The organism is Pseudoalteromonas sp. CO342X, assembly GCF_004208915.1.
Lineage (GTDB): Bacteria > Pseudomonadota > Gammaproteobacteria > Enterobacterales > Alteromonadaceae > Pseudoalteromonas > Pseudoalteromonas maricaloris.
Map to the genome: position 1 here is coordinate 1 of NZ_SGPH01000033.1, position 57,671 is coordinate 57,671.

The following is a 57,671-nucleotide window of genomic DNA, read 5'->3' on the forward strand; positions in this document are numbered from 1 at the left end:
TGCGTAGCAGCGATTTTATATCGCGACTGAGAATAAAACCCTCGCTACATAAAGTAGCTCCTACACGACCAACACCAAACAACAAGCACCAAGCATCTGCGTAGCAGCGACTTTATATCGCGACTGAGAATAAAACCCTCGCTGCATAAAGCAGCTCCTACACGACCAACACCACACAATAAGCACCAAACAACAAGCGCCAAACATCTGCGTAGCGGCGATTTTATATCGCGAATAAGATCTCAGCATTAAGCCGGTTTTGCAGATAAGGGAGTGATTTAGGCATAAAAAATGCCACCTTATTCAGGTGGCATCACACACGGGATTATTTCTACATACATAGAAATTCTGTATTACTTCCAGCTTCTCATTTTATGACCCTTCAATGCATAGAAGAGAATGAATAAGTAGCTAGGTAGCATTAAACTGTACGCACCTTGAGCACCTAGTCCAGCAACGTTGCCTAAACCGATAAGCAATGGTCCAAGTGCGCCACCGGCAATACCCATAATAAGTAGGCCTGATGCTGTGCCTGTTAAGCGCCCTAAGCCATCAAGTGCTAAAGGCCAAATTGCAGGCCATACCATGGCATTAGCAAAACCCAACAACGCAATACACAATAGCGGATCTGGTAAGTGAGGTCCACCAAAAGGTACCAATAGTATATTCGATAGGAAGTATGACTCATTACTGCCTAAAACAACAGCAAAAACGGTGATTATACCTGCAATAGCTGACATCACGAGCGCAGTTTGCTGTGACATAAAGCGTGGAATAGTCGCGATCCCGATCGCATAACCGATTAACATACAGCCCATGGTATATGACGTCATCACAGAGTAATCAGCGATCCCTAACTGTAATGCATATGAACCAATCGTATCGGCGGCAATAACTTCAACTGCAACATATAACGCAATACCAATAACGCCTAGCGCTAAGTGAGGATGACTAAGCGCTTCTTTTACTTCACCCTTACCTGTTGAAGCTTCTTCTTCAAATACGAGATCTGGAAGTGGTGATACTTTTGCAAATAAAGCAAATAAGAAGATTAAACCTGCGATACTCATATATGGGGCAATCAAGCTGTTTGCCATCGCGTCCTTTTGAACTTGTGACAGTACTTCACCTTCATTTACTACACCGCTGACCACAACAGCTGCAAATACGATAGGTACGATTACACCCGCAGACTTATTGAGTAAACCCATAATACATACGCGTACAGCCGCTGATTCTTCAGAGCCCATTTTTACCACATATGGATTTACAGCAGTTTGCAACACAGTTTGACCAACACCTATCATTAATTGAGCAAATAGGAAGATTTCGATCATTTGCATTTTTGCAGCAGGAATATACATCAATGCAGATAAAGCCATAATCGCGCAACCGATAGCCATACCATTTTTGTAACCGACTTTTTTGATCAGCATCGCTGATGGGATACCAGCGATCGTCACTGCAATATAGAAAGAAGAAATGATAAATGAAGCTTGGAGCGGTGATAGCTCCAACATCTGTTGTAAGAATGGCGTAATAGCCCCATTTAACCAAGTAATGCAGCCCAATATGAAAAACATTGACCCTGCGAGTGTCATAGGTAGCCAGACGCTTTGTTTGGCGAGTTGTTCTTTATCCACTGTCGCTTCCATAAAACTCTTCTTGTTGCTAGGGGTACATTGCAGTTTTGAAGCAAACTCAGCAATGTACAAAGTTAATTTGGATTATTATTTTTGCGCTTTATGTGCTCAATTTGGCATAGATCCAGAAAAATGACAGCGCTGACATTTAACTTTACGTTAAAATCTATTTCATTACCAGTTAGAATTTGAGCAAAATTATCACCAAAAAAGGGCCATTGCCCTTTTTTGCGATAAACTGAATACGAGGGTTTATTTCAACCCTGTGACACGGCTCGTATTTTTTTCTCCGGCTCGCGTTCTCAACAATACCTTACTTTCATCTGAGACACTCATCTGATCAGTATAAGGCTGCCAAGATTCACCATTGTCTAAGCTCACTTCAATTGCAAGATAAGGGAAAGCACTATTCGCTTCAAGTTTACCCAACACCACTTTGGCACCAGGAACCGGAAGGTTTGGCTTAATGCCATCGTTTTGCAACTTTGCAATTTCTTTTAAAGACAAGGCTGCAGCAAAGGTTGAGAAGTCCTTATTTAACTCTTTTTGGTTAATACGACGCCCTTCCCAATCCGCTTTATGCCAAGCGCGTTCCGCGAGCGAAAGCAAACGAGGGAAAATTAATCGTAACACTTGGTCTTCCGAGCGAATGGTCTCACTCCATATTTGCCCTTGCATACCAAGGATATTTTGCGGTCTTTTAAGCGCAGGTAACTCTCGACCAACTAAGGCTTCTAGATTCACGATAGGCTCACGATTTCGCGTGAAGTCCGCATTCGCATAAATATTATCTGGCATATACGAAAATGCTTTTTTCGTATCTGTGTAACGAGTTGCCCAATAATAGCCGCGCTCTTCAGGGTGCGCTTCGTAAGGGTGATCAAAGTACAAATGTGTACCGTGAGACAAAATAACTTGGTAATTGTTGTTTGCAAAACGGTGAGCTCTGTCTGCAACACCCCACTCCCAAATGTTATCCCAAGTATTTACCAAAAACTGTGGATTTGGGAATTCATCACGTTTAAAGGTCGTCGTGGTGTTATACATTAAACCATCTTCCCAAGCGGCAGGGGTGATCCCACGCTTAGCAAGCAACTTTGCAACTTTTTGAGTAAAGTATGGTTTTAAATCATTGGGTCCAGCCACTCCGTTGTCTGCGACCGCAAATAGATCATTACATGCTGGTGATTCAGTCCATGAGCCTTTTCCAACCTCATCGCCACCAAAATGGACTGTGGTTAGCATAGTGCCAGCATCGCGATACATTTCCTGCAGCTCATATACCACCTTCTCCATAAAGGCATAGCTTGAGTCCAAGCATACATTAATAGAGTTATCAGTATAGAGTTGCACGGTTAGATACTTTGAAGTGTCATCAATGTCGTTCAGAAGATAGGCTTTGGCCTCTTGCGCTTTACCTGCTTCCATCAATTTGTGATAACGCGCTTCCATCGACTTAATCGCAGCACGAGCATGCCCAGGGCTTTCGATTTCTGGAATGATCTCAATATGACGCGCAGTGGCAAATTTAAGTAACTCGACAAAGTCCTCGCGAGAAAGGAAACCATTTCCACTTCCCGTTTTGAAAGGACCTGTGCCCAACTGAGTCAGTAAGCACTCACGCTCTTGTAAATCAAAACAACGGAATGCGCCGACTTCTGTTAACTCCGGCAGTCCTGGGATCTCCAAGCGCCAACCTTCATCATCTGAAAAGTGCCAGTGGAACTTATTTAACTTATAACGCGCCATCTGTTCAATTAATTTAAATAACGCATCTTTACCATGATAGTTGCGGGCATTGTCGTAATGCATACCACGCCAGCTAAAGCGCGGAGAGTCTTTGATCTCTACGTGAGACAAGGTAATTTCATTTTTACTATCGGCTGGAAATAGTGCAAGCAAACTTTGAATACCGTAAAACACACCTGCGTTATCAATACCCGTGATTTCAATCACATCATCATCAATATCTAATGTATATGATCCGGCTTGGTTGTAGTCATAATCGCGCCCTAGACTTTTCGCAACTTTAAGGCGGATCGTCGGGATATTCCCTTCAGGCACGTGATTAGCTTCCGCTTTTAAATCCAGACCATACTCTGATAAGTCTTCTTGAAAAACGGCAACTTCTGACTTCAAACGTCCGGCAAAGCGGATCTGCCAGTTTTTGTTAAGGGTGATTTCGCCACGATTAAAGTCGATATGCTCAGGCTTTGGAATGATACGTCTTAGCGCATCTTCTTTTGAGACCGAAATATTGCTTTGATTACGTTCAAAACGCAGCGCTGCGTTCGCTATCTGCGTGTAATCGGTAGGTGTATTGTATCTCTTCAGCTGGTTCTCACGCTCAAATGGCGCAACGAACTGCGTCATATCTTCTGTATCAGTATTTGCAAAAATGACCGGTTTATTTTTACCTGATACAATAAAGGCACGCGGCATAAAATCGCTGTATGCTGCAACCCAAGCCGAACCATCAAAAGCTAACTTAAGCTTTTCACCGGCTTTTAAGCCAGCAAACGAATCGGTTGGGGTTATACGATGAAGGTCGCCATTAATATGCTCAAAGCGCAAACCTTCAGCTGTTTCCGTTGAAATATGACGAACTGAGTGCAAATAGATTTGCCAATCGCTTTGTCCTTTTGGTAGATCAACTTTTGAATTGTTAGTCAGTGTAATAGCACCGCTAAAGCCCCCAGCACCATTACTGAAGTTATTTTCTACCGCAAATTCAAAATGCGTGTCACTTGCAAATTGCGCTAACTGCTGCTGCGTAAATGATGCGTGTGTATAGAACGAGCACCCAGCAATTATCGCCCCAAGCAAAGTCGTTTTTATTCTCATCTTTTGCTCCCAGTCTTCATGTTCAATTCAAAATGAACATCATTTAATCACTTATTGTTCCTAAACATCATATAAAAGTTAAAATGACAGCGCTATCATTATTTTTTCATATCCCTGTGTTAGACAAAATGAAGCTACTCTGATTTGGCTGTAAATACCATCAAATAGCGATGAACTTGACCTTGGAAATAGCGAATGTTTGCAGAAAGTGCTGAATTGAGTGTGATATTTTGTGAGAAGTTCAGAGGATTGTAATTGGATGTCGTAAAAAGCGGCGGATTTACTGAAAGAACACAATAAAACCGCCACGAATTCATAATGTGAAATTACCAGATTTTCACTCTGTCTTCTGGTTTAAGATACATCTTATCGCCTTCTTTCACATCAAATGCCTTATAGAACTCTGGCATATTCGGCAGCACACCAATCACTCGATAATGACTTGGTGAATGCGGATCTGTCATCAGACGATTACGCAGCTCTTCATCGCGGTATTTGCGACGCCAAATTTGTGACCAGCCCATAAAGAAGCGCTGCTCTCCTGTGTAACCGTCAATAACAGGCGCTTTTTGATCGCCTAGTGAAATTTGGTACGCTTTATAAGCGACAGTTAATCCGCCTAGATCACCAATATTTTCACCCAGTGTCAGTTGACCATTAACACCAGCGTCTTCAAATGGTTTAAAACCATTAAACTGCTCAACCAGCTTTTGGCTACGCGCTTCGAATTGTGAAAGGTCAGACTCACTCCACCAATTACGTAGGTTACCATCACCATCGTACTTCGCACCTTGGTCGTCAAAGCCGTGACCTAATTCGTGACCGATAACCGCACCGATTGCACCGTAGTTTACTGCATCATCCGCTTCTAGGTTAAAGAATGGTGGCTGTAAAATCGCAGCAGGGAATACAATCTCGTTATTCACTGGGTTATAGTACGCGTTCACCGTTTGTGGTGTCATCAACCACTCGCTACGGTCCACAGGCTTGCCTAATTTATCGATCATTTCCTGATTAGCAAATTGGCTATAGCGTACATAGTTACCGACTAGATCATCAGGGCTTACTTCAAGTGCTGAGTAATCTTTCCATTTGTCAGGATAGCCAATCTTTGGCGTAAACTTATTGAGCTTGTCTTTTGCTGCTACTTTTGTTTCAGCACTCATCCACTCTAGGCCGTCAATTGCTTGATCAAAACCTTTAATAAGGTTAGCAACCAACTCTTCCATCCGCGCTTTCGCTTCTGGTGGAAAATAAGACTTTACGTAAATCTTACCTAACATTTCACCCAGTACAGAATTACTTGCATCCACCGCTTTTTTCCACGTTGGCGCTTGTTCTTCTACACCCGTCAATGTTTTACCAAAGAAACCAAATTTAAGATCAACTACATCTTTACTTAGTAACTCAGCGTAGTCATTGGTAAAGTGGAACGTTAAATAGTCTTGCCAAGCTTCTAGCTTTGAATCAGCAATGATTTTTGATAGCCCTTCAAAGAAACTAGGTTGGCTTACAATAAGTGAATCTGCTTTGATACCAAGTGCAGTTAGAAATGCTGACGTATCAAAGTCTGGCATTAATTGATTAAACGCGTCATTGCTTAGCTTGTTATAGGTTTTAGTCGCGTCGCGACTTTCAACTCGTGTCCATTGCACCTCAGCAATTTGCTTCTCTAACGCAATAATATTCAGTGCAGCTTGGCCTGGATTTTTATGACCAGCCTTTGCCAACAACTGTTCAATGTAAAGCTGATACTGTTCACGGATCTTACTGAATTTTTCGTCATCTTTCAGATAGTAATCGCGATCTGGTAAACCAAGCCCTGACTGGAACATATAAAGTGCATTTTCGCTTGAATTTTTGGCATCATTATTAACGTACCAACCAAACGGTGTGCTTGCCCCCGTTAAACGCATTTTAGCAAAGATAGCTGGTAGCTCCGACTTACTCTTCAAGTCTTGAATTTCTTTCAGATAAGGCTTAACTGGGTTTAAGCCCAGCTCGTTTCTCGCCCCTTCATCCATATAGCTTTGATAAAACGCCCCCAGCTTCTGCTCATCGCTACCCGCTTTTGCAGATGCGTTATTTGCAGCATCTTCCAGTACTTTACGCAGTGCTTTTTGCGACTCATCATAGAGCTGCGAGAAAGAGCCATAATTTGACTTATCTGCAGGGATTTTGGTTTTTTCTAACCAGTGACCATTCACATGAAAATAGAAGTCATCTTGTGGGCGCACTGATTTATCAATATTTTCTAATTCGATACCTGAATTCAAAACTGCCTTTTGTGCTTCGGCTTGTTCCGCTGGCTGTTGTTGTTGTGTTTGCGGTTGTTCACTGCAACCAATCAATCCCAATGCAAGTGCAACACTCGCAGCGGTCAGTGATAATTTCTTCATTTTATTCCCCTGATAGAGTTTCGCTTGTAAACGTCGAATTCCATTCATCTAGATAAAATAATGCTCCACTTACTTATCCAAACCTCAGGTTAAATAATCAAGCAGGTCAATTGCATATAGATGAATGTAATATAGACATAACCTTCGTGGCTTGAAAAGAATTCCTTCTAGCTGTGTTTCCTATCAAATCTCAGAGTAACGAGAGTCGTTGGCTGATGTTTATTTACACGTAAGCGGTCATTCACTAGTCTACCTATGCACATAGTGAATGACTATGACTCAGAGTGCTGAATTTAGTAACAAAGTTTGTCACTAATTTTGGCGCGCTTGTAATAATTCCACAATGGCTTTGTTGGCCTCAGGAAACGCGAGCTCATGCAACTGCTCAACTGCAACCCATTTAGAAGGCTGCCCTTCTGCACCATGAGCTTCACCGGAAAAATCCTCAACATGATGAATGTATAAGCATACCGCCTTATCAGCATAGTCATGTTCAATGCGCATTAGCTCAGATGAGTTATAGATCTCAATGCCAACTTCTTCTTGCAGCTCACGTTTCAATGCCGAAAAGACATCTTCACCCGCTTCCATTTTCCCGCCTGGGAACTCCCAAAGCCCACCTTGGTGTTGATCTTCACCTCTTAAACATACAAAGATTTGCTGCGCCTTTTCAATAACACCAACAGCGACTTCCACACGTTTTTTTTGCATCACTTACTCCATAAAAAAAGCGACTTAGCGTCGCTTTTTATACCAATTTAGATTTAGGGCCTGTTATTTTAGTTTGCCACAACACTGCTTAAACTTCTTACCTGATTGGCAAGGACATGGCTCATTGCGACCAACTTTTGGCTCTGTGCGCTCAGCAACAACCGCACCCTCAGGCGTTTCACCGCCCACGCGCTCAACTTCTTCGTGTTGATATTCACGCGGAGCTTGCTCACTCTTGCGATGTTGTTCTTCAACTTTCTCAACATCTTCCTCAGCACGAACCTGAACTTTACTTAGTACGCCAACAACGTCAATCTTCAAGTTTTCAAGCATTTGTGAGAATAACTCAAACGACTCACGCTTATATTCTTGTTTCGGATTCTTCTGCGCATAACCACGTAAATGAATACCTTGGCGAAGATGATCCATTGCCGCTAAGTGATCTTTCCAATGCTGATCTAGGCTTTGTAACATAACCGCTTTTTCGAAGTGACGTAGCACATCTGGGCCTACCATCTCTTCTTTTTGCTTGTACGCCTTATCCACGTCCTCTACGATACGATCGCGTAGCATTTCTTCATATAGCTTGCTGTCTTCTTCAAGCCATTTAGCAATCGGAAGCTCAACATGGAAGTCATTTTTCAAGCGTTCTTCAAGTGCTGGGATGTCCCACATTTCCGCCAGACTTTGCGGTGGAATATACTGATCAATCGTCGCATTCAATACATCTTCACGAATAGCAGTGATAGTCTCTGAGATATCGCCTTCTTCAAGTAGCTCGTTACGTTGTTCGTAAACCACTTTACGTTGATCGTTCGCAACGTCATCGTATTCAAGTAATTGTTTACGAATATCAAAGTTACGCGCTTCCACTTTACGCTGTGCGTTTTCAATGGCACGGTTAACCCATGGGTGTTCAATGGCTTCACCACGTTGCATACCTAGTTTACGCATCATGTTAGTCATACGCTCACCAGCAAAGATACGCATCAATGCGTCATCCATTGATAGGTAGAAGCGGCTTGAACCAGCATCACCTTGACGACCTGCACGACCACGTAGCTGGTTGTCGATACGACGCGATTCGTGACGCTCTGTACCAATAATATGTAAACCACCAGAAGCCAGTACTGCATCATGGCGCGCTTTCCAAGCGGCTTTAATTTCTGCTATTTGCTCTTCCGACGGGTTTTCTAATTTTTCAACATCCGACTGCCAGCTGCCACCCAGTACGATATCCGTACCACGACCAGCCATATTCGTCGCAATCGTCACTTTGCCCGGTAGACCCGCGTCCGCGATAATATCTGCTTCTTGCGCGTGGAATTTCGCATTCAGTACGTTATGGTCAATTTTTTCTTTGCGAAGGAAGTGAGAAAGATACTCAGAACTTTCGATAGATACCGTACCCACCAACACAGGCTGACCACGTTCTTGGCAAGAACGAATGTCTTCAAGAATGGCTTCAAATTTCTCTTCTTGTGTCAAATATACAAGATCCGCACGGTCATCACGCACCATAGGTTTATTGGTTGGGATAACGACCGTATCTAGGCCATAGATTGACTGGAACTCGAATGCTTCAGTGTCTGCAGTACCTGTCATACCTGCAAGCTTGTTATACAAACGGAAGTAATTCTGGAATGTGATTGAAGCCAAGGTTTGGTTTTCGTTCTGAATACGAACCCCTTCTTTCGCTTCAACGGCTTGGTGAAGACCCTCAGACCAACGACGTCCTTCCATCGTACGGCCAGTGTGCTCGTCAACAATGATAACTTCGTTATCTTTTACAACGTAATCCACGTCTTTTTGATATAGCTTGTGAGCACGAAGTGCTGCATAAACATGGCTAAGTAGTGAAATATTACCTGCCGAGTAAAGCGAGTCACCCTCTTCAATCAAACCACGTCCAGTCAGTAATTCTTCAACTTTGATTTGACCACGCTCGGTAAGGTGAACTTGTTTACCTTTTTCATCAATGGTGAAATCACCATCGCCTTCCACGCCTTCTTCATCTTCTTTTTCTTGTTGCACAAGATCAGGCACAATTTTATTGATTTCGGCATAAAGCTCAGAGCTATCTTCAGCTGGCCCAGAAATGATAAGTGGTGTACGCGCTTCATCGATTAGGATTGAATCCACTTCATCCACAACCGCATAGTTAAGTGGACGTTGTACACGTTCATCGACACTAAACGCCATGTTATCGCGCAAGTAATCGAAACCGAACTCGTTATTGGTGCCGTAAGTGATATCCGCAGCATAGGCTTGTTTTTTCTGCTGTGGCATCATGCCTGGCACGTTACAACCTACAGTAAGACCTAGGAATTCAAAGAGTGGACGGTTGGTCTCAGCATCACGCTTAGCTAAGTAGTCGTTGACGGTAATAACGTGAACACCCTTGCCTGAAACCGCATTTAAATATGCAGGCAATGTTGCTGTTAGTGTTTTACCTTCACCCGTTCTCATTTCTGAAATACGACCTTGGTGAAGCACCATACCACCAATCATTTGCACATCGAAATGACGCATTCCAAATACGCGCTTAGATGCTTCACGCACCGTAGCGAACGCCTCTGGTAATAAGTCATCTAGCGTTGAACCTTGCTCAATACGCTGTTTAAATTCAGCCGTTTTTGCTTTTAGTTCATCATCGCTTAATTTGCCGTATTGTTCTTCTAACGCATTGATTAAAGCGACTGTTTTTCTTAGGTTTTTGATGGTGCGATCATTACGACTACCAAAAATTTTGGTAAAAATATTTGCTAACATGTTTAAACCGTTTCACTCTGTGTATTGGCTGACCCATCTCTCTAAGCCAATGTTGTTAAGGTTGGGTCGCGCTTGTCCTGTTGGCGACAAAAGCCTTCCTAAATTACGGTTTTCACTTTGCCAATTTAGGAGTGAGCATTTTGTATCTTGCCGAGTTAAAATTATGCCCTATCATACCAGACTCTTTGTTTCTGCAAACCTTATTGGGTAAATAATACCAAGTTCAATTGCAAGAAATCTTTACTGTTGGAGCGTAAGCGTACCGTTGCAAGTGATAAAGTTTAGTTAGCACCTAACTCGAGTCAGTTATTCGAGTACTGAGCTAAGCACTTTCGACAACAAATGTTGGTACTTTTGGATTTCTCAAAATTTTGTCTCTGATATACTTAGAAGACTGAGAAACCACCAGTACGGAGTAATTTGACTCCGTATTATCCCGATATGGCGGTTATTTTTTATTTTTCAACCTATGGGAAGTAAGTCATTGGCTAAAAATCGCTACAATCCAAAACCGCTTGATGAAGTGATGGGGGGGTGGTCAGATAAGCTCAATCAATATGGCCAAAAAAGTGCCCAAGCGGCACAATTACAGAGCTGTTTGGAAGACACGCTAGGCCCTATTTTGAGTAAGAAATGCCGTGTCGCTCACTACAAAGAGGGAACACTGACGATAGAAGCGGCTTCAGCAACGCTTGCTACTCGGCTAAACTTTTTGAAAATGGATATTCTCAGTGCATTTAGAAAAGTTGGGTTACATGACTGTGCATTGGTTAAAATTACCACTAATCCAGAAGCCCAACAGCGTCTTGCCAACAAGGTGGAGTCCCAATCTTCGACCTATCAAGCCAATCGAAGTATGAGCCAAGCCACTGGCGAGCATTTGCTAGCGCTAGCGCAATCCGCTCCACCATCGCTTAAGGCGAAACTGGAAAGACTCGCTAAACACGCAAACACAACGCAAAAAAAAATGACGCCTTAGCGTCATTTTTTATCAAGCTGTATTAGCCTAAAAGCCTTATGCCGTTGCGGTATTGATACCCGCTTCCATTCCTGGCGCTGGCATACTGACTGGCTCTTCGAATGTTGCCCACTCCCATGCTGACTCAGTTGCCATGATTTCACGAAGCAACATATTGTTTAGGCCGTGGCCTGATTTATAGCATGAGATCTTACCTAAAATGTTGTGACCTGCCATAAACATATCACCCACACAGTCTAAGATCTTGTGTTTAACAAACTCATCCGCATAGCGTAGGCCATCAGGATTTAATACTTTAAACTGGTCTAAAACAACCGCATTATCCATGCTGCCACCTAAGGCTAGGTTGTTTGCATGCATGTATTCGATATCACGCATAAAACCAAAAGTACGAGCACGACTAATCTCTTCAGTAAAGCTTTGAGCGGTAATGTCTAATCCAATACGTTGGCGGCTAGCGTTGATCGCAGGGTGATTGAAGTCGATTTCAAAGTCGATGTGGAAACCATCGTAAGGCTCAATTTCGGCCCACTTGTCGCCATCTTCAACACGCACTTTTTCTTTGATGCGAATAAAGCGCTTGGCAGCGTTTTGCTCTTCAATACCGCCTTTTTGAATTAAGTAGATGAATGGCAATGCACTGCCATCCATAATAGGCACTTCGGCGCTGTCTAGCTCTACGATGAGGTTATCAATCCCAAGCGCAGCTACCGCGGCAATCAAATGCTCGGTAGTAGACAAGCGAACGCCGTCTTTATTTGTTAAACACGTACACAGTTGCGTGTCGCCCACAGCTTCCGGTGTTGTTTCAAAATCAACAACAGGGTCTAGATCAACGCGGCGAAATACAACACCTGTATTCACACCAGCTGGTCGGAGAGTGATCGTGACCTTTTCACCTTTGTGTAAACCTACACCTGTGGCTTTAACGACTTGTGCAATCGTACGTTGTTTAATCATATATTCGCCCACTTAAATTCTAGATAGGCGGCGGAGTATAACATAGTTCCACCAAACTGCCAATCTTTGTTTATTTTTTATACCAACTTTAGTCTGACTGCTTACGTAAAAAAGCCGGAATATCGAAGTAGTCACCTTTTTCTTTACTGTCGCTGCCTTTTGCACTTGCTGAACTAGAAGCTTGTTGTGGCTTCTGCTCTTGTACTTGTGGTGCAGGCGCTTCAGCTGGTTGCTCAGGTTCTGCCGCTGACGTTTGTGGTTGCGTAAAGCTTGGCACATACATGCTCGTTTGTGAGCTAGTTTGTGTTCCACCTACCGCATCTGAGCCTGAGGCTTGTCTAAAGCCATTGTCTACAATACCAAATTGCGGACGACGGTCACCACCTAAGCCTGTAGCAACCACGGTCACTCTTAGCTCTTCGCTCATTTCAGGGTCAATAACAGCACCTACTACCACAGTCGCGTTCTCTGACGCTAACGCTTTAACATGGTTACCAACGACCTCAAACTCTTCGATAGTAATGTCCATGCCTGCGGTGATATTCACCAAAATACCTTTCGCGCCAGTTAGATCAACATCTTCTAAAAGCGGGCTAGAAATCGCGGCTTCCGCAGCTTCTTGTGCACGATCAGGACCTGTTGCCGAAGCTGTCCCCATCATTGCAGTACCCATTGCCGACATCACAGTTCTAACATCCGCAAAGTCAACGTTGATTAGACCTGAACGTGTGATCAACTCTGCAATACCTTGTACCGCGCCATAAAGCACGTCATTTGCTTTTGCGAAGGCATCTAGCAGTGTAGTCCCTTTACCAAGAACTTTAAGCAATTTGTTGTTTGGAATTGTAATAAGTGAATCTACAATTTCTGACAACTCAGCAATACCTTGCTCAGCCGCAGCCATGCGCTTTTTACCTTCAAGATCGAAAGGGCGCGTTACTACAGCCACAGTCAAAATACCTAGTTCTTTTGCTGCGCGTGCAACAACAGGTGCGGCACCGGTACCTGTACCGCCGCCCATACCAGCTGCGATAAATACCATGTCTGCGCCTTCAAGGCTGCTCTTGATGGTTTCTAGATCTTCTTCTGCTGCGCTGCGGCCCACTTCTGGGTTTGCGCCAGCTCCAAGACCTGAGGTGATCTGAGTACCCAGCTGTACAGTAATATCCGCAGACGAACGGCGTAACGCTTGTGCGTCCGTATTCGCTACGATAAAACGTACACCTTCAATTTCTTGGTTTACCATGTGTTCTACGGCGTTACCGCCGCCGCCACCGACACCGATGACTTTAATGACAGCTTCTTCGCTGTGCTGTTCCATAATATCAAACATCTTCACTCTCCGACTTGAGTATTAAAACTCGCCTTGGAACCATTTTGTAACACGGTTCCACCAACTCCCCTCTGCATCTACTTTCGACTTCTGTGCATTCATCGATTGTAGTGAACGGCCGTATTGTAACAAACCTACCGCCGTTGCATATGCAGGGTCATCCACATAATCTGTTAATCCCTTAATGCCAATTGGTTTCCCTATTCTTACTGGCATTTGGAATATATCTTCTGCGACTTCTTGAGCACCTTGCATCTTGGCACTACCGCCAGTGATAACAAGACCTGCCGCAATTTGATCTTCAAAACCTGAGCGACATAATTCTTCTTGTGCAAGCTCAAACAGTTCTCTAAATCTTGGCTCTACCACTTCAGACAAAGTATGACGAGACATTACCCGAGCAGGACGTCCACCAACACTTGGTACTTCGATGGTTTCTTCACTTGATGCCATTTGGCTCGACGCGAAGGCATATTGTACTTTCAGAGACTCGGCATGCGAAATAGGTGTTCTAAATATTTTTGCTATATCGCCAGTGACCTGATTACCCGCAACCGGGATCACGGCAGTATGACGCAGTGCCCCATTCACATAAATCGCAATATCCATGGTGCCACCACCAATGTCTAATACCGCAACACCAAGCTCTTTTTCGTCTTCAGTCAACACCGAGTAACATGACGCCAAGGCGTTAAACGTTAATTGGTCTACCTGTAAACCACAGCGTTCAACACACTTTTCAATATTCTTTGCCATGTCATTCGAACACGTAATGATATGTGCTTTAGCTTCCATCCTTACGCCACTCATGCCTAGCGGGTTTTTGATCCCCTCTTGCATGTCGATGCTATATTCTTGCGGCAATGAGTGCAGCATTTTGCGTTCGGCAGACATAGGTACAGAACGTGCAATGTGAATAACATTGGCAATATCATCGTCTGTAACTTCAGCATTGTTTATTGCCACCACGCCACTTTCATTTTGACACTGAATATGTTTGCCTGAAATCCCCAAATAAACCGAGCTTATTCTGCAATCAGCCATTAGCTCTGCTTCATCTACAGCGCGTTTAATAGACTCAGAAACGAGGTCTAAATCGTTTACCCCGCCCTTATCCATGCCGTGAGACTCCTGGCGTCCGACACCGACAATACTAAGTTGATTGTCCACAGTGATCTCCCCAACTGTGGCGACGACCTTTGATGTGCCAACATCTAATCCAATCACTAAGTTTCTTTCTGCCGACTTTGTCATGCTTCACTCTTGTTATTTTGTTGTTCTTGCTGCTCAGTAGGTTCTTTCCAACTCACTGCCAGTCCCGTGTCGTAGCGTAAATCAATGACATCGATTACTTTACCTTCAGGGCGTTCCATACGTGGATACACGTCGATAAAACGTTGTACTCGTTTGGCTTTATCTTCACGCCCTAAATTTAAGCGGATCCCATTGTCCAGCCATAGCTGCCAAGCAAATCGTTCTGAAAGCGCTAAACTTTCCAACGTAAACTGATTTACCGCCAACAAAGCTTTAAACTGCTTAAATGTTTGCCATGCTTCTTCAGCACTTCCTTCAGGGCCATATAATTCAGGTAGCCCTTGCGGCAATTTGTTACTACTCGCTTGGAATACTTCGCCATCATCATTGAGTAATGAATCGCTATTCCAATGCGCAACCGGCTTATGTTCCACTACATAGACTTGCAGCGTATCCGGCCATTGTTTTCTGACTGACACTGTCGCAATCCAAGGTAAAGACTTTACTGCCTTGTGGACTGCTTTTACATCAAGCTCAAAAAAACTATTTAAATCTGCGGTTTTAATTGCCGCCACAATGTCATCTTCATTGGTATAATGCGGTTTACCGAGCACTTTGAGTGTTTTTATTTGCGCATCATGATGTGCAACTAACCAATCACTTACCCAGTATGTTCCTCTTACCAATGTAAAAATCACCACAAAGAAGAAGCTAAGTCCCCAAAAAAGGGGCCAGTTCACTCTTGAACCGATCAGCTTCAACCCTGCCAAAAATGCTCGCATATTAAAGCGTTTGCTCCAAAATGCGAACAACTAATTGTTCAAAACTTACACCCGTTGCTTTTGCTGCCATCGGCACCAACGACTTTTCGGTCATACCAGGTACGGTATTTACCTCGAGTAGATAGAAATGACCTTGCTCATCTTGCATGGCATCAACACGTCCCCAACCAGTGGCACCAACCAATTCAAAAGCGTGCTTTGCCATCACTTGTAATTGCTCCGTGTGTGCAGCGCTAATATCCGCCGGACAATAATACTCTGTACTGTTAACTTGGTACTTCGCTTCATAATCGTAAAAACCACGAGGCGTACGCATTTCAATAACAGGCAATGCCTCTTTACCGAGCATAGACACGGTAAACTCGCGTCCAGTGATCCATTGTTCAACGAGAACTTGATCGTCAAACGTAAAGGCATTATTTAATGCCGCAGTCAGGGTCTCTTCGCTGTCTGCCTGAGCCATACCTATGCTTGAGCCTTCGTGACTTGGCTTCACCATGACTTTGCCAAACTCAGCGATTAGCGCCTTAGCATCAAAACCCATCTCTTTGCTTACAACAGCATAAGGTGCCGTACTTAACTTGGCAGACTGAAATAGATGCTTACAGCGAACTTTATCCATTGCAAGCGCACTACCAAGTACACCGCTTCCTGTATATGGTATCCCCATAAACTCAAGCGCACCTTGAATAGTGCCATCTTCACCGCCACGGCCATGTAGTGCAATGAACACGCGATCCACACCAAGGTCTTTAAGTTGCCATAAATTACGTTCTGCTGGATCAAAAGCAATCGCATCTACACCTTGATTAACGAAGGCATTTAACACTGCATTACCTGATTTTAGCGACACCTCTCGCTCTGCTGAACTACCGCCAAGTAATACGGCTACTTTTCCAAACTGACTACTCATAATTCACTCTGTTTTAACTGCGCTATCGATAGCCCGGTTGCGGCTAACTGCTTCACGATTTGACCTATATTGCCAGCCCCTTGCGTCAACACTAAGTCACCATCTGCCATGGTGCTTGCCAACACTTTCGCCAATTCACCATGGTCACTGATATGGATAGGCTCGACGCCACGTTGACGGAGACTACGGCACAAACTTTTACTATCCGCACCAACGATGGGCGCTTCTCCGGCACTATATACATCTAACAGCAGTAATTTATCAACATCGCAAAGCACTTTTACGAAATCTTCATATAAATCGCGTGTTCGACTATAGCGATGTGGCTGATAAATCATAACCAAACGCTTATCAGGCCAACCAGATTTAGCTGCTTTTATCGTCATCTCAACCTCAGACGGATGGTGGCCATAATCATCAACCAACATCACCTCACCCACTTCATTATTGAATGAGCCGTAATGCTGGAAGCGACGTCCTACACCCTCAAAATTGGCTAGCGCCTGATAAATCGCTTCGTTTTCAATATTGTGATCTTTTGCAACCGCAATAGATGCCAGCGCGTTCAATGCATTGTGCTTACCTGGCATATTTAGTGTCACTTCAAGTAACTCACCGTCTTTGGTTCTGACTTTAAAGTGTGATTCACTTTGTGTTTGCTTGAAGTCCAGTAACTGATAATCCGCATCGTTAGCCTCACCGTACGTGATGGTCGGCCTTGCAAAGCGTGGCAATAATTCTCTCACGACTGGCGAATCGATACACACCACCGCCAGACCATAAAATGGTAAGTTATGGATAAACTCGATGTAGGTGTCTTTCATTTTTTCGAAGTCACCGTCGTAAGTATCCATGTGGTCTTCTTCGATATTTGTTACCACCGACACCATCGGCTGCAAATGCAAAAACGACGCATCGCTCTCGTCCGCTTCTGCGATAAGGTATTCACTGCTGCCGACTTTGGCATTACTGCCAGCACTATTGAGCAAGCCACCAATAATAAAGGTTGGATCCAGCTCAGCCCGCGCAAAAATACTCGCGATCAGGCTCGTCGTTGTGGTCTTACCATGTGTTCCTGCCACCGCAATCCCGTGACGAAAGCGCATCAACTCGGCGAGCATTTCGGCGCGACGAACGATTGGCGTACGGTTTGCCTTCGCCGCTTGGATCTCTGGGTTTTGGTCGTTGATGGCACTCGATACCACAACCACATCAGCCATTTTTACATTTTCAGCTTGGTGGCCGATAAAGATCTCGGCGCCCATATTTGTTAATCGCTCTGTCATCGTACTTTTAGCGATATCTGAGCCTGTAATTCGGTAACCTTCAAAGGCCAGCACTTCTGCAATCCCACCCATACCAGCACCACCAATCCCGATAAAGTGGATGGTGTTGATACGTCGCATTGCTCTTCTGCTTGAAGCTTCCATTTTATATCCTAGTTCGATAATTCTGTACAAATTTGGGCAACTTTCGCTGTTGCCTCCGACTTACCGCATTGTCTCGCTTTTGCTGCCATGGTCGCAATTTTTTGCGGCTCAATAACAAGTGGCTGCAGTGTAGTTGCTAGCATTTCTGGCGTCAGTGCAGTTTGCTGCAATATAAAAGCTGCCCCAGCCGACACTAAAAATTGCGCGTTAGCCGTCTGGTGATCGTCAACGGCATGTGGGAAAGGCACAAAAATCGCCGTTTTCCCAGCTGCGGCTATCTCACTCACAGTAAGCGCACCGGCACGGCAAATAACAAGGTCGGCCCAAGCGTATGCGGCATCCATATCATGAATGAACTCGCTGACCTCAGCATTAATGCCTGCACTTTCATATCGTTGTTGTGTATCGTCTTGGTTATGTTTACCGCTTTGATGACGAATATTTAATCCGATACTGGCCACCTGTTCCTGAAGTAACTTGAGTCCTTCTGGCACGGTTTCATTCAGTGCTTTTGCTCCCAATGAACCACCGACAATTAATAGATTTAACGGCACTGAAACCGGTTTATCGCTAATCTCAGCAACACTTGCACGTACCGGATTCCCCACAACCTGAGCGAGCTTTTCACTGAATGCGCCGGGAAAACCAGCCAGTACGCGACTTGCAATTTTCGCCAGCAACTTATTGCTCATACCCGCAACCGCATTTTGCTCATGGATCACCAAAGGGATCCCAAGCAGTTTCGCAGCAACACCTACAGGGCCAGTTACATAACCGCCCATGGCTAACACCACATCAGGTTTACGCTGTTGTAAAATACGCTTTGCTGCTAGTACCGCTTTTAAAACCATAAATGGCGCGGTTAGTAATCGTTTGACTCCGTTACCACGTACGCCTTTCATGGCAATGAAATCAATTTCAAAACCGTAACGCGGCACCACATCCGCTTCCATTCTGTCCGCAGTGCCAACCCAGCTCACTTGCCAAGCCTGCGCTTGTAAAAATTGTGCCACTGCAATACCTGGAAAAATATGTCCACCTGTACCGCCCGCGACCACTAGAAGACGTTTTGTCATCGTCTACCTCCACGGGATGTTGCCTGCCTTGTCGACATTTTTGTCTCAAAGTCTATGCGCTGTAAAATGCCTGCCGCAATTGTCATCACCCAGAGGCTAGAGCCACCGTAAGAAACAAATGGCAGTGTTAAGCCTTTAGTGGGTAAAATGCCGGCGCTCGCGCCAATATTAACAACTGCCTGAAAGGCAAACCAAATACCAATGCCCAAGGCAAAATACCCTTCGTATTCTTTGCCTGCTTTAAGGGCCTTTTGCCCGATAAAAAGCGCACGAGTAACCAATACACCGAGTAAAATAATAATGCTAAATACACCGATAAAGCCCAGTTCTTCGGCAATTACTGCAAAAATAAAGTCATTATGTGCTTCCGGCAAATACTGTAGCTTTTGTATGCTATTACCCAAACCTTGACCAAACCAGCCACCTTGGCCGTATGCCATTAGGGATTGTACCAATTGATAACCAGCGCCAAATGGATCTTCCCAAGGGTTTAAAAAGCCCACGACACGCTTCATACGATATGGCTCAATGATGATAAGCACTACCACCAAAGAGACACCGGTAAGCATTAAGGTAAAAAATTGCCAAAGCCTTGCACCGGCTAAAAACAATAGGCCAACGGTCGTCACAAACATGACCACCACAGTACCTAAATCCGGCTGCATCAAAATTAAGAACGCATACACCGCAAACACAATCATTGGCTTGGCGAAGCCTTTGATGTTTTCTTGTACTTCATCGCGTTTACGTACCAAGTAGCCGGCAATATAGCTGAAGAAAAATAGCTTAGATGCCTCTGCTACTTGCAAACCAAAAGGACCAAGCGGGATCCAGCGCCTTGCACCATTTACTTCGCGACCAATAATGAGTACCGCCACTAACAGTACCAAACCAAAAAGCAGCAAATATGGATTACTGCGTTTCCACCAAGTCATTGGCACACTTGTCGCGAACCAAAAGAGAATAAACGAGCCCACTAAAAAGATAACGTGGCGAATGGTAAAGTGAAAAGGATTATCAAATAGTCGCTCGGCAACCGGCATAGAAGCACTTGTCACCATCACAAATCCCACTCCAATAAGCATGAGCATGCAGTACATCAAAGGTACGTCAAATAAGCTCTCGGACTGGCGAGGCGTTAGCGCCTCTTTGATATCAGCGACATTAATCAAGCATGTTCCCCCACTAAACGGACGAACTCATCCCCACGCGCCATATAGTTTGGATACATATCTATACTGGCACAGGCTGGTGCTAATAGCACAATATCACCATTGGTCGCTATCGTTTTTGCCGCCAACACAGCTTCTTCTAAATTGTTGACTTGATGGCTATTGCGCAGCAGTGGCATAAACTGTGCGCCGTCTTGTCCGAAACAAAATAGCGCTTTGCAATGCGTAGTGAGTGGCGTCTTGAGTGGTGAAAGATCTGCCCCTTTCGCATCACCACCCACGATCAAAATAATATTTTTGCGGCCTGAAGCCAAAGAATCAATAGCAGCGACCGTCGAGCCAACATTCGTTGCCTTTGAATCGTTGAAGTAACGAACCCCTGCAACATCGGCAACCAACTGACAACGATGAGGTAACCCCGTGAAACTCGCAAACGCGCTGGCAAATGCCTGCATAGGTAATTGCATCGGCGCTAATAGCGCCAATACCGCCAAGGCATTAAATTGATTATGTCGCCCCACCATCGCCAATGTTTTTACCGGTAATAGTGGTGTTTGTTTATGTGCGAAATGCGGCTCACCGTCAAAGGTCATTAAGTGATAATCCCCCTCAGTGAGGGATACACTGCTGCCTTGACCATGCTGCGCAAAGGTATAATGATCTTCAGCATTAAAGACAATATGCTCAACATGCTGGTAAATACGTTGCTTCGCTTCGATATAAGCTTGAAAATCAGGATAGCGATCCATGTGATCTTCAGTAATATTGAGGATCATTGCCGACAAACAAGCCAAGCTATGCGTGGTTTCAAGCTGAAAACTAGACAGCTCGAGCACATAAACATCATGCGGCTGCTCTAACAACGACAGCACAGACGTGCCAATATTGCCGCCAAGCCCAACTTTTAAGCCTGCGGCTTTCAATACTTCTGTCGCGAGCGTAACAACGGTGGACTTACCGTTAGAGCCCGTAACGGCAATCACTGGACGGGTATTGAGGCGTGCAAATAGCTCGATATCGCCGATGACTTCAACGCCTTCGGCAATGGCAGCGGCAACGCTCTGTTCAAATAGCGGGATCCCTGGGCTAATGATAATCAGATCCGTTTGCGCCAAAGCGGCATCAGCAAGATTGCCAAATACCGCTTCACATTCAGGTGCGTTGTGACTTAGCCAGTCCGAGCCCGGAGGCACTGGACGACTATCAACCACTTTTGGATTAATACCGTGCGACAGCAGAAAACGCACAATCCCCTGTCCTGTGACTCCAAGTCCCAGTACCGTGACATGCTTTTTCTGTAATTGCTCAATATACGTCATTATCTAATCTTCAACGTCGCAAGACCGGCCAGAACCAAGATAATCGAGATGATCCAAAAACGGACTATCACGCGCGGCTCAGGCCATCCTTTTAATTCGTAATGATGGTGAATGGGGGCCATTCTAAAGATCCGCTGACCTCTGAGTTTGTATGACCCTACCTGTAAAATCACGGATAATGCCTCCATCACAAATACACCGCCCATAATGATCAGCACTAGCTCTTGGCGTACTAAAATAGCGATGATCCCGAGTGCACCACCCAACGCCAATGAACCCACATCGCCCATAAAAACTTGTGCCGGATAAGTGTTAAACCATAAGAAACCAAGGCCTGCGCCGACAATCGCCGTACATACCACAACCAATTCACTTGTGAGTGGCAAATGAGGAATATGAAGGTAGCTTGAGAAATTAGCGTTACCAGTCACGTATGCAATAATCGCGAGTGCTGAGGCAACCAAAATGGTCGGAACAATGGCAAGACCATCCAAACCATCAGTCAGGTTAACTGCGTTTGACGTACCCACAATCACAAAGTAGCTCATGACTAAATAGAACAAACCAAGTTGTGGTAATACATCTTTCAAAAATGGCACGACTAGCGTGGTTTCCGCAACGCTGGTGGACGTAAAGTACAAAAATGCCGCCGTAGATATCGCAATAACCGACTGCCAGAAGTATTTCCAACGTGCAATTAGGCCTTTACTGTCTTTTCTGATCACCTTACGGTAATCGTCCACGAACCCAACAATACCTAAGCTGCCAATGACAAATAACGTCACCCATACATATTTGTTGCTAAGGTCGCCCCACAGTAGCGTACTGGTAAAGATCGCAGCCAGAATTAAGAGTCCACCCATGGTTGGGGTACCCGACTTGGACAAGTGCGATTCAGGGCCATCATCACGTACGGTCTGACCAATTTGCATACGTTGTAATGCAGCAATAAGTTTAGGGCCAAAATACAACGAAATCATTAAGGCCGTTAAAATGCCTAAAATCGCCCTCAGCGTAAGGTAAGAAAATACGTTAAACCCAGAATAATATTGGGTAAGATACTCGGCTAGCCAAACTAACATGATACTTCTCCTGTCTCGCTATCCGACTGGCCAGCGTTTACTAATTCTTCAACGAGCAGTTCCATCCGCGCACTACGTGATCCTTTAACGATAACGGTGCATTGTCCTGATTGCTCAGCCAATACAACCCGTAACGCCTTCATTAAATTCTCGCGAGTCGAGAAATGACGATTTGGCTTTTCAAATACATTGCTTGCGCTACTACTCAGCACCCCCAATGAAAACAATTCATCAATGCCTTGCTGCTTAGCATACTCGCCGACTTCACGGTGATATTCGCGGGCATCTTCACCCAGTTCTGCCATATCGCCCAACGCCAATACTTTATAGCCAGACATAGACGCCAGTAAATCAATCGCCGCGTTGACAGATTTCACGTTTGCATTGTAGGTGTCATCGACGACACGCAGCGTGTCCGAGACTTGGATCATGTTGACACGGCCCTTTACTTCAGCCATTTGTTCAAGACCCGTTGCCACCTCACTTAAGCTTGCGCCCAGTTCAGTTGCCAATGCTGCCGCAATCAACGCATTGCCAACGTTGTGCTGGCCACTAAGCGGTAAACTAATGGTGGTACGCTGTTCACCTTGGCATAGCGTGAAGGTCGGGCGAGCTAGCTCATCCAGCTCAATTGCTTCCACCCAAATATCAAGCTGAGCATTTAGGCTATAACGTTTCACTTTAGAAACAGCTAAGCTTTCCTGCCACATCTGAGCATAATCGCTATCAGCATTGATGACTGCGACACCGTCAGCTTTTAGGCCTGAGAAAATCTCACCTTTCGCTTTTCCTACCCCATCAATTGAACCAAACCCTTCGATGTGGGCTGGTGCGACGTTACATACTGTCGCCACGTCTGGACTTACCAATGCAGTGGTATAAGCAATTTCACCCAAGTGGTTAGCGCCGAGTTCTATCACCGCATATTCATCATCTTCACTTAAGCGCAATAGCGTCAACGGTACCCCGATGTCGTTATTAAAATTACCTTTCGTCGCAAGGACTTTACCTTTTTGCGCCAAAATCGCCGCACACATTTCTTTCACTGTGGTTTTACCGACACTGCCGGTAATTGCAATGGTTTTAGGGGCAACGGTTTCAATTACTGCTCGGCCAATTTGGCCTAAAGCAATGCGCGTATCTGCAACAACAAACTGTGGTAAATCGATATCTTCATCGTGCTCAGAAACAATAGCTGCAATAGCACCCTGCGCTTTGGCCACATCCAAGAAGCGGTGGCCGTCAAAGTTAGGCCCTTTAAGTGCTAAAAATACCTCTCCAGACTGTATTGTTCTGGTATCAGTATTAATATTGGCGACTGCCAAATTCTCCCCGTCGTAAGGGGTTTTTAAGACTGCTGCAAGCCAAGAAAAATCCATCTTGATCATGCCTTTTCCCCTCGTAAAATCGCTGCAACGCATTGCCTATCACAAAAATCAATGCGTTCAGTACCTATAATTTGATAATCCTCGTGCCCTTTCCCCGCTATTAGCACCACACTGTTTTCATCAGCTAGGTCTATCGCGTGTTGAATGGCTAGCCCTCTATCAGGCTGGCAGACAGCATACTCAGGGTGGATGAGTCCTGCCTTAACGTCATCAATGATTAAAGTGGGATCTTCACTTCGTGGATTATCGCTGGTGATCACCAGTTTATCTGCATATTTCTCCGCAGCTCGCGCCATTTCAGGACGCTTACCTTTATCTCTATCACCACCGCAACCAAACACACAGATAAGATTACCCGGTACATGTGCTCGCAAGGCTTGTAGTGCGAGTGCCAAAGCGTCTGGGGTATGGGCATAATCAACAATACACGTAGGTTTTTCAGGGGCACTAAATGGCTGCATACGGCCTGCAACTGGCGCAAGTTGGCTGCAAGCTTCGCTTAATGCTTCAAGACTTGCGCCTTGCAATAGTAAAGTCGCAATCGCAGCAGCTAAATTATAAAGATTAAACTCACCATACAGTGGCACACTGACTTCACATTCACCCCAGCTGGTTTTTAACGTCGCTGTTAAACCATTTGGGTGTGCCGACACGGCATCAAAGCATACATATTGTTGGTAGCTATGCGCTTCACTCCAGCGACCGTAAACAACCACTGTATCGTCATTAAACTCAGCGGCCCAGCTTGCACCTACTTCGTCGTCAATATTGATGACTTTGTGATTTGGCGCACAGCGAGTAAATAGCAGTTTTTTGGCTTCTGCATAGCTTTGCATATCACCGTGATAATCTAAGTGATCGCGCGTCAAGTTGGTGAAAACAGCCACATCAAAGTCGCATTCGTCAACTCGACCTTGCACCAAGCCATGGGAAGATACCTCCATCGCGACTTGATCATATTGTTGCTGTAAAAACGCCAAAATACGTTGTAAATCTACGTTTGACGGCGTGGTGTTTGCCAGCGGAATAAGGCTGTCTGGTTGACCATAACCAAGCGTACCTATCACAGCACCAGCACTACCGGTTAGGCTCGCTAAATTGGCAATCATCGCTGTCGTGGTAGATTTACCATTGGTGCCAGTAACGCCTGTGAGTTTGAGCTTTTTACTCGGGTATGCATAAAACCGCGCTGCAATTGCTGCCAACTTATCAGCAAGATTATCGATAAAAATCGCTTGCTCTGGTGCAACATTAAGCTCGCTTCCCGTTTCTGCAAGCACACATTTAGCGCCTTGCGCAACGGCACTGGCGGCATATTTAGCACCGTCTTGGGCATGACCTTGCAGTGCAACAAAACAATCACCCGGCTCAATCGCTCGACTGTCTATGCGTAGATGCTCAACCTCAACAGGGGCAATATTGACACCATAATCACTGAGTACCTGAGCAAGATCACGCATCGTTATCTGCTCCAGAAATATAAGCCACACGCTCTTTATCAGGTGCTACGTTTAGAATTCTCAGTGCATTAGACATAATTTCAGCAAAAGCAGGCCCTGCGGTTTGACCGCCATAGTAAACATCTCCCGCCGGTTCATTAACCATCACCACAACCGCAAGCCTTGGGTCGCTTACTGGTGCAACGCCCGCAAAGTAACCAACATACTCATCACCATAGCCACCCGCAACCGCTTTTTCTGAAGTACCTGTTTTACCAGCGGCACGGTATCCATCAACTTTTACGTTGTGGGCAGTACCACCACGTTCAAATACTGACTCCATCATCTCTACCACGGCATGTGTATCTTGCTCGCTAAAAATACGCTTACCTTCAGGAACTTCATCCTGCTTCACAATTGTAAGTGGTCGCAAGATACCACCGGCTCCAAACATAGCGTAAAGTCTTGCCATTTGCGCGGTGCTTACAGATACTGCGTAACCATAAGAGAGCGTTGCAATTTCAAAGTTAGACCAACGGCGGTTTGGATAAAATAAGCCAGCGCTTTCACCAATCATGTTTGAGCCCGTTGGCTCACCAAAACCTACTTCTTGATATAAATTGATAAAATACTCTTTTGGCAGCATTTGCGAGATCTTCGCAACTCCCATGTTACTGGAGATTTTAAGGATCTCTCTTAAGCTCAGCTCACCATTGTTGCGAGTGTCTTTCACCAAGCCACCGCTTAAGTTCATCCAGCCTGGATAAGTATCTATCGTGTCTGTTGCCTTAACTGCACCATAATTTAAACCAGCCAATACCGCTAAAGGCTTTAAGGTTGAACCGGGTTCAAATAGGTCAGTCATAGCGCGATTACGACGCTTATAAGGTGCAGCGGTACTTAGATCGTTAGGATTAAAGCTTGGGCTATTCACCAAAGCTAAAACCTCGCCAGTGTGTACATCAACAACTATCGCCGAACCAGAGGTAGCTTTATAGCTCAGTACCGCTGATTTTAACGCGCGATAGGCAATAGCTTGGATCCGTAAATCGATACTCAAGTAAACATCTTCCGGCTCAACACGCTGTTCTTCTGAAAGTACTTGTACTTCACGACCCTGCGCATCTTTACGAATGGTGCGTTTACCAGCCGTACCGGTTAATGCAGAATCGAACATACGCTCGACTCCTTCAATACCTTTGCCATCAATATCGGTTACACCAATCATGTGCGCCGTTACTTCGCCGCTTGGGTAAAAACGTTTGGACTCGTCAAGCAAGTGCACGCCCGGCAGGCGCATTTGACGAATATAGTTGGCAACAACCGCCGTCACTTGACGCTTCAAATAGACAAAACGACGGCTTGGGTCTCCCCTAAGCCGTTCATCGACATTTTCTGGTTTAAGTCTGAGCACATCTGCAAGCTCTTTCCACCTGAGCTCATCATCATACCAAGCTTGTTTCCGTATTTTCAGCTCAGCATCGTTTTGCTCCAACGCTTTATAATCTTCACCTTCTTTACGGGCTTTGCGTAACACTTTTTTGGCAAGTGCCTTATCAATGGCAAGGGGATCTGCATAAACGCTCACAACCGGCACACTCACTGCCAGCTCTTTGCCATTGCGGTCGAAGATCATGCCTCGTTGAACATTGAGTTTCTCAACCCGTACGGTGCGCTTATCGTTTTCTTCAATGGCCTTATCAGGCTCAATTACTTGCAAAAATGCAGCGCGTGCAACAAGCGTCATAAAAACGGTGAGCATTACGCCGCAAACTAGAGCAAAGCGCCAGGTGATAATAGATTGAGTTTTTTGCTTTTGTTTATTCATGGCAGCACAATCACCTGTTCATCTTTACTGGTTGGGCGTTTCATCTCTAACTGCATCTTGGCTATCTCTTCAATCCTTGCATGCTGGGAGTAAAACTCTTCTTCCACAACGAGATATCGCCATTGTAGGTCTAGCTCATCGCGCTGTTGCAATAACTCATCCTGCTGTATCAATTGCTGGCGAGTTAAATGGGTAATTTGCACTACTGCGAGTGCAGAAATCAAAATCGTAAGTAGCAAGAATGCCGTCAACTTATTAGCAATGATGTAATAGCCTATTTCTACAAATAGATTCGGTTGACGTTGCTTACTTGCATTCATTAGAGCTTCTCCGCCACTCTTAATACTGAGCTTCGCGAGCGTGGATTTTGTGCAATCTCTGCATCGCTAGGCTTAATGGCTTTACCCACTGCCTTTAAGGTGAGATTTTGTTTAAGTTGTTCATCCGTTAAAGGCAGACCTCTGGGTATCGCCTCTCCCTTACTCTGCTTCTTGATAAACTGCTTTACAATGCGATCTTCTAGAGAATGAAACGAGATCACCACTAACCGACCACCAGGTTTTAACACCTCAAGTGACGCTTGCAATGCAGTCTGAATTTCTTCTAACTCGCTGTTAATATAAATACGAATGGCTTGGAAAGTACGAGTTGCAGGATGCTTGTGTTTGTCTTTGACAGGCACAGCTTCATCTATCAATTGCGCTAATTGCGCTGTGGTTGTAATCGCGGTGTGCTCACGCACTTCAATGACTTTACGAGCAATACGAGTAGCAAACTTTTCTTCGCCATACTTTTTGATCACGAATACCATTTCTTCAAGCTCTGCTTCAGCTAGCCACTGTGCAGCGCTGCGACCTGAATCAGGATCCATACGCATATCTAGTGGCCCGTCTTTCATAAAGCTAAAGCCACGGTCTGCATCATCAAGCTGAGGTGAAGACACACCAATGTCCAACAAAATGCCATCAACCTGACCTAAGATACCGGCTTGTTCCGCGACAGATTTAATTTGCGAGAAGCGGCTTCGCGCTATAGAGAAACGCGCATCATCGGCAAACTTTTCAGCCGCCTTAATTGCTTGAGGATCTTGATCTATGGCTTGTAAACGCCCAGTCGACAATCTTTTGAGGATTTCACCTGAGTGCCCACCACGACCAAATGTCCCGTCGATATATATACCTTCAGGGTTAATTGCTAGGGCATCTAGGGTTTCGGTCATTAATACCGAAATATGCTTAAACTCTTCGCTCATTAATTTGTTTACCCCTACAAGGAAAAGTTTTCCAGTTCAGGGCTTTCCTCAAAGTTTCCTGAGTGTTCAATTTCGGTATCTGCCTGCATTTGCTGATACCAGCGTTCTTCGTCCCAAATTTCAAATTTATTGAGTAACCCAACTAGCATTATTTTTTTGCCTAACTGCGCATGGGATCGCAATGAAGGCGCTAATAAAATCCGGCCATTTTTGTCTAGTTGGTATTCTGTAGCATGACCTAGCAACATCCGCTGCCAGCGTCTCACTCTGGGATTGGTATTAGAGATGCGACTTAGTTTGGTCTCAATTTCTAGCCATTCGGAGAGTGGGTAGAGCCACAAGCACGGTTCGTTGATCGCAATAGTACAAATAACAGTTCCCTGATCTTCGGACAGCAGCGGTTGACGGTACTTAGTCGGTACCGCAAAACGCCCTTTGTCATCCAAAGCTAGCGAACTTGCACCTCGAAACATGCTGATCCTATTTCTAAGTTGGTTGATCCAGTTTGATCCACTAAAACCCACTTTTTACCACAGAAGAACAGTCTAGGGCTTGACAAGCACTTTTGTCAAGCTCAGTCGGCACCTTTAACGCCTTTGAAAGCCAGAAAAATCGCGGGATTTGTGGAAGATCATGAATTTTGTGGAAAAAAGTGGAGAGATGAAAAAATGCCATTTTTTTTGGCCAGATAATCACGTCATACTTTCAAATTAGAAATTAAAAATTCCATTTGTTAACCCTTGCTTAAGGATGCTTTTGCAGCTGAATTATTTATGCAAATTTGCTTGGTTGTCCCTACTCGATTCGGTATCATTCGCGCTCTCTGATCAGCTCCATAGGTGGGATTATTCTGAAATCTTCAATACAGTTTCGATTTTATCGCTTACTAGTTCTACTGTGCTTGCCATGTCTGATCATTATTTTATTTCTATTATGTGAGCAACGTCAGCAGGCATTAACACAACAGTCACAACAGGCGCTGCATTATGCCAAACAAGTTGCGGCGATCCAGCAGGTAGAGCTCGCAGATACAGAACAAGTCTTACAGCAACTGTCGACCCGTATTGATCATCTTACGGTAGAGCACGGTAAGTGCCCGCCGCTGCTTTATCACGCGATGCTGCTCAGCCCCAACCTAGCTAACCTTGGCATAGTTGACGCACAAGGGAACGTACTTTGTACGACGCATCAAGCAGATCAACGCGAGATCAATATCGCCGATCGTGGTTACTTTAAAACCGCAATACGCACTGCCCAGTTCAGTATTGGTGAGTATCAGATTGACCGCAGCATGCAGCGTGCAACGGTCAACTTCGCGCTACCAATTTACGATGATCAGCAACAATTTTTATTTATGCTTGTTGCGGTAAAAGGCTTAACGCATTGGAGCCAGACCCTTGCAAAACTGCCGCTTCCTGTTGGTACTCGGGTAATGATTGCCGATGCTAAAGCGCAAATCATTGCGCAATATCCAGCAGCAAATGCAGAACTTGGTCGTGCTGTTAGCAGTTCTTGGCCAAGCAATTTAAGCACACAGGCGACACTACTCAACACCCCTGAAGGCAATCGCTTGGTGTATGTAAAGCAATCACTCAATAACAGCAACCGAGCGTTACAAATCTACTTTAGTTTCGACTTTGAGTCCCAGTTGAGCAGTATAGATAAGCGATTTGCACTCTTTTTAGGGGTCTTCTTTGTGCTTGTGTGCATTTTGTTTTGGCAAACCCATTGGCAACTAAAGCAACAACTTTTAAAACCGCTAAGCGCACTAAAGGATGCTATTGCAGCACTTGAGTCAGGTAAACAAGATTCTCGTTTTAACGCAGCCAAAGTCCCTAGCGAATTTGAGCATATCGCCGAGCGCTTTGCTCATATGGCGCAAACACGCCTTGCCGCTGAAGACAATGCAAATCATAGACTTGCCGTTGTAAAAGCCTTGATTAATGCACTCCCCGATAGCTATGTGCGCTTAGATCAGCAGGCTCAGATCTTATCTCGCTATGGTGATTATACCGATAAGGCGCAAACGCTGAGAGAGTTGCTACCAGAACATATTTATAAGCGGATCCGAGCAGAACTGGCACTGCTAAACGATAAAACCTATGTGCAACTCGAGTTTTCTCCAACCAGCAATCAAGTAGTTGAATGTCGCCTGTGCGCCATTGAATCCCATCCTCAGGCGTTGCTGATTTTCCGAGATATTAGTCAACGTAAGCATCAAGAAGAGGCACTAAACCTTGCAGCATTGGTGTACAACAATAGTAGCGAGTGCATGATCATCACGGATGCCAATGGCTTTATCTTGGACGTCAACCTAGCCTTTACGCGTGTAACTGGTTACTCACGCTCAGAGGTGCTAGGTAAGTCCACTGCCATGTTGGGGTCGGGTCAACACGACCGTAGCTTTTACGAGTTAATGTGGCAGCAGCTTAACGAACATGGCCGTTGGCAAGGTGAGATTGTCAACCGTAAGAAAAATGGCGAGCTCTACACCGAATGGCTAACTATTGATAGCGTTTATGATAGCAACCGTGAGATTTATCGCCGTGTCGCGATCTTCACCGATATTACCGAAGTTAAGCGTAAAGATGCGCTGATCTGGAAACAAGCACATTTTGATGAATTAACCGATCTTCACAACCGTGTAGGACTTAAAAAGCACTTAAAAAAGCAGGTTGCCAGCGGACAACAACAAACCGCCGTGCTGTTACTCGATCTCGACAACTTCAAGGATATTAACGACACTTTAGGCCATTATTACGGTGATTTACTCTTAAAGTTAGTCGCGCAACGTTTGAAGAGTATGGCTCCGCATGCGTTTTTATCTCGCATTGGAGGTGATGAGTTTGTCTTTGTGTTGGAAGATGATGAACACAAAACAACATGCAAAGCATTGGCCTCCCAGATCCAATCTGCACTCAAACAACCATTTGAGATCAAAGATGAGCAGTGCCATATCACAGCAAGTATGGGGATTGCCACCGCACCAACAGATGGTAATGGTGCAGAAGCCCTATTAAAGGCCGCCGATCAAGCAATGTATCGAGCAAAGCAACAAGGTCGCAATGGCTATGTGATTTTTGACGATACCTTACGCAAAGTCGCGGAATCTAGAATGCAAATGCTCAAAGGTATTCGCACTGCACTGCATAACAATCAATTTGAAATGCACTACCAGCCAATCGTGTCACTTGACGACAATCGCGTCGCCAAAGCCGAGGCCTTGATCCGCTGGCGACACCCAGAGCAAGGCATGGTGAGTCCAGCTGAGTTTATTCCGTTAGCCGAAGAAACCCAGCTCATTCACCATATTGGAGATTTAGCCTTTGCTCAGTCTGTTGATACGTTGACGCAACTACAGCACTTAGGCCATGCAACACAAATTAGCATCAATGTGTCACCGGTCCAATTTGCCGCTAAAAATTGCACCTTAGCAAGCTGGAGTGACAAACTCACGACGCTTGCGATCTCCCCTGAACAACTAGTTTTAGAGGTCACTGAGGGAATGATGATGCACAATGATAGCCGCACTAAACAACGAGTTGAACGGTTAAAGCAGCAAGGCTTTCAATTTGCGTTAGATGACTTTGGCACGGGTTACTCGTCACTTGCGTATCTAAAACAATTAGATTGTCACTTTGTGAAAATTGATAAGCGCTTCGTCGATGGCATCGCAACCAATGCAGACGATTTAACCCTGTGTGAAACCATTATTTTGATGGCCCACCGCCTTGGCTTAAAAGTCATCGCTGAAGGCGTTGAGACCGCGACCCAGCATCAGCTATTAAAGCAGGCTGGATGTGATTTTGGTCAAGGTTATTACTATTCAAAACCGCTACCACAACGCGAGTTTCTGACCTTAATGACGGAAAAAAGCCACATTGCTGTGGCTTAACTGAAGTTACTTAAATCTAGGTGCTTGGTTTATTCAGTTAAACCAAGTGCAGTCATCATTTTGTTTGCAACATCCACATGGTGCTGCATAGTTGAGAACTGCTTAGTTACGCCCGCAGGACCGAAAGTATAAACCGGTACTGGCGCAGCCGTATGCGTACCAGTACCCCACACTACGCTTTGCTCTGAGGCAATCGCGCGAGCGATTTTTCCAGTGTAGTCTTCTTTGGCGTATACGTAGAAGTCACTAAAGTCTTCAAACGCAGGGATCATCGTTGCATCTTTATCGTCATAGACACTTTGACCAACCTTCTCTGCATTATCTAGCGTCACGGTGTAAGCCGTCATATCTTCAATGGTCGCTTTCCAAGTTGGACCCGATACATTCTCATAGGCTTCATCAGGCGCAGCTTCAGCAAGAATATCGAAGAAAGTGCCTGTTTGCGCGTAAAGCTTGTCTAGTTGCGCAAGTGGGCCAAAGTTAAACTTAGGATGATATTCTTTAGCAACACCATTTACATACATACCATCGCCAGACAGCGTTTGTGCTTCAGGACGCTCATGCTTTGAATAACTAAAGCCAAAACTACCCGTTTCATGGTCTGCAGTCACAACAACTAGCGTATCGTTGCGGTCTTTTACCCATTCATGAACAGCTTCAACGGCTTCATCAAATTTAAGCAGCTCGTTTAACATCCAACCTGCATCGTTTGCGTGACCCGCCCAGTCAATTTGACCGCCTTCAATCATCAAGAAAAAGCCATCTTCATCTTTAGACAAGATATCAAGCGCTTTCACCGTCATTTCTTTTAATGAAGGCTGAGTACAGCTGTTGCTTTGTTGACAAGCTTTGTAAGCAATAGCGTCACTCATACCAGAGTTTGCGAATAGGCCTAGTACTTTTTCGCCTTCAAAACTGCTTAATTGTGCTTTATCAAAAGCAAGGCCATAACCATGTTGCTCTTTTGCTTCAACAACTAGGTTAGTTTCATCGCCACGTTTTGATTTTTTGTATACGCTGCTAGGCATGCCAAGCGCGTCAAGTTGTGCTTTTACTTCAGCGTTATCAGGCGTGCTCTTTGGTACGAATACGCGAGCGCCACCAGATAACATCACGTCAACACTGCCAGAGCGAACTAATTGCTCAGCGATTTCAGCTTCGTATGAACGATGCGGCATATGGGCAGCAAATGCAGCAGGCGTCGCGTGCGTAATACGCGTATCTGAAACAAGACCCGTCGCTTTACCTGCGGCTTTGGCTTTTTCTAAGATAGTCGCTACTTTATTGCCATCGGCATCAAGGCCTATCATTTCAGAGCCTGCAGCAAGGCCAGTTGCTAATTGTGTTGCCGAACAAGCAGAGTCAGTCACTAGACTGCCAGTCGCGCCATGTGGTGCGTTCATGGAAAGGCCTAAATGACCACCCGCAGCAAGTTTAGACAGCGCAGTTTGATTGCCTTTGTTTTTATAAGTTGAGTTTGGCGCGCGCTGTGCATACTCTTCAAGTAAGCCAACTTGCTGTGGTCCCATACCGTCACCGATCATAAGGATCACATTTTTTACTTGTGTCACTTCTTGCACTGGTACTTCTTTGATGACTTCAACTTCTTTGATCACCTCAACGGTTTTTGTATCGTCATCACACGCGGTAAGTAGAATTGCAGAGATAGCAACTGTAAGTAACTTTTTATTCATTGTACTGTTCCTGAAACGTAATATTTGTCTGTAAGGCGGGCACAGTCTAGGCGCGTTACATGACTTTTTTATTTCAACAAAGTGACAAAAAATATTTTATTTCACAATAAGTTACAATATAACAGTACAATTCAGATACGAAATCATACGCTATACCAATTGTGATTTAGAGTAATCACTCTCGGTCTGAAGTACTGGTAAATAATTTAGAAATGGGTCGACTGGATAATCCAAATACAAAAATGCTCAACAGCACCGTTGCCATTGCCACTTGAGTAATTTGCAAACCATTTGGCAACTCTTCGCTGAGTAGCATTAAGGTTAGCACCACCGAAGCCAATCCCTTGGGTCCAAACCAAGCTAACGTAAAGCGCTCTTTGGTTGTCAGTTCGCCACCTAACAAACAAAGGAATACCGGGATCAATCTAAACAAGGCGGTTGCTAACACTGCATACACCCAAACCTGCCATTGGGTAACATTTAACAGCACTACACTGGCCGACAAACCAAACACAATCCAGATCATAAAAGCCGCAAATTCGGCGAGATGCTCCCCTTCTTCGATAAGCTGATCTTTAAACTCATCACGATAATATTTATCAAACAGCAAACCGCTAACAAATGCAGCAATAAAGCCGCTGCCATGCAGAGCTTGGGTTACCGAGAAAACTAAAAAAGCGATGCCAACAAAGAGAAAAGGGCTGGTTTTAGACGCAAAGTAATGATGTTGATAGGCGCGTTTAAGTAACCAAATTATCACCCCAGTCAGTAACCCCGCGACAACGAGTGCAATCCCCACTTCCCGTATAAAAATCCAAGCAAATGATTCAGTTGTCGCTTGCATTCGCTCAGCTACTACGCCCAGTAAAAACAGAAATACCGGAATACACAGGCCATCATTCAAGCCACTTTCCACATTAATTGCCTCACGTAATCTGGTGGGCACAGACTTATCCTGAATGAAGGTTTTGCATAAAGTAGCATCGGTTGGGGTGATGATCACCGCAATTAAAAAACACGCCAACCAAGATAACTGGAACAGCTCATGGGCCACCCAAGCGCCAAATACCATAGTTAATGGCAGCCCGAGTAACAACTTAACCGGTAACTGGAAGCTGTGAGATAACACCCGTAATCGCGTTTTTGCAGCATCGGAAAATAAATAAATCGCAAGCGTCAGCTCAATAATCGGCAACCAAGTCTGTAGGCCATTAATATCTACCGCTAAAGCTTGTTGCCCCCCATCAATATTACCAAGCACAAAGCCTATCACCCCGCCCGTTAGCACAAACCACATAGGTGCAGTGAGCTCAGCCCTATCTAATTGTCGAGCAGTGATGCTATAGATAAAAAGAGAAAGTCCAATCGCCGCAATCAAAGCATAAATCACGTTGCTATTCCTTTACTGAAAACCTGCTACTGATAACGCGAGTATGACAAATCTTGTTCAGTTAAGCCAAACATCTAACAACATCCTCCTATCTCCTAAAAAGCGAATCAAACAACAAAGAGCTGCAGGCGCTAGTTAATTTTTCACCTTTGTGTCATCGGAATGTAAAAAACCGTCATTACTCTATCTGCAACAAACTGGACTAGACCAGAAAACTTAACCCAAACTTTTGAGAAAAGAGCAATGAAAAAACTAACCCAAATCGCTGCTGCCGTGTTACTCGCCACCAGTCCCAGCTTATATGCTGCGACAGGTAAACTTGTTGGTGTTGTAAAAGACCCACAAAGTAATCTATCTGGCGCTGTTATCTCAGTAAAAGGCCAAGATATATCCACTGTATCTGATTATCGTGGTCGCTTTGAACTGCCAAAACTGGATGCCGGTCGCTACACCTTAGTCGTGAAGTATATGGGTTATCAGGAAACTGAACTACAGGTAGAAGTGGCTGATGGCAAAGTCACTACATTGTCTCCAATCTTATTAAACCATCAACAAGCGATGGAAGAAGTGGTCACAGTTGGGCAAATCTTCCGTGGCGAAATGGCCGCAGCAAATAACCAAAAAAATGCCAGTAATATCAAAAGTATCATTTCTGCCGATGGGATTGGTAAGTTACCAGATAGAAATGCCGCTGAAGCCGTGCAACGTATTCCAGGTGTGTCGATAGAGCGTGACCAAGGTGAAGGCCGTTTTGTTGCAGTGCGTGGTTTACCGTCACAATGGAGCTCGGCCAGCATCAACGGTAACCGCCTTCCAACCGCTGAAGAGGAAACCACCAGCCGCGCTACTGCGTTCGACTTTTTTCCAAGCGAATTGATTGAATTTGTGGAAGTGTCTAAAGCTATCACCCCTGACATGGAAGGCGATGCGATTGGCGGTAATGTTAATTTCGTGACCAAAAAAGGCGCTGACGACTTTATCCTCAAAACCAATTTTGCTGTGGGTCAAAACGAACTGGCCGATGGCACAAACTATTCTGCCAATGTAGTGTACGGCGACCGTCTACTCGACGACAAGCTAGGTTTTATCATTAATGCCACAGCTTGGCAGCGTGATTGGGCAACGGATAACTATGAGCCACGCCGGGGTAACGATGGCTTGGGCATTTACCGCTTAGAGCTGCGTGATTATACGGGAACCCGTGAAACCTACGGCTTAAATGGCTCGCTGGAATATCAACTTGAAAACGGCACGCTCAGCGCCAGCGCCCTATATGGCACACTGATTGATGATGAAACCCACTATAAGCACAGGCTACGTTTTGATAAAAACCGTGCTGAGCTGCAGCATATTCGCAACGAACTCATCACCGAAATGCAAGGCTTTGAAATTGCAGGTGAACATGACTTTGGCTTTGATAAGACGCTCTCTTGGCAAATAGCGACCTACGAAAATGAGTTTCGCTATGGCGACAAACCCAACAGTGAAGACAACAGCTATTTTGTCGCTCGTTTTGATCAAAAAGAGGTAGGATATATTGGACTTGAAGACCGCGATACCGGTAAAAATTATGCCTACAACCAAGTAGACGGCGGCAGCGATCCTTGGAACGCCATTAGCAATCACTTCCCCTCAGGCTTTACACTAGATCCAAACAAAATGGGCTTATCTTGGGTTGAGCTATACAAGGTCTACGTCAACGAAAAAGACAGACTGGTAGCCAATGCCGACTTTGACTGGCAATACAATAACCAGTTAGCCGTTAAGTTTGGGGCAAAATACCGCGATAAAGTCCGTAAAGCTGACTTTGCCGATGAGTTTTACGCGTGGGACAGCGAACAATATGGCGCAGCGCCAACGCTTGCAGACTTTACCTTAAGCGATCAACCCGGTCGCAGCGATTACTTAAGCGAAGCCAAGTTTGATTATCGCACGCAGTTGTCGCAGGTGGCTTCCACCGATGCTCTTGCTCAGTTTTGGACGCAAAATCGCAATAAGTTCAAGCTAGATGCGGGTGAATCAGCACTCATCAGCAACGGTGGAGCGCTGGGCAGAAACTTCGATGTTGAAGAAACCCACGCCTCGCTCTACGGTATGGCAACTTACCAAGCCAGCGACAACTGGGAAGTATTAGGTGGCTTACGCGTTACCCGCACCGATACCGAAGTGTCTGGTTACACTTATTTAGCCGACGAAGACAAAGTTGTTGATACCACCAACAGCAATGATTATTGGTCAATATTACCTGCACTACATGTTACCTATCGTGCCAATGACGATACCAATTATCGCCTCGCACTAACTCGCACCTTTGCCCGCCCTGACTTTGGTTCGTTAACACCAGGCGCAACTTACCTTGAGCAGGACAACCAGCTTAACTCAGGAAACCCAGCGCTCGACCCTACCTACTCAAATAATCTCGACTTGATGGTGGAACATTACTTTGACCGCGTTGGTTTGGTCTCTGCGGGGGTATTCTACAAAGATATCCAAGACCCAATCTTCCAAGCCACCAGCGTTGGCAATTACAACAACAAGCAAGGCGTGACCATCATCCGTCCTGAAAACGGCGATAGCGCTTGGCTTGCGGGCATTGAGCTGGCGTTTAACCGCGACCTTGGTTTTATTTCTGACAGGTTGAGCAACTTTGGGGTAATGACCAATGCGACCTTTATGGATTCTGAAATGCAGATCCCTGAGCGCACAGAAAAGGTTGCCATTCCACGTCAGGCCAATGAGCTGTACAACTTTACGCTGTATTACGACAACACCCGCTTTGCAGCTCGAATAGCGCTTAATCATAAAGGTACTTATATCGAAGAGCACGGTGGCGATAGCCAATCGGATAGCTACTATGGTGCCAATACCAGCGTCGACTTTACAACGTCATACCAACTTAACGAACAAACGTTAGTTTACCTAGAGCTGAGTAACCTCACCAATGAAGCATTGCAGTACTACCAAGGTGAGCAAGGTCGTCCATTACAGGTGGAATACTATGGTATCCGCGGCATGGTCGGCATTAACTACCAGTTTTAATACCAATTCACTTGATTAAGCCGATTGGTATACACCGGTTGACGGGCAATCCACAAAGGATTGCCCTCGAATTACCGAGGATCCTATGATGTTGCAGATCACCCTATTTAACGCCCGCCCGCGCTGGCTAAAAGACGCCCAAGGTATCGGCTTTGTGCTATTTGCCGCGACCAGTGCGTTTATGACTTACTTTTGTATGTACGCCTTTCGTAAGCCATTTTCGGTCAATACCTATGAAGCCTTTGATGACCCAAGTTGGGTTGTTAGCTTTAAAATTGCCCTGATCCTTTCGCAAGTGTTTGGCTACCTATGCGCGAAATTTATCGGCGTTAAAGTGATTGCTGAAATGCATCATCATTATCGCGGTCGTGCGATTTTGGCCATGATTTTAGCCGCCGAGCTCGCACTGGTGCTATTTGCCATTACTCCTACGGGCTGGAATCTGGTTTGGCTGTTTGCCAATGGCCTCTCCCTTGGCATGATCTGGGGTTTGGTTTTTAGCTTTTTAGAAGGTCGTAAAACCACTGAAATCTTAGGTGCGGTACTCAGCGTGACTTTTATTCTAGCCTCTGGATTAGTCAGAACTGTGGGCAAATGGCTGGTGAGTGAACTCAATGTGCCTGAACTGTGGATGCCAGCGGCAACCGGGGCGATTTTTCTGCCGCTGCTTGTACTTAGCGTTGCTTGTCTCAATAGCATTCCTGAACCTACACAAGAAGATGAACAATTACGACAAAAGCGCGCGCCAATGGATGGCAAAGCACGGCTGGCGTTTTTTAAACAGTATTGGTTTGGAATAACCGTGCTGGTGCTTAGCTTTTTACTCTTTACCGGCTTTCGTGACTTTAGAGATAACTTCTCAGCCGAGATCTGGCAGGCCTTAGGGTATGGGCAAGAACCCGCCATTTTTGCTTATGCCGGGATCCGCATCGCCTTTATCGTGCTCATTGCGCTTGCCGCTTTGGTGTTAATTAAAAATAACCGCATCGCATTTTTTGCCAACCATGGCTTTGTCTTACTCGGGGCTGCACTGCTGGCTGGTAGTACGTATTTATACCAAACCCAAAGTCTCGATCCTAAAACTTGGATGGTACTACTCGGGGCTGGTCTTTATATCAGTTATATCCCCTATAACTGCTTTTTGTTTGACCGCATGATCTCAGCAGTTGGCTCGACTGCGAACGCCGGTTTTTTGATTTATCTGGCGGATTCGGCGGGCTACATCGGCTCAGTGGGCATTTTGCTCTATAAAACTTTTGCCACACCTGAGCTCAGTTGGCTGCACTTTTTTACCATGGCCTGCTACTGGGTAGCGTTTATCGCAAGCGCCCTCGTAGTGAGTTCAATTATTTATTTTGCCGTGAAATTAAAGCGACCACGTAAGGCGTCAACGCAACTACGCGCCACGGCACTTTCATCACATATTTCCTAGCTAGGAGTCTTTGCAACATGAAACACATTGAAGCGTTAATTTTGGATTGGGCTGGTACTGTGGTCGACTATGGTTCGATTGCCCCTACCAGTATTTTTGTTGAAGCATTTAAGCAAGCGTATCAATTTGATATTTCCTTGGCTGAAGCGCGCGGTCCGATGGGAATGGGTAAATGGGATCACATTAATACCTTGCTACAAATGGAGAGTGTCCGCACCCGCTGGATAACGCAATTTGGTCAGGCACCGAGTACGGCAGATGTTGACCATATTTATCAAACCTTTATGCCGCTCCAACAAGCAAAAGTCGCCGACCGAGCTGCCCCCATTCCGGGCGTGCTTGCGGTGATCAAACGATTACAACAACAAGGCGTTAAGATTGGCACTTGTTCTGGGTATCCCAAGCCTGTGATGGACGTACTAGTGCCTGCCGCTGCCGACTATGGTTATCAGCCAGATTGTGTGGTTGCCAGTGATGAATGTGCAGCAGGCTCTCGCCCAGGTCCCTGGATGGCGTTAGAAAACGTGCAAAGACTTGGGATTAATCGCGTATCAGGATGCGTAAAAGTCGATGATTCCGCGCCGGGAATAAGCGAAGGGTTAAACGCTGGTATGTGGACCGTAGGACTTGCGTTAACGGGTAATGCGGTGGGGCTTAGCGAAGAAGAATGGACGGCGCTTGGTCACGAAGAGCAAAGTGCACATTCCCTTAATGCTTATCAGCAGCTTGGAGAAGCCGGTGCGCATTATGTGATTGATTCACTAGCCGACATCGAAATGGTCTTGGTGGATATTTCTGCTCGTATCGCCCGTGGAGAGCGCCCGTAATGCGTTTTCAGCCTTTTTGGTTTGATGAAGCAATCACTCAAGCCGATATTGAAGCCGCAGCCAGCGCGCCGCCTCATGGCGCGTTAGATACCCAAGTTTGTATCATAGGTGGCGGCTTTACTGGCCTTTGGACAGCCATAACGCTGAAAAAGCAAAAACCTGAGCTGAATATCGCCATCATTGAAAAAGACCTCTGCGGGCAAGGTGCTTCAGGTCGAAATGGCGGAGCTATGCTGACATGGTCAACTAAGTTTGCCAGCTTAATTAAAGAGTTTGGCTTAGAACAAGCCTGCTTTTTAGTGCGCCAGTCGGAGCAAGCTGTTCATGATATTAAAGCCTTTACCAGTAAACACGAGATTGAATGTGATTGCCGCGTTGATGGTACTTACTATACGGCTTCAAATCTCAGCCAGCGTAATGCCTTTGGCCCCATTACCACCCTACTTGAGCAACACCAACTTAATGCGTGGCAAACACTGGATAAAGCGCAGTTGCAAGCAACCGGCTCTAATGCCAACCTTGCTGGAATTTACTCCCCCCACGGGGGTAGTGTTCAACCCGCCAAGCTTGTGCGTGGACTGATGAAGGTGGCAAAAAAACTTGGGGTCAAAGTATTTGAACACACCCGCTACCAAAAGCACCAAGGCCAAGACACGCTAACTATTACCACAGACAAAGGCGAGATCAGAGCCAATCAGCTGGTATTTGCCGTTAACGCTTGGCTGCCAAGCTTATTGCCGCAGTTTTCTCGCAGTGTGGTGTTGGTTTCGAGCGATATGGCGATCACCACACCAGCGCCTGAAAAGCTTGCGGCAATAGGGCTGAACCACGGTGCTCCGGTGATTGATGCACGCATTTTTGTGAATTACTACCGCACCACCTCAAGCGGTCGATTAATGCTTGGCAAAGGCGGAAATTATTTTAGTTTCAATAACCAAGTGAGAGACACCTTTCACCGTGCTAGCCGCTATCAAGCGATTCTTGAACGCTCATTTAGCCATTTCTTTGCACATCACCAGCTCGAGATAGACAGAACTTGGACCGGCCCCTCAGACCGAAGTGTCTCTGGTATGCCTTTCTTTGGTCACTTAAATGGTCAAGCCAATGTGTTTTATGGCAGCGGTTACTCAGGCAACGGCGTGGTGCAATCCTATTTAGGTGGACAAATCTTAGCAAGCCTTCTGCTTAATCAACATAACGACTGGCGTCACTGCGCCTTGGTCAACCAAACGCTTAAACAGTTTCCCGTCGAGCCACTTCGCACCGCGGGGGCCTTATTGGTGAGAAATGCCATTCGCCGTAAAGAAAGCGCTGAGGATAACAACACGCCACCGCATAAACTCGATGTTTGGCTAAGCAAGCTTAGTGGCAGCGCAGCAAAATTAGATCCGAACGTGAAGCAGGAGTATATAAAGTGAATGCCATCGCACAAATAAAACAGCTATTCGAGCAATATGGTCACGCCACCTATGACGAGGCATGTAGCCAAATTTACCATGCCGAGCAATGCGCTACCCTCGCGAAAGAAAATGGTTATGATCAAGCGACCCAAATCGCTGCATTTTTACATGATATTGGCCATTTTGTTGCTCAGTCTCAGAATAACCCCGACTTTACCCCGCAGGGATATAGCAATCATGGCAATTTAGGGGCAGATCACTTAACCTAGCTTGGCTTTGACCGCGCGGTGACAATACTGGTGCGCAAACACGTAGATGCGAAACGCTATCTGGTCAGTATGGATGAGAAGTATTACCAAACGCTCTCTCCTGCCAGCCAATTAACGCTAACAAGACAAGGCGGAAAGATGAGCAGCGAAGAACTTGCGGCATTCTCCAAGCTGCCTGAATTGGACGCCATTATCGCGCTGCGTCGCTTTGATGATTTAGGGAAAGATCCGAGTTTAGCCGTTTTGCCGAGTAGCTATTGGTTTAGCCAAATAGAAGCCTACTTGGCGAATTAGGCCAATCTGAGTTTACAAGTCTCAAATTATAAATATTTATCCTGTCATAAAACGATAGTAAGCTTGTCACAAAAGGTTTTATCAACTCAATTATGCTGCTTTATCAACGTATTCGAAACCATATCCAAGCGCTGCTAGCCGCTGGCAGCATGATGCCCGGTGCCAAGTTGCCTTCAGAGCGTGCGCTGCAAGAAACATTTAGCTCAACACGGATCACCGTCCGTGAAGCCCTAGCACGGCTAGAAGCCGAAGGACTTATCTTTAGCCAAAAGCGTCGCGGCTGGTTTGTCACCCCGGAAAAGCTCAAATGGCATCCAGCTAAAAAAGTGAACTTTAACCACCTTGCCATTGAACAAGGCTTTACACCAACAACTCAAGTAGTGGCAATTAATGCCCCTTCCACAGAGCCCGAGTTTAGCCACTCTCATTTTGACGGCCAGCCGGTGTATGAACTAACCCGAGTACGCGCGTTAGATGGTCGCGCAATAATGATGGAACAGATCTATTGTGCAGCCGAACGTTTTGCCGACTTACACAACCAACCGCTGGATGGTTCTATCACGGATGTGATGTCGACCCACTACCAAGTTGATGTCAGCTTTGAACAGTGTGTAATAAGCGTCACCGTACTACCCGATGACGTTGCCGACAAACTAGAAAAGAATAGTGGCGCACCTTGTTTAAAGGTACTGCGCGCCCGCTATGACGCCGAGCAAGCATTAGTGGATTACAATATTGAATATTGGCTCCATGACGCCATAGAAATGATTGTTGAAGGCGTGTAACCCCCCATACCCGTAGGTCGTGCTTTAGCACGACAACCTTTCCGCATATATCTTCACGAAGTGCGGCACAATCACGGCGGTGTTCGTATGATTTTCCGGTAAATTTATCTTTACCGCACAGAATGGCACGCCTTACGCAACGAGAGATACAGTGGTAGTATTTGGTGTCGGTTTAACTGATTTGTCTTTTACGGGCAGTAGCCATAGTTTGGTTTCCTCAATCCTTTGAGTGCAGAATTAGAGTTTAGGCGGCATCTTAGAGAGGTGCAAATTAGTGGTGGGTGTCAGCGATTTACTGTTGTGGTGGGTGCGTGGTTTAACTTGTGCTAAAGAAGCGCTATCTTGGCTCGCAATGTACCACTCAGCAATGAATGAAGATAAGTCTCGTTATGATCCTTATGCTCAGCAACCATTTTCATACTGGGTAATTCTTTGCCCAGAAATTTCACATCATCAAAGCTAATTGGAATACGAGAGTGGATGAGTCTTTAATTAGAATTTTAATGGTCACAGCTATTTCTATCATTTTTAAATGATATTGGAATAAGGTGTCCACCGGTGGACACCAACTAAGAATCACATATTGGAATGACGAGGGCGGCATGGACAATATACATATTTTAGAAACTGGATACCTCTATATTTTTAGAGATTTGGTAAGCGACAATTTAATAAAAGTCGGTTTGAGCTCAGATCCCTTTAGGCGATTAAAGGAACTTGCGGCAAGTACTAGTGCCCCCGCATCTATGTCCCCATGTTATATTTGGTTGGTGGATGACATGAGAAGAGCTGAAGCATTAATTCATGCCTATTTACATAAACATCGAATAAATGAAAGAAGAGAGTACTTTTATATCTCAATCCCTGAACACTTCGAAGACCCATCACATCTGTCTCGCAGTGAACTTACAAGTAGGCTATATGGACTAGCTGAGAGCATTGATGATGCTCTTTATTATGAAGGTTTTTCAGCTAGGTTAGTTGATATAGATGAATTATATGAGCGATATAAAAACCGAATAAAAATGTTTCCAGAGGGAGTGAGAGGGTTTTGATCTATTGCTGAATAGGAAAAAACTAACTTTAAGGATAAATGATGGACGAAAATAAAGAACCTGTTTGGGCTGCATCGTGTATGAATTGCGGTTTTGATAAAAGCTATGCTGAAGAGGAAAATACTCCAGAATCCTGTCCAAAGTGTGGTGAACATAAAAATTTTGACATAGTACATTTACCATCACTCTATGAGTAAATTGGTAGCTGGATTGGCAAACAAAATAAGGAATTAGTTAAATGGCTAGAGATACGTTAAGTAATAAAGACCACGAAGATATGGACGCTTTTATCGGAGCAATTATTGATGACTACAAAAATGGTTCACTTTCAAAACAAGCCTTAGTGTCTGGTTTAGGTCATGTCATTGCAGCTATTGATCTTGGCAATCATGATGAAGCTCGAAAATGGTTCAAAGAAGGTCGTAAATTTATTAAAAATACATTGAACGATTGATATTGGAAAAACAGAGAGGCAATTATGTTGGCACAGCTCAGTTCATGCCGAACTTATAGATATAAGCTTTATCGTGATGTTAACGCTTTAGGTGATAAGGTGATTGCATATTTTGGTATCAACCCAAGTACGGCTGATGAAAGCACGGATGATGCGACTGTTAGAAAGTGGCGCGGGTTTACTGAAAGAGCAAACGGAAAAACATTTATTGTGGGTAATGTTTTTGGTTATAGAGCTACCGATGTCAACGAGCTAGCCAAAGTGCATGATCCTGTAGGTCTAGAAAACCAAAAACACATTCTAGATGTGATAGATGAAGCTGATATTCTTGTTCCCTGTTGGGGTAGCAGAAAGAAGCTCCCCAAAGAATTATGGGATAATTTAGATAATTTCATGTCAATACTACTCCAATCAGGTAAGCCAGTTTATTGTTTTGGCAAAACGGCAAGTGGTGACCCAAAACATCCTCTGATGTTGGGTTATGACACCAAATTAGTGATATGGGAATAACTTTAGGGAGTTAGCATGGCAGATGTTAAAGATAAGACTGAAGCTGATTTTAATAGCGCCAAAGTGAAATATGATTCATACACAAAAATATTTTTTTGGGTGGTTTTTGGATTTCATATTTTAGTATTCGGTCTCTTTGGTTACATGGATATTTACAATAAATCTCACGGTGACTTCTTTCCTAGAAGTGGTGCGTTAAATACTGCGGTACTTCTATTTGTTGATTTTTTTCTACTCCGCTTTAATGAAAAAGCCAAGACTGAAGCAAAAACAGGAGGTTCTTGGGGTGGAAAGATTGCAGTTGATATTATTTTCAAATTCACTGAATCAATCAAATTGCTAAGCGCTGTATTTATATCGTTCAACACCCTAGTGTGGGGTTTTGGTGATAAAATTTTTTGATATTGGAATGGCTATTAGGAGTCTCAATTATGAGCAAAAAGCTGACAAAGCTAGAATTTGAAGAATGGTGCAGCAATGAGAAGGTCGAAAATTACTCTGATAAGAAATATATTCACTCCGCATTTTCTGCGACAGCATTTGCGTTAATCATAACAGCATCAAATTTTGCTGTATCACACCCAAATTTGTCGGATAAAATCGAGCTAGTAATTATTATTTCTTTGCTATGTATTACGGTAAATGGGTTTTTCACTTTCTGCTATTCAAGTAAAAAACTACTTTCTAAATTTCTGTATTGGATTGGATACAATAAAAAGAAAGCTAACTTGATTGTTGCATGCGGCCTGCTTTTCACGTTGGGTTCTCTATTTAGCTTTTTACATTTGCTAAGTGATAAGGTTGCCACTTATGGATATATATTCCTATTAGTATTTTTGTCATTGGTGGGACTTATTAGCTCATTTTATCGGAGAAAATTTGGAAATTATTGAGCAGAGATTAGAGCGTTTTCATGCTGAATAATCAGATTTTGAGTCTGAATACGCTTAGGTGGAATGAATACCGTTAAGGACATTTATGGTCAGTAAAGCATACAGGGAGGGACTAAGTGCAAAAAGTTTATATGACTGTCCCTATAATAAAGCATCAGATGAATACAATGATTTTGAACGTGGGTTTGTTCAAATGTTAAAGCGTACTCCAGATCACTTCTTTAGGAATGAATCAGGCCCTATTGGCGAACCATCTCCCTATCATAATTTACGAGGCAGTCAATTACTGGATGAAAAACCGCCTTGGAAGGGCAAATCGTATGCAGAAGCACGAAAAAAGTAACTTTTTTGGGGATTGGAATATAGAATATGAAAGTAGATTTGGATTATATAAAAGAAACTCTTGCTTATTTCATTGAGTCTGAAAAGCCATTTGTTTCGGTACCTGAATTGGTAGAAAGTGTGGGGAATAAGTGTTTAGACGAACGTTTTATTTTCCATTACTCACTTTTAGTCGAGAACAACCTAGTAAGTCGGTGGGATCTAGAAACTGGCTCTCTATCTTTTATGGGCATCTCACGTCATGAACATGGGCCAAGTTATGTGAATACTGAAGTTAGGTTAACCCAGAATGGTCATGATTTTTCCTACGCATTAAACAAGCGAGAGGTTTTTGAAAAGCTAAAAAGTGAGCTTAAAGACGCACCGTTTAAAGTTATCTTTGAGGGGAGTCAAAAGTTATTGCAGCATTTTGCCAAAAAGAAGCTCGACAACATTCTGAAAGAAGATTGAATGGTCAATAACTGCATTGGAATACGTACCATTGCTTACGCGGCGTTTATTACATACACCAGAGACTTTCCAGCTTCTGTTAGCAATGCGATGATCTGTGATTTGGTAAAACGTGATTTTTCTTAGTTAGCCTCCTGTTTTAATGAGTGCAGAATCATTTTATGGGAAGGTGACAGCCCAGATTAGGCCATCGTTAACACAATTGAAGATTCGCTACTCATTTATTTAGCTAAAGGGGTGTAACCCCCTTTTACCCATCGCCGCGTAAAGCGCCTCCTGCCCTAACGGTTTACCAGTATTTTGCTTGTGCGATAGCTTCTAGTAGTCCGCTAATGTCTGCGGCATACACTTCGCCAATATTACCGATCCTAAAGCAATCTGCGTTTGATACCTTGCCGGGGTAAATCACATATCCTTTTTGCTTTAATGCTTCATAAAAGCGCTTAAACTCATAGCTTTCGTCACTTGGTGAATAAAAAGAAGTGATAATAGGTGAGTGCATGGCTTCTGGTAACAAGGCTTCAAAACCAAGGGCTTTCATGCCGCTAACGAGTTGTTTTTGATTTTCGCTGTAGCGCTTAAATCGTGCAGAAGCGCCTCCCTCTTGCGCCAATTCTTCCAGTGCTTTGGCAAAAGCCCTGACAACATGCGTTGGCGAGGTAAAACGCCATTTACCATGATGATTTTCCATGGTTTTCCACTGGGCGTGAAGATCCAGCGAGAGTGAACGTGCTTGTCCTTCAGAGGCAACCAGCAGCGCCGTTTTTGCGATCACAAAGCCAAAACCCGGGACACCTTGAATACACTTATTTGCCGAGCTAATGAGGATATCAATTTGCCACTCATGCATATCCATCTCAATGCCGCCAAAACTGCTCATGGCATCAAGGATCATTACTTTGTTGTGATGTTTCGCAAGCTCCGCTACGCGTTTAGCCGGGTTCAGCATCCCCGTTGTGGTTTCGCAGTGTACCATTGCTACGTGGGTGATCTCAGGGTGTTGCTCAAGCGCTTGTGAGATCTGCTCTAGTTGTGGCAATTCGGTTTCAACAAAGTTGAGCGCTATTACATTAATATTTAGATAATTGGCTATCTCAATAATACGCGCACCATAAGCACCATTATTAATAACCAGTAAAGTGCCAGACTTAGGAATAAAAGTTCCAATAGCCGCCTCTACACTTGCTGTACCACTGCCCTGCATTAAGGTTGCGCTGTAGTCACTGCGATACTGCGGATCTGCAACCGCAATTTCACAAAGCTGCTTGCGAATAACTTGCACCACACCTTGGTTATATTCATCATCCCAAGTACACCAGTCTTGCAACATGGCTTCTTTCACGGTGTGAGAGGTACTGAGCGGGCCTGGTGTCAGGAGTAAATAATTGTTGTTCATAACTTGCCTTTAATCTGGTCTATACCAGAATATTTAACCGAGTTTAGGTGACAACGGCATGACAGTTTTATGAAACTAAGATTGATGTAGTAATGATGTTCAATGAAGCCTCGCCTTTACCCTAAATGGCAAAGGCGAAGAGAAGCAACAGAGGCTCTGGTTATTTATACCCATTTGGATTATTGCTTTGCCAGCGCCATGTATCTTGCATCATGGCATCCAGACCACGCTCTGCATGCCAGCCTAATTCAGATTTGGCTTTTTCAGGCGCAGCGTAACAGGCGGCAATGTCGCCATCGCGACGTGGTTTAATGTCATAGGGTATAGCTTTGCCCGCTGCCTTTTCAAACGCGGTAACCATCTCTAGTACCGAGTAACCATTGCCGGTACCTAAGTTATAGATATGTGTGCCTGTTGCTACTGCGATTTTCTCAAGTGCTTTTAAATGGCCAATAGCAAGGTCAACCACGTGAATGTAATCTCTCACGCCTGTGCCGTCTTTGGTGTCATAGTCGTCGCCAAAGACGCCTAAACTCGCCAGTTTACCAACAGCAACCTGTGAGATGTAGGGCAGTAAGTTATTGGGAATACCATTTGGGTCTTCACCAATTAGCCCCGACTCGTGTGCACCAACCGGATTAAAGTAACGCAAAATAGCAAAGGCCCAACGCGGGTCTGATTTAGCGACATCCTGTAGTAGCATTTCAACCATCAGCTTTGACGTACCATAAGGATTGGTTGTGCCACCAACAGGGAAATCTTCACGAATAGGAAGACTGGCAGGATCTCCATATACCGTAGCTGACGAGCTAAAAACTAGCTTAAATACATTAGCATCACGCATTGCATCAAGGAGCGTCAACGTACCTTGGACGTTGTTTTGATAATACTCGATTGGCTTTTGAACCGACTCTCCTACGGCTTTTAAGCCTGCAAAGTGGATCACTTCTTCAATATCATATTGCGCAAATACACTATCAAGAAATGCCTTATCAAGAATATCACCTTGATGAAATGCAGCTTCCTTTCCTACTATCTCAGCAACTCTATGTAATGAAGTCTGCTGAGAATTGCTTAGATTATCTACGACCACTACCTTTTTGCCTTGCTGTAGCAGCTCTAATACAGTGTGAGAGCCAATATAGCCTGCACCACCTGTTACGAGAATCGTCATATCTATTCCTATGGTTGTTGTCTATGCATTGCATTTAACATGCAATTTAATATATCGCTATCAATCTTCGCTGTGGCATACAAATGCCAGCTTGTTATCAAAAAAGCTCAAGCGAGAGATCGAAGTCTGACAGTAACTTCTTAAGTTTCTTAATAAGTGGACTTTTTTAGGCGCATTTAAATCCCGGTAATAAATCTTGTTATCCAATGAGTACGCCACTTTATTATCATCCAACCAGGTATAATCTTGCACTTGACTGGGAAGAGCAAAAAATCGCTGAATATGATCGCTCTCTCTGTGGTAGGTTGCGAACCACATCAAGCCATTGACTTGATAAGTAAAAGCAAACACGTCACGCGCACGGTTGTAAGACAAAGTTCGGCCAATATCTTCGGCAAGAATTTGTGGTAAATGACCGTTAATATCTGTGTACTGTAAGGTATGCGGAGCACTTTCAGTCGCACCTAAAATAAACATAATCAGATCTTGGTTGCTCCCCCAAGCATGATACCCCACAGGTTCAATATGCTCAAAAACACGACTTGGTTTTGTAGCCTGACCAAACGGATAAAACCACAACTTTTGCTTACCGGATCCCTCAACCACAATCGTCGTTAACCCTTCCCCATTCGGATGCAGTGTGGGTGAGTATTCTGAGACAGGAGATTGCGTGAGGTTGGTTGTGTTTTGGCTTTGAAAGTCGTAAAAAAACAGATCCGTTTGGCTATTGCCATCAGCGCTTACTTCCGCGGTATAGTAAACCCCAGAATCAGTCACTAGTGGTTGATTAAAATATGCGGTGTTTTCGGTAATTGGTTTAGCACTGAAATGTTCACCTAATTCAGCTAGCCAAATTTGGCTCTTGGGCATGGCTGAATAAGCCGGTAAACAGGACGCGAAAGCGAATAGACAAACGGCGAGCTTCACACGCATTGAAATGGACATGGACGTTCCTTTGATTTTTCATTGTAGTTATATCACCCCGCTATGATACCCAACACTTGCCCTCAAGCAAAGCTTGCCAAAAACTTTGCTTCGCGTAACATCGAATTAACGGATGATGAAAGCTAAGGCAGATTTATGTCAGACAAACACCCTATTATCGCCATTACTGGTAGTTCAGGCGCAGGCACTACAACAACGACAAGCGCGATAAAACACATATTCCGCAGTCTTAATACCAAAGCTGCCTATGTCGAAGGCGATAGCTTTCATCGCTATACTCGCCCTGAAATGGATAAATTGCGTCGCGAAGCGCTGCAAGAAGGTAAGCACATTAGCTACTTTGGTGAAGAAGCTAATGACTTCGGCGCATTAGAAAGTCTGTTCAAAAGCTATGGCGAAACCGGCAATGGCAAAGTCCGTCGCTACCTTCACACGTTTGACGATGCCGTACCATTTAATCAGCTACCGGGCACTTTTACTCCTTACCAAGAACTAGAACAAAACACCGATATGCTGTTTTATGAGGGGCTGCACGGCGGTGTCGTAACACCCGAATATGATGTGGCCAGCAATGTTGATTTATTGATTGGCATGGTGCCTATCATCAACCTTGAATGGATCCAAAAGCTCATTCGCGATACCAATGAGCGCGGCCACTCCAAAGAAGCCGTCATGACGTCAATTGTGCGCTCAATGGATGACTACATTAATCACATTACTCCCCAGTTTTCTCGCACGCATATTAACTTTCAACGTGTGCCCACCGTCGATACATCTAACCCATTCAGTGCTAAAGACATACCATCATTAGACGAAAGTTTTGTGGTTATTCGCTTTCGTGGCATCGAAGATGTTAACTTTCCTTACTATTTACAAATGATCGAAGGCAGCTTTATGTCTCGCGTAAACACGTTAGTTGTGCCGGGTGGAAAAATGGGATTGGCAATGGAGTTAGTACTGACTCCACTTATCAAAGAATTATTAGTAAAGAAACGTGCCCTTGAGAATATGGCGCCAGTCGATTTACCGATTTAACCCAGCTTATGTTTTGATAAGGAATAATAGCTTCCTTGCATCGCTCCATATCACACTTTACACTGACGCCTTTTAGGGCATCACGAGTAGTTGTTATATGGACGTGCTTACCATTTTAGTGGGGTCTAAAAACCCAGTAAAAATCAATGCTGCAAAAACCATCTTTGCGCAGTACTTTCCCAATGCAAAAATTGACTGTCAGGGTATCTCAGCGCCGAGTCTCGTTGCGGATCAGCCTTTAGGTGAACAAGCCACCCGCGAAGGCGCAGAGAATCGTGTTACTTACCTACAGCAACATCATCAAGCCGATTTTTATTGTGCCATGGAAGGAGGTGCTGCCAAATTTGAATACGGTGCAGCTACTTTTGCTTATGTCGTCATTGCGGATAACCGTCGTACAAGTGTCGGCCGTAGTTGTAATTTGCCTCTACCGGCATCGGTCTATACACGCCTTGAACAAGGTGAAGAGCTAGGGCATGTAATGGATGACCTGTTCAACACCACTAATATCAAGCAACAAGGCGGTGCTATAGGTTTACTAACCAACCATCTTGCCACCAGAGAAAGTAGCTACACGCAAGCCTTATTGCTCGCAATGGCGCCCTTTAATCACCCAGAGATGTATTTATAATGCCGAACTACACACATATTTTATTTGATGCTGACGAAACCTTATTTAGCTTTAATGCCAAACTTGGATTGCAAACGCTGTTTACTCAATATGACGTTGTGTTCACTGACGAGGACTACGAAGAATACAACAGCTTAAATGCGCCACTTTGGGTGCAGTATCAAAATGGTGAGATTGACGCAAAAACACTTCAGGTAACGCGCTTTAGCCGCTGGGCTGAAAAACTCGATATCGCGCCTGAAATACTCAATGCGGGATTCTTGGCAGCGATGGCAGAAATTTGCCAACCGTTACCGGGGGCTAAAGCCTTGCTCGACAGCCTGAAAGGCCAATGTACTTTGGCTATTATTACCAATGGATTTGCCGCGCTTCAGCAAAAAAGATTGGAACATACTGGCCTTGTGGATCGTTTTTCTGAAGTGGTGATCTCTGAGTTGGTGGGTAAAGCCAAACCAGATCCGAGTATTTTTGCGCATACGTTAGCGCTGTTGGGGAACCCTGATAAATCCAAAATATTAATGGTTGGCGACACACCAGCGAGTGACATTTTAGGCGCAAATCGCTTTGGGATTGATAGCTGTTGGTTAAAGCATGATGGCAAAGTCTGCCCTGACCATATCAAGCCAACCTATACCGTAGAGTCTCTGAGAGAGTTGCAAGGGATTTTAATGGGGTAATACCCTGTACAATTGTGTGGGAGTAAGCTGACCTGTCCGGTTTTTAAAAGCTCGCCGAATAAATCGGCTCCTACCAAAGGTAGCGCTGTGTGGGGCATGCTGACTTTGGGGTTTTAAAAGCTCGCCGAGTAAATCGGCTCCTGCCAAAGGTAGCGCTGTGTGGGGCATGCTGACTTTGCGGGTTTTAAAAGCTCGCCGAATAAATCGGCTCCTGCCACAGACAGAATCGTGTAGGAGCAAGTTTACCTTGCGAGCTATTAAAGCTCTTAAAGCTCTTTAAGCCGTTGAAGATGCGCCGTGAAAGCCGGCACTTATCAAGTGATTAAAGTGCTGAGCGCTGCCTTAACACTTCAAATAAACACACACCGGTCGCAACCGATACATTTAAACTAGACACGCTACCTACCATCGGGATCTTAACCAGTTCATCACAATGCTCTCGAGTTAAGCGGCGCATGCCATCACCTTCAGCGCCCATTACAATGGCCATAGGCCCAGTCAGGTTTGCATCAAAAACAGCTGTATCGGTTTCACCTGCAGTACCCACAACCCACACACCGGCTTCTTTAATATCACGCAACGTACGAGCAAGATTGGTTACTTGGATAAGCGGAACCGTTTCTGCAGCGCCACACGCTACTTTTCTTGCAGTGCCGTTTAGCTTTGCAGACTTATCCTTTGGTACGATAACACCATGTACACCTGCTGCATCAGCACTACGCAGACATGCACCTAAGTTATGAGGATCGGTAACTCCGTCCAACACTAAGAAAAACGGCGTGGTTTCTCTTTGAATGATCTCATCAAGATCTTTTTCATTGTATGCGCGCGCCGCTTTAACATTAGCAATAATGCCCTGATGTTGCTCGCCATTCGCTTTGTTATCAAGCGCTTTACGCTGCATAAACTGCACTGAAATACCAAACTTACGGGCATCGTTTACGACTTGATTTAAACGCTGATCTTCACGTCCTTTTAGTGCATAAATTTCTAAAAAGCGCTCCGGCGCGTTATTCAAAATGGCTTCGATTGAATGAAAGCCAAAAATTAATTCGTTACTCACGTTAAAGCTCCCGCTTTATAATCTATTGCGCTTTTTTGCTACGATTTCTTTCGTTTTTACCTGGGCGTTTTGCTTTGCCCTTTGCCGCTTTGGCTTTTTTACTCGTCGATTTTTTCTTCGACTTCAGCGTGCCTGCCTTTTTCGCCTGTTTGAGCTCACCCTTAGGGGTCGTTCTTTTGCGCTTTTTGGCTTTGTCATCGCCTTTATTATCTTTATCGCGACCAGACGTTTCACCGTCACGGCGCTTAGCTCCCGGGATTTTACCCGTTTTTAGCTGCTCACGAACACTACTTGCTGTGCTTTTTGACGATTTTCGACGCCTTGCATACCTGTCTTGCTGGCCTTCTTCAGCTAAGGCTAAGTTGATGCGACGATCGTCCAAGCTGACTGAAGCAACCACAACAGTAAGTTTATCGCCAAGTCTAAACACCGTGCGACTATGCTCGCCAATCAGACATTGCTTTGCACCATCAAAATGGAAGTACTCATGCCCTAAATTGCTCACATGGATCATTCCGTCAATCTGCAGGTCATCTAACCTCACAAATAATCCAAAGTTGGTGACTGATGAGATCACACCGGTAAATTCATCGCCAACGTGATCTTGCATAAATTCACATTTAAGCCAATCAGCGACTTCACGAGTGGCGTCATCAGCGCGGCGCTCTGTTATCGAGCACTGCTCGCCCAGTTGTTTCACTTCATCTTCATTGTAGATGTAAGCGCCACTTACTGGCTGTTGTTGCTGCTGTAAAATGCCTTTGATTGCGCGGTGTACCACCAGATCCGGATAACGGCGAATAGGTGAGGTAAAGTGTGCATAGGCTTTTAATGCCAAACCAAAGTGGCCAATATTTTCTGGCTGATATACCGCTTGCTTCATTGAGCGCAGTAACATAGTTTGGATCAATTCTTTTTCAGGGCGATCTCCCAATGACTCAAGCGCTTGGGTCAATTCCTCTGGCGACGGATCGTTAGGTAATTGGCTTTCAATACCCAAGTCTTGCAAGAATTGTCTAAATTGGCTCAATCTTTCAGGATCTGGCTCATCATGAACACGGTACAAGCTATGGGCTTCGTGTTTTTCCAACAGCTTTGCTGCTGACACGTTCGCCAAGATCATGCACTCTTCAATGAGCTTGTGGGCGTCGTTACGAACCACAGGCACGATAGAGTCAATCTTCCGGTGAGCATTAAATACAAAGCGCGTTTCTAGGGTTTCAAACTCAATCGCGCCACGCTCCTGCCTTGCAGCTTTCAGCGCCATATACATGTTATGGAGCTCAGTTAGATGAGGCACAAGAGGCTGATAATCCGCTCTGAGCTTTTCGTCACCTTGTAAAATCGCATGGACTTTGGTGTAAGTAAGACGAGCGTGAGAGTTCATCACGGCTTCGTAAAAACGGTAGCCAGACAAACGACCCGCTTCGGACACGGTCATTTCCGCAACCATACATAAACGGTCTACCTTCGGATTCAATGAACATAAACCGTTCGATAGCACCTTAGGTAGCATTGGTACAACTTGCTCAGGAAAATACACTGAGTTACCGCGCTCAATCGCTTCTTTGTCAAGCGCAGTGCCTTTGCCGACATAATGAGACACATCCGCAATAGCAACCCATAAACGCCAACCACCTGACTTTTTACGCTCACAATATACGGCATCATCAAAGTCTCGGGCGTCTTCACCATCAATGGTCACTAACGGTAAATCGCGAAGGTCGACACGGCCTTGTTTGGCTGACTCTTCAACAAACTCACCAAGATTTGCAACTTGTGCTTCTACTTCACTTGGCCACTCATGAGGAATGTCATGATTGCGAAGTGCCACCTCAATTTCCATACCCGGAGCCATATGATCGCCGAGCACCTCAAGTACTTTACCCATTGCATTCATTTGTTTGCTAGGGCTTTGAGTGATCTCTACCTGCACCATTTGATTATGGCGAGCACCATTTTCTTGACCAGGTACGATGATGATATCTTGAGTAATGCGAGGGTCTTCTGGCACCACAACTGCCATGCCAAACTCAACAAAATAACGACCGACGACTGGCGCACGCTCTTTTTCAAGTACCCGCACAATGCGCGCTTCCACCTTACCACCAGAGCCTCGACTGCCAGCCTTCGCTAACACCCAATCGCCATGCAGCACACGCTCCATTTGATACTTAGTGATAAACCAATCTTTGGGTTCGCCTTCCACTTCTAAAAAGCCAAAACCATCACGATGTCCAACAACGCGGCCTTTGACTAGACCATCATCACTTGGAATGGTGTAACACTTAAATTTATTGAAGTGCAGCTGACCGTCTCGCTCCATTGCGCGCAAGCGGCGTTTAAGCGCAATTTGACGTTCTTCGTCTTGCACTTTTAAATCGTTACACAATTGAGAGAAAGAAGGTGGTTTGGCCGCGCTTTTAATGTGTTCTAAGATAAATTCGCGACTAGGTACTGGATTGTCGTATTTTTGCTGTTCTCTATCGAGATAGGGATCCTGTTTTGGCATTACTGTCTTGTTAAATAAGCTATGCTGTTATTTTAACCCAAAATAGCCTAATGACCTAGGCCAAGATCGATGAATCTTTTTATGCAGATAGATTAACCACTGAATTTGATACCGACTCCAGTGTTGTAATTTGAGCATGAAGTTCTAATAAACGCTCAACTGAGCGTCTAGCAACCATAGCGAGAGCGTCCCAATCAACTTGCTCTTCCGAGTAACTTAGCTGCGCAGTTGCTGCTTGAACAAGCTCGGCAAAATTCACCATGCCAAGCTCCAGTGCTTCATTTTCAATGTAGGCAAGCTTATCAACGGCTAAGTCAGTTACATTCAACTCTGTGAGTCCTTTAATTTGCGCAATTTCGTACTCAAATCGATCTGCTAAATACATCAATTTCGTCGCCAGCACGCCTGAACTTTCACGGTTTGCGAGATCCATAAATCTTGATTGATCAATCAGAGTCTTACATTCCAAGCGAGAAGTTGTTTTTACGGTCGCACATTCCAGTGCCGCATATAAACGGCTTGGCATGATAGGCTTAGTTAAACAGTCCTGCATGCCAGCTCGGAGGCATCGCCTTTTCAACTCAGGATCGCCATCACCCGTTAACGCTATAACCTTAACACTGGAGGTAAAGCCAATTTCATTGAAGCCCTCTTTAAACCACTCAAGACCATTTCCATCTGGCAGTCGCATGTCCAACAAAATAATATCGAAATTGTGTTCTAATAGCGCGACCTCAGCTTCTGCAAGGCACTTAGCAATAGAAAACTCACTCACCATATCGTTTAAATAGGTGCTGATCACATCAATATTCATGGCGTTATCTTCAACAACAAGCACATTGAGTGCTAGCTTCTCTGTATTAAACTCTGCGCTCTGTAACGGTGAATCACTGCATTGGCAATCTAACTCAAAGCTAAACACAGTGCCATTGC

General features: G+C 44.8%; 50 protein-coding genes and 1 pseudogene (1 of these 51 running past the window's edge). 21 read left to right on the forward strand and 30 right to left on the reverse strand.

The annotated features are described in order from the left end of the window. Nucleotides 1-353: 353 nt before the first annotated feature. The 5 genes from nagP to secA form a co-directional block, all read right to left on the reverse strand. On the reverse strand, nucleotides 354-1,655 hold the full coding sequence (nagP, locus tag EXT47_RS14470; RefSeq protein ID WP_039494205.1) for an N-acetylglucosamine MFS transporter NagP: 1,302 nt from the start codon (nucleotides 1,653-1,655) through the stop codon (nucleotides 354-356). A gap of 240 nt (nucleotides 1,656-1,895) precedes the next feature. Then, a complete protein-coding gene (locus EXT47_RS14475; RefSeq protein ID WP_039494204.1) occupies nucleotides 1,896-4,487 on the reverse strand; it encodes a family 20 glycosylhydrolase in 2,592 nt (863 codons plus the stop codon). 326 nt (nucleotides 4,488-4,813) lie between these two features. Further along, nucleotides 4,814-6,886, reverse strand: coding sequence for a M13 family metallopeptidase (locus EXT47_RS14480; protein WP_130126923.1), 2,073 nt, complete (start codon nucleotides 6,884-6,886; stop codon nucleotides 4,814-4,816). Between the two features lie 312 nt (nucleotides 6,887-7,198). After that, nucleotides 7,199-7,597, reverse strand: coding sequence for an 8-oxo-dGTP diphosphatase MutT (mutT, locus tag EXT47_RS14485; RefSeq protein ID WP_039494202.1), 399 nt, complete (start codon nucleotides 7,595-7,597; stop codon nucleotides 7,199-7,201). A 63-nt stretch (nucleotides 7,598-7,660) separates the two neighbouring features. Then, on the reverse strand, nucleotides 7,661-10,369 hold the full coding sequence (gene secA, locus EXT47_RS14490; protein WP_130126924.1) for a preprotein translocase subunit SecA: 2,709 nt from the start codon (nucleotides 10,367-10,369) through the stop codon (nucleotides 7,661-7,663). A gap of 484 nt (nucleotides 10,370-10,853) precedes the next feature. Between secA and EXT47_RS14495 the strand changes: the two genes are divergently transcribed. Then, the gene (locus tag EXT47_RS14495) at nucleotides 10,854-11,348 is read left to right on the forward strand and encodes a DUF721 domain-containing protein (protein ID WP_240701618.1); all 495 of its coding nucleotides are present in this window, start codon (nucleotides 10,854-10,856) and stop codon (nucleotides 11,346-11,348) included. A gap of 36 nt (nucleotides 11,349-11,384) precedes the next feature. Here EXT47_RS14495 and lpxC read toward each other — a convergent pair whose 3' ends face one another. The 16 genes from lpxC to mraZ form a co-directional block, all read right to left on the reverse strand. Then, nucleotides 11,385-12,308, reverse strand: coding sequence for a UDP-3-O-acyl-N-acetylglucosamine deacetylase (lpxC, locus tag EXT47_RS14500; protein WP_010368639.1), 924 nt, complete (start codon nucleotides 12,306-12,308; stop codon nucleotides 11,385-11,387). A gap of 88 nt (nucleotides 12,309-12,396) precedes the next feature. Then, on the reverse strand, nucleotides 12,397-13,641 hold the full coding sequence (gene ftsZ / locus EXT47_RS14505; protein ID WP_045987929.1) for a cell division protein FtsZ: 1,245 nt from the start codon (nucleotides 13,639-13,641) through the stop codon (nucleotides 12,397-12,399). A gap of 21 nt (nucleotides 13,642-13,662) precedes the next feature. Continuing rightward, nucleotides 13,663-14,895, reverse strand: coding sequence for a cell division protein FtsA (gene ftsA, locus EXT47_RS14510; RefSeq protein ID WP_130126926.1), 1,233 nt, complete (start codon nucleotides 14,893-14,895; stop codon nucleotides 13,663-13,665). Further along, nucleotides 14,892-15,677: a cell division protein FtsQ/DivIB gene (locus EXT47_RS14515; protein WP_069020760.1), complete on the reverse strand. Its 786-nt coding sequence runs from the start codon at nucleotides 15,675-15,677 to the stop codon at nucleotides 14,892-14,894. The genes ftsA and EXT47_RS14515 overlap by 4 nt, the downstream gene beginning before the upstream one ends. Nucleotide 15,678: 1 nt before the next feature. Beyond that, entirely contained in the window at nucleotides 15,679-16,590 is a 912-nt protein-coding gene (locus tag EXT47_RS14520; protein WP_130126927.1) for a D-alanine--D-alanine ligase, read from the reverse strand. After that, entirely contained in the window at nucleotides 16,587-18,020 is a 1,434-nt protein-coding gene (murC, locus tag EXT47_RS14525) for a UDP-N-acetylmuramate--L-alanine ligase (RefSeq protein ID WP_130126928.1), read from the reverse strand. Before murC ends, EXT47_RS14520 begins: the two co-directional genes overlap by 4 nt. An 8-nt stretch (nucleotides 18,021-18,028) precedes the next feature. Further along, nucleotides 18,029-19,096, reverse strand: a complete 1,068-nt coding sequence (gene murG, locus EXT47_RS14530; RefSeq protein WP_130126929.1) for an undecaprenyldiphospho-muramoylpentapeptide beta-N-acetylglucosaminyltransferase — start codon at nucleotides 19,094-19,096, stop codon at nucleotides 18,029-18,031. Next, entirely contained in the window at nucleotides 19,093-20,268 is a 1,176-nt protein-coding gene (gene ftsW, locus EXT47_RS14535; RefSeq protein WP_039494194.1) for a cell division protein FtsW, read from the reverse strand. Before ftsW ends, murG begins: the two co-directional genes overlap by 4 nt. Then, entirely contained in the window at nucleotides 20,265-21,587 is a 1,323-nt protein-coding gene (murD, locus tag EXT47_RS14540; RefSeq protein WP_130126930.1) for a UDP-N-acetylmuramoyl-L-alanine--D-glutamate ligase, read from the reverse strand. Before murD ends, ftsW begins: the two co-directional genes overlap by 4 nt. Beyond that, nucleotides 21,587-22,669, reverse strand: a complete 1,083-nt coding sequence (gene mraY / locus EXT47_RS14545; RefSeq protein ID WP_130126931.1) for a phospho-N-acetylmuramoyl-pentapeptide-transferase — start codon at nucleotides 22,667-22,669, stop codon at nucleotides 21,587-21,589. Before mraY ends, murD begins: the two co-directional genes overlap by 1 nt. Next, a complete protein-coding gene (gene murF / locus EXT47_RS14550) occupies nucleotides 22,663-24,057 on the reverse strand; it encodes a UDP-N-acetylmuramoyl-tripeptide--D-alanyl-D-alanine ligase (RefSeq protein WP_130126932.1) in 1,395 nt (464 codons plus the stop codon). Before murF ends, mraY begins: the two co-directional genes overlap by 7 nt. Then, nucleotides 24,054-25,517, reverse strand: a complete 1,464-nt coding sequence (gene murE, locus EXT47_RS14555; RefSeq protein ID WP_130126933.1) for a UDP-N-acetylmuramoyl-L-alanyl-D-glutamate--2,6-diaminopimelate ligase — start codon at nucleotides 25,515-25,517, stop codon at nucleotides 24,054-24,056. The genes murF and murE overlap by 4 nt, the downstream gene beginning before the upstream one ends. Further along, complete coding sequence (locus EXT47_RS14560; RefSeq protein WP_130126934.1) at nucleotides 25,510-27,324, reverse strand: penicillin-binding protein 2; 1,815 nt, start codon at nucleotides 27,322-27,324, stop codon at nucleotides 25,510-25,512. The genes murE and EXT47_RS14560 overlap by 8 nt, the downstream gene beginning before the upstream one ends. After that, entirely contained in the window at nucleotides 27,321-27,644 is a 324-nt protein-coding gene (gene ftsL, locus EXT47_RS14565; RefSeq protein ID WP_010368658.1) for a cell division protein FtsL, read from the reverse strand. The genes EXT47_RS14560 and ftsL overlap by 4 nt, the downstream gene beginning before the upstream one ends. Further along, nucleotides 27,644-28,576 (reverse strand): 16S rRNA (cytosine(1402)-N(4))-methyltransferase RsmH, encoded by a 933-nt coding sequence (gene rsmH / locus EXT47_RS14570; RefSeq protein WP_010368659.1) that lies wholly within the window; start codon nucleotides 28,574-28,576, stop codon nucleotides 27,644-27,646. The genes ftsL and rsmH overlap by 1 nt, the downstream gene beginning before the upstream one ends. Before the next feature lie 14 nt (nucleotides 28,577-28,590). After that, nucleotides 28,591-29,049 (reverse strand): division/cell wall cluster transcriptional repressor MraZ, encoded by a 459-nt coding sequence (gene mraZ, locus EXT47_RS14575; RefSeq protein ID WP_010368661.1) that lies wholly within the window; start codon nucleotides 29,047-29,049, stop codon nucleotides 28,591-28,593. A gap of 428 nt (nucleotides 29,050-29,477) precedes the next feature. Here mraZ and EXT47_RS14580 point away from each other — a divergent pair, with 428 nt between their 5' ends. Next, nucleotides 29,478-32,471 (forward strand): EAL domain-containing protein, encoded by a 2,994-nt coding sequence (locus EXT47_RS14580; protein WP_130126935.1) that lies wholly within the window; start codon nucleotides 29,478-29,480, stop codon nucleotides 32,469-32,471. Between the two features lie 29 nt (nucleotides 32,472-32,500). On the opposite strand, the gene EXT47_RS14585 is transcribed toward EXT47_RS14580, so the two are convergent. After that, nucleotides 32,501-34,165, reverse strand: a complete 1,665-nt coding sequence (locus EXT47_RS14585) for an alkaline phosphatase (protein WP_130126936.1) — start codon at nucleotides 34,163-34,165, stop codon at nucleotides 32,501-32,503. A 175-nt stretch (nucleotides 34,166-34,340) separates the two neighbouring features. Next, nucleotides 34,341-35,555: a sodium:proton antiporter gene (locus EXT47_RS14590; protein WP_130126937.1), complete on the reverse strand. Its 1,215-nt coding sequence runs from the start codon at nucleotides 35,553-35,555 to the stop codon at nucleotides 34,341-34,343. 243 nt (nucleotides 35,556-35,798) lie between these two features. On the opposite strand from EXT47_RS14590, the gene EXT47_RS14595 reads away from it, so the two are divergent. From EXT47_RS14595 to EXT47_RS14620, 7 genes are all read left to right on the forward strand, one after another. Continuing rightward, nucleotides 35,799-38,594: a TonB-dependent receptor gene (locus tag EXT47_RS14595; protein WP_130126938.1), complete on the forward strand. Its 2,796-nt coding sequence runs from the start codon at nucleotides 35,799-35,801 to the stop codon at nucleotides 38,592-38,594. A gap of 85 nt (nucleotides 38,595-38,679) precedes the next feature. Further along, nucleotides 38,680-40,026 carry a DUF5690 family protein gene (locus EXT47_RS14600; RefSeq protein WP_240701619.1) on the forward strand — a complete coding sequence of 449 codons (1,347 nt, stop codon included), beginning with the start codon at nucleotides 38,680-38,682 and terminating at the stop codon, nucleotides 40,024-40,026. 17 nt (nucleotides 40,027-40,043) lie between these two features. Beyond that, complete coding sequence (gene phnX / locus EXT47_RS14605; RefSeq protein ID WP_130126939.1) at nucleotides 40,044-40,853, forward strand: phosphonoacetaldehyde hydrolase; 810 nt, start codon at nucleotides 40,044-40,046, stop codon at nucleotides 40,851-40,853. Further along, nucleotides 40,853-42,271, forward strand: coding sequence for an FAD-dependent oxidoreductase (locus tag EXT47_RS14610; RefSeq protein WP_130126940.1), 1,419 nt, complete (start codon nucleotides 40,853-40,855; stop codon nucleotides 42,269-42,271). The genes phnX and EXT47_RS14610 overlap by 1 nt, the downstream gene beginning before the upstream one ends. Continuing rightward, the gene (locus EXT47_RS24065) at nucleotides 42,268-42,522 is read left to right on the forward strand and encodes a hypothetical protein (RefSeq protein ID WP_240701620.1); all 255 of its coding nucleotides are present in this window, start codon (nucleotides 42,268-42,270) and stop codon (nucleotides 42,520-42,522) included. The genes EXT47_RS14610 and EXT47_RS24065 overlap by 4 nt, the downstream gene beginning before the upstream one ends. Before the next feature lie 30 nt (nucleotides 42,523-42,552). Beyond that, nucleotides 42,553-42,816, forward strand: coding sequence for a hypothetical protein (locus EXT47_RS24070; RefSeq protein ID WP_240701621.1), 264 nt, complete (start codon nucleotides 42,553-42,555; stop codon nucleotides 42,814-42,816). Between the two features lie 92 nt (nucleotides 42,817-42,908). Beyond that, the gene (locus EXT47_RS14620) at nucleotides 42,909-43,601 is read left to right on the forward strand and encodes a UTRA domain-containing protein (RefSeq protein WP_130126941.1); all 693 of its coding nucleotides are present in this window, start codon (nucleotides 42,909-42,911) and stop codon (nucleotides 43,599-43,601) included. A gap of 70 nt (nucleotides 43,602-43,671) precedes the next feature. Here the strand turns inward: EXT47_RS14620 and EXT47_RS14625 are convergent. Continuing rightward, nucleotides 43,672-43,806, reverse strand: a pseudogene (locus EXT47_RS14625) (transposase); the annotation flags it as partial. A gap of 69 nt (nucleotides 43,807-43,875) precedes the next feature. On the opposite strand from EXT47_RS14625, the gene EXT47_RS14630 reads away from it, so the two are divergent. The 9 genes from EXT47_RS14630 to EXT47_RS24200 all read left to right on the forward strand — a co-directional run bounded on the left by EXT47_RS14630 (nucleotide 43,876) and on the right by EXT47_RS24200 (nucleotide 47,431). Then, entirely contained in the window at nucleotides 43,876-44,064 is a 189-nt protein-coding gene (locus tag EXT47_RS14630; RefSeq protein WP_130126942.1) for a hypothetical protein, read from the forward strand. Between the two features lie 139 nt (nucleotides 44,065-44,203). Then, a complete protein-coding gene (locus EXT47_RS14635; RefSeq protein WP_130126943.1) occupies nucleotides 44,204-44,656 on the forward strand; it encodes a GIY-YIG nuclease family protein in 453 nt (150 codons plus the stop codon). Nucleotides 44,657-44,894: 238 nt separating this feature from the next. Then, entirely contained in the window at nucleotides 44,895-45,110 is a 216-nt protein-coding gene (locus EXT47_RS14640; protein ID WP_130126944.1) for a hypothetical protein, read from the forward strand. A gap of 24 nt (nucleotides 45,111-45,134) precedes the next feature. Beyond that, nucleotides 45,135-45,620: a DUF1643 domain-containing protein gene (locus EXT47_RS14645; RefSeq protein WP_130126945.1), complete on the forward strand. Its 486-nt coding sequence runs from the start codon at nucleotides 45,135-45,137 to the stop codon at nucleotides 45,618-45,620. A 15-nt stretch (nucleotides 45,621-45,635) separates the two neighbouring features. Beyond that, nucleotides 45,636-46,022 carry a hypothetical protein gene (locus EXT47_RS14650; RefSeq protein WP_130126946.1) on the forward strand — a complete coding sequence of 129 codons (387 nt, stop codon included), beginning with the start codon at nucleotides 45,636-45,638 and terminating at the stop codon, nucleotides 46,020-46,022. A 29-nt stretch (nucleotides 46,023-46,051) separates the two neighbouring features. Next, complete coding sequence (locus tag EXT47_RS14655) at nucleotides 46,052-46,513, forward strand: hypothetical protein (RefSeq protein ID WP_130126947.1); 462 nt, start codon at nucleotides 46,052-46,054, stop codon at nucleotides 46,511-46,513. An 85-nt stretch (nucleotides 46,514-46,598) separates the two neighbouring features. Further along, nucleotides 46,599-46,856: a hypothetical protein gene (locus tag EXT47_RS14660; protein ID WP_130126948.1), complete on the forward strand. Its 258-nt coding sequence runs from the start codon at nucleotides 46,599-46,601 to the stop codon at nucleotides 46,854-46,856. A gap of 26 nt (nucleotides 46,857-46,882) precedes the next feature. Continuing rightward, nucleotides 46,883-47,305: a DUF2513 domain-containing protein gene (locus tag EXT47_RS14665; RefSeq protein WP_130126949.1), complete on the forward strand. Its 423-nt coding sequence runs from the start codon at nucleotides 46,883-46,885 to the stop codon at nucleotides 47,303-47,305. Next, nucleotides 47,306-47,431 (forward strand): hypothetical protein, encoded by a 126-nt coding sequence (locus tag EXT47_RS24200; RefSeq protein ID WP_276319738.1) that lies wholly within the window; start codon nucleotides 47,306-47,308, stop codon nucleotides 47,429-47,431. Nucleotides 47,432-47,594: 163 nt separating this feature from the next. Here the strand turns inward: EXT47_RS24200 and phnW are convergent, their stop codons facing one another. From phnW to EXT47_RS14680, 3 genes are all read right to left on the reverse strand, one after another. Then, entirely contained in the window at nucleotides 47,595-48,701 is a 1,107-nt protein-coding gene (phnW, locus tag EXT47_RS14670) for a 2-aminoethylphosphonate--pyruvate transaminase (protein ID WP_130126950.1), read from the reverse strand. 160 nt (nucleotides 48,702-48,861) lie between these two features. After that, entirely contained in the window at nucleotides 48,862-49,875 is a 1,014-nt protein-coding gene (galE, locus tag EXT47_RS14675) for a UDP-glucose 4-epimerase GalE (protein ID WP_130126951.1), read from the reverse strand. Nucleotides 49,876-49,935: 60 nt separating this feature from the next. Then, on the reverse strand, nucleotides 49,936-50,820 hold the full coding sequence (locus EXT47_RS14680; RefSeq protein WP_130126952.1) for a hypothetical protein: 885 nt from the start codon (nucleotides 50,818-50,820) through the stop codon (nucleotides 49,936-49,938). Nucleotides 50,821-50,955: 135 nt separating this feature from the next. Here EXT47_RS14680 and EXT47_RS14685 point away from each other — a divergent pair, with 135 nt between their 5' ends. From EXT47_RS14685 to yjjG, 3 genes are all read left to right on the forward strand, one after another. Then, the gene (locus EXT47_RS14685; protein WP_010368692.1) at nucleotides 50,956-51,855 is read left to right on the forward strand and encodes a phosphoribulokinase; all 900 of its coding nucleotides are present in this window, start codon (nucleotides 50,956-50,958) and stop codon (nucleotides 51,853-51,855) included. Between the two features lie 97 nt (nucleotides 51,856-51,952). Then, nucleotides 51,953-52,486, forward strand: a complete 534-nt coding sequence (gene yjjX, locus EXT47_RS14690; protein WP_010368694.1) for an inosine/xanthosine triphosphatase — start codon at nucleotides 51,953-51,955, stop codon at nucleotides 52,484-52,486. Then, nucleotides 52,486-53,163 (forward strand): pyrimidine 5'-nucleotidase, encoded by a 678-nt coding sequence (gene yjjG, locus EXT47_RS14695; protein WP_130126953.1) that lies wholly within the window; start codon nucleotides 52,486-52,488, stop codon nucleotides 53,161-53,163. The genes yjjX and yjjG overlap by 1 nt, the downstream gene beginning before the upstream one ends. Before the next feature lie 322 nt (nucleotides 53,164-53,485). Here the strand turns inward: yjjG and rlmB are convergent, their stop codons facing one another. The 3 genes from rlmB to EXT47_RS14710 all read right to left on the reverse strand — a co-directional run. Then, nucleotides 53,486-54,226, reverse strand: a complete 741-nt coding sequence (gene rlmB, locus EXT47_RS14700) for a 23S rRNA (guanosine(2251)-2'-O)-methyltransferase RlmB (RefSeq protein ID WP_010368698.1) — start codon at nucleotides 54,224-54,226, stop codon at nucleotides 53,486-53,488. Nucleotides 54,227-54,248: 22 nt separating this feature from the next. Next, nucleotides 54,249-56,738, reverse strand: a complete 2,490-nt coding sequence (gene rnr / locus EXT47_RS14705) for a ribonuclease R (RefSeq protein ID WP_130126954.1) — start codon at nucleotides 56,736-56,738, stop codon at nucleotides 54,249-54,251. 79 nt (nucleotides 56,739-56,817) lie between these two features. Beyond that, nucleotides 56,818-57,671 carry the final stretch of an ATP-binding protein gene (locus EXT47_RS14710; protein WP_130126955.1) on the reverse strand. 1,333 nt of this gene lie beyond the right edge of the window, so 854 of the gene's 2,187 nt are visible here — the last part of the coding sequence; its start codon lies off the right edge, out of view; it ends in the stop codon at nucleotides 56,818-56,820.

Excerpts from the sequence above, each read along its gene's own strand:
- nagP (WP_039494205.1), bottom strand. The coding sequence starts at position 1,655 with ATGGAAGCGACAGTGGATAAAGAACAACTCGCCAAACAAAGCGTCTGG.
- EXT47_RS14475 (WP_039494204.1), bottom strand. The coding sequence starts at position 4,487 with ATGAGAATAAAAACGACTTTGCTTGGGGCGATAATTGCTGGGTGCTCG.
- EXT47_RS14480 (WP_130126923.1), bottom strand. The coding sequence starts at position 6,886 with ATGAAGAAATTATCACTGACCGCTGCGAGTGTTGCACTTGCATTGGGA.
- mutT (WP_039494202.1), bottom strand. The coding sequence starts at position 7,597 with ATGCAAAAAAAACGTGTGGAAGTCGCTGTTGGTGTTATTGAAAAGGCG.
- secA (WP_130126924.1), bottom strand. The coding sequence starts at position 10,369 with ATGTTAGCAAATATTTTTACCAAAATTTTTGGTAGTCGTAATGATCGC.
- lpxC (WP_010368639.1), bottom strand. The coding sequence starts at position 12,308 with ATGATTAAACAACGTACGATTGCACAAGTCGTTAAAGCCACAGGTGTA.
- ftsZ (WP_045987929.1), bottom strand. The coding sequence starts at position 13,641 with ATGTTTGATATTATGGAACAGCACAGCGAAGAAGCTGTCATTAAAGTC.
- ftsA (WP_130126926.1), bottom strand. The coding sequence starts at position 14,895 with ATGACAAAGTCGGCAGAAAGAAACTTAGTGATTGGATTAGATGTTGGC.
- EXT47_RS14515 (WP_069020760.1), bottom strand. The coding sequence starts at position 15,677 with ATGCGAGCATTTTTGGCAGGGTTGAAGCTGATCGGTTCAAGAGTGAAC.
- EXT47_RS14520 (WP_130126927.1), bottom strand. The coding sequence starts at position 16,590 with ATGAGTAGTCAGTTTGGAAAAGTAGCCGTATTACTTGGCGGTAGTTCA.
- murC (WP_130126928.1), bottom strand. The coding sequence starts at position 18,020 with ATGGAAGCTTCAAGCAGAAGAGCAATGCGACGTATCAACACCATCCAC.
- murG (WP_130126929.1), bottom strand. The coding sequence starts at position 19,096 with ATGACAAAACGTCTTCTAGTGGTCGCGGGCGGTACAGGTGGACATATT.
- murD (WP_130126930.1), bottom strand. The coding sequence starts at position 21,587 with ATGACGTATATTGAGCAATTACAGAAAAAGCATGTCACGGTACTGGGA.
- mraY (WP_130126931.1), bottom strand. The coding sequence starts at position 22,669 with ATGTTAGTTTGGCTAGCCGAGTATCTTACCCAATATTATTCTGGGTTT.
- murF (WP_130126932.1), bottom strand. The coding sequence starts at position 24,057 with ATGATCAAGATGGATTTTTCTTGGCTTGCAGCAGTCTTAAAAACCCCT.
- murE (WP_130126933.1), bottom strand. The coding sequence starts at position 25,517 with ATGCGTGATCTTGCTCAGGTACTCAGTGATTATGGTGTCAATATTGCC.
- EXT47_RS14560 (WP_130126934.1), bottom strand. The coding sequence starts at position 27,324 with ATGAATAAACAAAAGCAAAAAACTCAATCTATTATCACCTGGCGCTTT.
- ftsL (WP_010368658.1), bottom strand. The coding sequence starts at position 27,644 with ATGAATGCAAGTAAGCAACGTCAACCGAATCTATTTGTAGAAATAGGC.
- rsmH (WP_010368659.1), bottom strand. The coding sequence starts at position 28,576 with ATGAGCGAAGAGTTTAAGCATATTTCGGTATTAATGACCGAAACCCTA.
- mraZ (WP_010368661.1), bottom strand. The coding sequence starts at position 29,049 with ATGTTTCGAGGTGCAAGTTCGCTAGCTTTGGATGACAAAGGGCGTTTT.
- EXT47_RS14585 (WP_130126936.1), bottom strand. The coding sequence starts at position 34,165 with ATGAATAAAAAGTTACTTACAGTTGCTATCTCTGCAATTCTACTTACC.
- EXT47_RS14595 (WP_130126938.1), top strand. The coding sequence starts at position 35,799 with ATGAAAAAACTAACCCAAATCGCTGCTGCCGTGTTACTCGCCACCAGT.
- EXT47_RS14600 (WP_240701619.1), top strand. The coding sequence starts at position 38,680 with ATGATGTTGCAGATCACCCTATTTAACGCCCGCCCGCGCTGGCTAAAA.
- phnX (WP_130126939.1), top strand. The coding sequence starts at position 40,044 with ATGAAACACATTGAAGCGTTAATTTTGGATTGGGCTGGTACTGTGGTC.
- EXT47_RS14610 (WP_130126940.1), top strand. The coding sequence starts at position 40,853 with ATGCGTTTTCAGCCTTTTTGGTTTGATGAAGCAATCACTCAAGCCGAT.
- EXT47_RS14620 (WP_130126941.1), top strand. The coding sequence starts at position 42,909 with ATGCTGCTTTATCAACGTATTCGAAACCATATCCAAGCGCTGCTAGCC.
- EXT47_RS14635 (WP_130126943.1), top strand. The coding sequence starts at position 44,204 with ATGGACAATATACATATTTTAGAAACTGGATACCTCTATATTTTTAGA.
- EXT47_RS14640 (WP_130126944.1), top strand. The coding sequence starts at position 44,895 with ATGGCTAGAGATACGTTAAGTAATAAAGACCACGAAGATATGGACGCT.
- EXT47_RS14645 (WP_130126945.1), top strand. The coding sequence starts at position 45,135 with ATGTTGGCACAGCTCAGTTCATGCCGAACTTATAGATATAAGCTTTAT.
- EXT47_RS14650 (WP_130126946.1), top strand. The coding sequence starts at position 45,636 with ATGGCAGATGTTAAAGATAAGACTGAAGCTGATTTTAATAGCGCCAAA.
- EXT47_RS14655 (WP_130126947.1), top strand. The coding sequence starts at position 46,052 with ATGAGCAAAAAGCTGACAAAGCTAGAATTTGAAGAATGGTGCAGCAAT.
- EXT47_RS14660 (WP_130126948.1), top strand. The coding sequence starts at position 46,599 with ATGGTCAGTAAAGCATACAGGGAGGGACTAAGTGCAAAAAGTTTATAT.
- EXT47_RS14665 (WP_130126949.1), top strand. The coding sequence starts at position 46,883 with ATGAAAGTAGATTTGGATTATATAAAAGAAACTCTTGCTTATTTCATT.
- EXT47_RS24200 (WP_276319738.1), top strand. The coding sequence starts at position 47,306 with ATGGTCAATAACTGCATTGGAATACGTACCATTGCTTACGCGGCGTTT.
- phnW (WP_130126950.1), bottom strand. The coding sequence starts at position 48,701 with ATGAACAACAATTATTTACTCCTGACACCAGGCCCGCTCAGTACCTCT.
- galE (WP_130126951.1), bottom strand. The coding sequence starts at position 49,875 with ATGACGATTCTCGTAACAGGTGGTGCAGGCTATATTGGCTCTCACACT.
- EXT47_RS14680 (WP_130126952.1), bottom strand. The coding sequence starts at position 50,820 with ATGTCCATTTCAATGCGTGTGAAGCTCGCCGTTTGTCTATTCGCTTTC.
- EXT47_RS14685 (WP_010368692.1), top strand. The coding sequence starts at position 50,956 with ATGTCAGACAAACACCCTATTATCGCCATTACTGGTAGTTCAGGCGCA.
- yjjX (WP_010368694.1), top strand. The coding sequence starts at position 51,953 with ATGGACGTGCTTACCATTTTAGTGGGGTCTAAAAACCCAGTAAAAATC.
- yjjG (WP_130126953.1), top strand. The coding sequence starts at position 52,486 with ATGCCGAACTACACACATATTTTATTTGATGCTGACGAAACCTTATTT.
- rnr (WP_130126954.1), bottom strand. The coding sequence starts at position 56,738 with ATGCCAAAACAGGATCCCTATCTCGATAGAGAACAGCAAAAATACGAC.